Below are 56,313 nucleotides of genomic sequence, written 5' to 3'. Positions count from 1 at the left end.
CCCCGTATCCCGCCCGACCCTTCCCGTATGGGAACGCCTTGCCGCCTGGCTGGCTTTCCTGGCCGTGGCGGCGGCGTTGTGGGCACCGGTATCCATGCTCGCCCAGGACGTGCGCAGCGGCAAGCTGAGCGGCATTTGCAGCGTCAACACCGCTTCGTCTGATGCCGGCATGGACTCCACCGATGGCAATGCAGCCTCCCCAGGCCAGCGCTGCGACCTGTGCGGCTCAGCAGGGCTGGTGCTGCCACCTCTACCGGTAGCAAGCGTTTCCTGTGTCACCGGTACCACGGTTGCGGTGGCGGATATTCCGGCAACCACCGGCACTGCCATCTCCGGGCTGCCTTTCAGCCGCGCACCTCCCGCACTTTGAACTGAACCGCCTCTCGCTGGAGGCCTCAGGCATCCCGCGCACGGGCCTTGCGGCCGGCGCCGTGCCATCGTTCATTTCAGCGTGCACTTTCACGAGCCTTTTCTGCGCACCCGTGCGCTCCGTTCGGCATGGCGCTCGCTGCGCTGGCTGGCCCTAATTTCAGCCGCAAATCCTGCTGCCTTTAATTTTCAATCCTGTAAGAATCAATCATGAAATACCCAAATGCTATTAAAACCATAGCTGCTTGCGCTCGTCCCTATTGGGCTGGAGCTATCTTTATTGCTGTATCCCTGCCTGCCACCGCACACGTCACCCTGGAATACCAGGTCGCCAATGCAGGCAGCTACTACAAGGGCACATTCAAGGTCGGGCATGGTTGCGGGAATTCGCCCGTTAAACAGATCGTGGTCACCATCCCGGCCGGTGTGCAGGGTGCCAAGCCCATGCCCAAAGCAGGCTGGACGCTGGAGGTCACACGTGAGAAGTTGGCGCAGCCGCTGCTGGACCACGGTAAAACCATCACGGAAGATGTGTCGCGAATCAGCTGGACCGCAAAAACCCCCGCCGACTATCTGCAGAACGACTGGTACGACGAATTTGTGCTGCAGGCCAAACTGCCCGCAAAAGCGGGCGTGCTGTATTGGCCGGTAAGCCAGGTTTGCGAGACCGGCAAGGTTGACTGGGCCGAAGTGCCTCAGCCGGGCCAAAAATTGTCCGACCTCAAAAACCCTGCTGCCGCGCTGGAGCTGATGCCTGCGGGCGGCGGTGAACACAATCACTGAGCGAGCCTCGGCGGCTTTATTTCCGATTCAATTTACTGCTTCAAGGAGCATTTACACATGACATCCGCAAAATTCTCAAAAGCCGTGTTGGCCTTTTCGATGGCACTGGCCAGCATGGCCGCCATGGCCCAGACGGCCGCCGTCAAGGTCGATGGGGCATGGGCGCGCGCCACTGTGCAAGGGCAAAAAGGCACGGGGGCTTTTATGAGCCTCACCGCCAAAGATGGGGCCCAGCTGGTCGGCGTGTCGTCGCCGGTGGCGGGCGTGGCTGAAGTGCATGAAATGAAAATGGACGGCGACGTCATGAAAATGCGCGCCGTGCCATCGCTTGATTTGCCTGCCGGCAAAAAGGTCGAGCTCAAGCCAGGGGGTTACCACGTCATGCTGATGGACCTCAAGGCACCGCTGGCCAAAGACAGCACAATCCCCGTGACCCTGCTGTTCAAGGACGCCAAAGGTGTGGAAAGCAAGCTCGAGCTGAAGCTGCCGGTTGCCACCGCTGCACCGGGAGCAGCCGGTGCCGCGGCCGAGCACAAGCACTGATTTGTGTTTGCCGGGTTAGCTGCGTTTGCCCGAGCCCAGGCGGCGGTAAACCGTGGCCCGGCTGACGCCGAGCGCTTTTGCGGCCTGCAGCACGTTGCCGCGTGAATCGGTCACTGCCTTGCGGATCAAGGCGGTTTCGAGTTCCTTCAGCGTTCGCGACGCGGCGCCTGAAGGCGGCAGGCTGGTTGCCGGGGGCGGCGAGTCCCGGCCGGGCAACTGCGGCAGCGCATGCAGGCGCAGGCCTGTCCAGAGCGGCATCTCCAGGATGCCGCCATTCACCGGCGCCTGGCGCTGCGCCGCGTCAAACAGCATTTCGAAGGGCATGGCAAAGAGATCGTTGCAATGCGGCGCCGTGCCTGCGGTGAAGCCCAGCTGCGAAATCATCTGCCGCGCCGCCTGGTTGGCGCCAGTGACGCAACCATCGGTATCCACGCACACCAGCCCATCGGTTTCATCTCCCAGCGTGCGGCCCGGCCAATTCAGCCGGATCAGCAATGCATGGGGCTTGCCCAAAGTGAGCGCGTTCTCTATGCTGCGCGCGGATTGCGCGACGAGGTGTTTGAGCTCGGGCCTCTCGACCACTTCGATGCCCGTCAGGTCCAGCATGCCGGCGCAGCGGCCGTCGGGGCCGAACAAGGGCGCGCCGGCACAGCTGTAGACCGAGGTGGCATCAAAAAAATGCTCACCCCGATGCAGCCACACCGGTTGCAGTTCGGTCAGCGCTGCGCCGATGGCGGTAGTGCCCACTTGTTGTTCCGAAAGGTCCGTGCCGATGCGTGTGATCATGTCGGCGCGGCGGTCGCGCCGGTCGATGGGGCCATTCACATTGATGACCACGCCGGCCTGGTTGGTCAGGATGGCGAAGTAGCGCGTGTCGGCAATGGCCTGGCCCAGCTTTTCCAGCACAGGTGCCGCAGCTTGCACCAGCCGGTGGTTGGCTTCCAGGGTGCGCCGCAGTGCGGCGGCAGAAACCATGTCGAAGGAGGGAGCCTGCTCCGGCCGGTGGCCCTGGGCCAGGCACCGTATCCAGGACCGTTCTATCCAGTTCTCAACCAGCGGCGCGGTGCCGGCTGGCAGCGGATCGCCGTGAAGAACTGCCTGGCGAGCATGTCCGATGCGTGCCAGCCTGTCCTGCCCGCCCGTCGCAGGGGCGGGGTGAAAAGGGGTCATGGAAGCCATGCTGCATTGTGGCCAATTCCCGCGGCGCGTGCAGCGCGCGATGCGGATGGCCCGTGCCATTGCCGTGCGGGCGGGCAAGCTTGTGCTTTGCCGCTTTTTCTGGCTAAAAAATGGCTTTAACCGGCTCTCAGCGTGCGCCAGCAGCTATAAAAAACATAGCGGTTTTGAGGCCGGCCACAGTCATCAACAGCGATCCCAGCACGTGTACGGTGGCCGTAAGCGCGGCCAGCCCGTAGCGCGCTTCCATCAGGAAAATCACCACTTCGGCCGAAAACGAGGAAAACGTGGTGAGGCCGCCCAGGAACCCCGTCACCAGCGCCAGCCGCCACACCGGGTCCAGCTGCGGCATGGACTGAAAGCCCGCGATGCAGATACCAATCAGGTAGCCGCCAATCAGGTTGGCCACAAGGGTGCCCCAGGGAATGAGGCCGCCCGGCGTCAGCCACAGGCCGAGGCCCCAGCGCGCCAGCGCACCGATTGAAGCTCCAATGGAAATCGCGATGACGTTCAGCATGACGGTGGTGGCGGCGGTGAGTTGGTTGTTTGGCGGGAGAATAGAGCCATGACTTTAACCTCAGCACCCGCTTTCAGCGAGCCTTCGGGCTTTCTGGGGGTGGTAATGCTCGACACGCGCTTTCCGCGGCTGCCGGGTGACATCGGCCATCCCCATGCCTTCGGCGTTCCGGTTCGCCAGTACGTGGTGCAGGGCGCCTGGCCCGGCAAGGTTGTGCAGAGCGGTGCCGGTTTGCGGGCTGCAGGCGTGGTGCCGGCTTTTGTGCAGGCGGTGCAGGCCCTGGCGAGCGAGGGCGCGCTGGCCATCACCACCAGCTGCGGTTTTTTGGTGCTGCTGCAGCATGAGTTGCAGGCTGCGACACCGGCGCCCGTGGTCACGTCCAGTTTGCTGCAATTGCCCGGCCTGCTGGCAAAGCAGCGCAAAGTCGGTGTGCTGACTATCAGTTCTAGCGCATTGGGAGCAGACCACTTGCTCGCAGCCGGTGTGCCGCCAGAGCGTTTGCAAGACGTGCTGGTCCAGGGGGTGGATCCGGCGGGCGAATTTGCAGCGGCGATTTTGGGTAACCGCGAAACCATGGATATCGACAAAGCCCGCAGCGATGTGGTGGCCGCAGCCTTGGCGTTAAAGCAGCGCGAGCCTTCGCTCGAGGCGGTGGTACTGGAATGCACCAACCTGCCACCCCACAGGCAGGCTATCGAGGCCGCCACGGGTTTGAAGACTTGGGCGCTGACCGATGATGAGGGCTTGCTGCGTCCTTGGCACGGGGATTGAGTCCAGCCCTGTCTATTTATCTTTCCATCACCTGGTGGACATCACTTATTACGGAACGGTGAACGTGAAATGAGTCGGCCTTATGTTTATTGGTTTGCATGGATTCTTGCGGCTGCCGCCTTCTGGATTTCAGTTGGCTGGTTTGGCATCGGGGCCTTGTTTGTCGACCCGTACTTTGATCGTCAAGTAGACAGGATCGCAGCAGTGGTCGCGCCCGGAGCTCCCAGTAAGGAGGATGTTGCCCAAATAGAGCGTAGCCGTAGCAGTACGTTCAAGGCCATTGGTGTTCTGGGCGGTGTCCTTTGTGGTTTTGCTTTTGGCGTAGCAGGCTGCCGATTTAATCGGGTGCGTACGAAACCGGAAACGGATCGATAGTGTGGATCTGAAGCGGGATACCGCCAGCAGCCGCTACTTGTCCTTGCCCATCACCAGGTCGGGCAAGCTCGTCACGATCTGCGGGAATACCGTGATCAGCACAATGCACACCACCAGACAGGCGAAGAAGGGAATGGCCGCGCGCGCAATGGTGTTGCTGTCTTTGCCCGTCATGTTTTGCAGCACAAAAAGATTGAAGCCCACCGGCGGCGTGACCTCGGCAATCTCGACCAGCAGAATGATGAAGATGCCGAACCAGATCAGATCGAAGCCGGCCTTCTGGATCATGGGCAGCACCACGGCGCTGGTCAGCACGATCATGGAGATGCCGTCGAGCGCAGTGCCCAGGATCAGGTAGACGATGGTCAGCACGCCGATCAGCGCAAACGGCGAGAGGTTCATGCTGTTGACCCATTCGGCCAGCTCACGTGGAATGCCGGTGAACGCCATGGTCTTGGTCAGGAATGCCGCGCCAGCCAGGATGAACATGATCATGCAGCTGGTGCGCGTCGTGCCCATCAGGCCTTCTTTGAAGTTTTGCCATGTCAGTGACCGGCTCCACAGCGCCAGGCCCAGCGAACCGGCCACACCGTAAGCCGCGCATTCGGTAGCCGTGGCATAGCCGCTGATCAGCACCCAGCAGATGAAAACGATCAGCGCGGCGCAGGGCAGCAGGTTGCCCGACTGCCTGATCTTCTGCATGAACGTGGAGGGCGGGTCGGAGGCGGGAACCTTGTCGGGATGGCGCAGGCTCCACCAGATGATGTAGCCCGAGAACAGCGCCATCAGCAGGAAGCCCGGGAAAAAACCCGCCAGAAAGATGCGGATGATGGACGCGTCTGCCGCGACGGCATACACCACCATGGTGATGGACGGGGGTATCAAAATACCCAGCGTACCGGCAGTGGCGAGAGAGCCCAGGGCGATCTTCTCGTCGTAGCCGCGCTTGAGCAGCTCAGGCAGCGCAACTTTGGAAATCGTGGCGCAAGTGGCGGCCGACGAACCCGAGACCGAGCCGAAGATGCCGCAGCCCAGGATGGTGGTATGCATGAGGCGGCCGGGCACGCGGTTGAGCCAGGGGCGCAGGCCCTCAAACATCTCTTCGCTGAGTTTGGTGCGAAACAAAATCTCGCCCATCCAGATAAAGAGGGGCAGGGCCGCCAGCTCCCAGCTGGCATTGCTTTCCCAGAAAGCACTGAAGAGATTCTTGCCCGGTTGGGTTGTTGTGAAAAAGGCCTGTCCGACCCAGCCGCAAATGGCCAGGGTCATCGCAATCCACACGCCGCCCGAGAGCAGCAGCATCATGAGCAGCAGCAAGATGCCGCCCACCATCAGGATATCCATGTCGTTGTCTTTGTAGTCTGGAAAATAAACGGGAATGAAAGAGACGCAGGCTGCAGCTCAAACTTCCGAAGAGAAGTCGCCGCGCGCATGGCGTTCTTCGACTTCACGGACAAAGGTCGGAACCCCGCCCCGTATCACGATGATGAATTCATCGACCACGGCGACCAGCAGCAGGATGGAGCCCAGCGCAAAGCTCAACTGCGGAATCCACATCGGCATGGGCAAGAGGCCTTGCGAGATGTCGTTGAACTCCCAGCTTTCATAGGTGAAGAGGCATGCCGACCATGCCAGGTAGGCCACCGCCACGCTACCGATAAAAAGCGAGGCCAGCTCCAGCACGCGGCGGGTCTTTGCATTCACCGAATCGAGCAGCAAAGTCACCCGCACAAAGTCGCCGTGCTTGAAGGCATGCGCCATGGCAAAGAAAGCGGCCGCCGCGCAAAACCAGGCCACCACGTCGTTCACGGCTCCGGTGTTGACACGGAACTCGCGCAATATGCTTTGCGCGATCATCAGCACCGCGATGAGGGCGATGAAGGCGGCGCCCAAGGCGCCGCCTGCCAGATAAAGTTTGTCGAGAAATTTGCGCACGGCCTGCCTTGTTGTATGCCTTACTTCTTCGCGGCTCTGAGCTTGTTGAAGTTGGCGATGATGGCTTCGCCGTCAGGGCCGGCCTTTTTCACCCAGTCGGCCTGCATGATGGTGCCGACCTGCTTCATGTCGGAGACCAGCTTGGCCGGCGGCGTGACGATCTTCATGCCTTTGTCGGCCAGGGCCTTTTTGTACCACTCGTTCTTTTCCTCGCTGAGCTTCCAGCCGCGCACTTCGGCATCCGCCGCCGCCTTGGTGAGGGCCGCCTGTGTGGCGGGGTCGAGCGCATCAAAGGCTTTTTTGTTCACGATGACGGCATTCTTGGGCAGCCAGGCCTGGGTGTCGTACCAGTACTTGATGCTTTCATAGGTCTTGGAGTCATAGCCGGTCGAGCCCGAGCTCATGTAGCTTTCCACAACGCCAGTGGCCAGGGCTTGAGAAAGCTCGGCGGCCTGGATGGTGACAGGCTGCGCGCCGATCAACTCTGCAATCTTGGCGGTGGCGGGGCTGTAGGCGCGCCATTTGATGCCGCGCAGGTCAGCGACCGAGGCCAGCTCTTTCTTGCTGTAAATGCCTTGCGGTGGCCATGCCACGGTATAGAGCAGCTTCATGCCCTGAGTGCCCAGCAATTTGTCGAGCACGGGCTTTTGGGCTTCGTAGAGTTTTTTGGAGTCAGCGTAGGAGGTGGCCAAGAAGGGAATGCCATCGACCCCGTAAATCGGGTTTTCGTTTTCAAAATTGACCAGCAGCACCTCGCCGATCTGGGCCTGGCCGCCTTGCACCGCACGCTTGATTTCGTTGGCCTTGAAGAGCGAGGCGTTGGCGTGCACCGTGATCTTGAGTTTGCCTCCGCTGGCCTTGTCGACGTCTGCCGCGAACTGCGTCAGCGTTTCGGTGTGGAAGTTGCTGGCCGGGTAGGCCGCGGGCAGATCCCACTTGGTCTGGGCGAAGGCGTTGGCGCCGAAGGCGAGAGCGGCGGCCACCAGAGTGACTTTGAATTTCATGAAAAGCTCCAGGACAAGGAATTAGTAAGTAGTAATAGGATAGACGCAAATCCCGCGCCAGTTCACCGGGCATACCCCGAAAAACCGGCGCCTACCTGTTTTGCGACCTTGAGGCCCCGCCATGAACCTGCGTTTTGTTGAAGCTTTCTATTGGGTGGCCTCGCTCAAAAGCATCTCGCGCGCCGCGGAGAAGCTCTACCTGACGCAGTCGGCCATGTCCAGCCGCATCGCCACACTGGAAGAAGAGCTGGGCATCCTGCTGCTGGACCGGCGCGACAAGCAGTTCAAGCTCACCGTCGCGGGTGCGCGTTTCCTGGTCTATGCGCAAAAGCTGCTGGAGCTGCAGCGCGAGGTCAAACACGAGATGGGTTCGGGTGCGGCGATGGCGGTATCGATGCGCATAGGCGCCATCGAATCGGTGTTGCACTCCTGGCTGATTCCCTGGCTCGAAAAACTCCGGGTAGACCATCCGGGCCTGGAGCTGGAGCTGACGGTGGAAACCACCCCCATCCTGATGGACCAGGTGCAACGCGGCACGCTGGACCTGGTCTTCGCCGCGTTGCCCGCTTCGGCGGACGGTGTGCGCAACCAGGCTTTGCCGCCCATGGATATGGCTTTTGTGGGAAATCCGGCGCTGCATAAAAAAAGAAATTACCGGCTGGATGAACTCGCGGAAATGGAATTGCTGACGTTCCAGAAAGGCTCGCAGCCGCACGTCACGCTGGTCGACCTGTTCAAGCAGAACCGCATGGAGCCCAAAAAGGTGCATGCCATTTCATCCATTTCCGCGATGGTCCAGCTGGTGCAGGGCGGCTTTGGCGTGGCCCTTCTGCCGCGCATCGCAGTGCAGCGCCTGACGGGGTTCGCCAGCCTGAAATTGCTCACCTGCGACACCCGTGTGAAGTCGTTGCCGATCCACGCGAGCTACCGCACCGACCCGACTTCATCGGTGGTCGAGACGGTGGTCAGGTCGGCCGTGCAGTTTGCCGCGGAGAGCACGGGAGCCGGCACCAAAACGGGTCGCAAGCCGGCGGCCAGGGTTGCAAAAACAGGCAAAAAAGGTGCGTCAGGGTAAATACCAATCATCGAAAAAATCGATGACGTAAGCAAAAAATTACTTGTTTGATTTCGTCATTTGCTAATCGCACACTTCGTCACATGTCATCCAACCGTCATGTTTTTACGAGGAGTGCGTCATGAAGAAATCTTGGTGGGCCAAAGTGGCCGCAGTGTTGCTATCAACCGGCATGGCCTTTGGCGTGCATGCACAGCAAGAGATAAAAATCGGTGTGCTTTATCCGCTCACCGGGCCTGCCGCATCCGTGGGTGCCGAGCTGCGCAGCGCGCTGGAACTCGCCGCCGACATCATCAATAACGGTGCGCCCGGTGTTTCCGAGCTGCCGCTGTCTGCCGGCAAAGGCTTGCCCAACCTCAAGGGCGCAAAAATCAAGCTGGTGTTTGCCGACCACCAGGCCAACCCGCAGACTGGCGCTACGGAAGCCGAGCGCCTGATCACGCAGGAAAAAGTCGTGGCACTCGTGGGCGCCTATAACAGCGCCGTCACCGCCACGGCCAGCCAGATCGCCGAGCGCGCCGGCATCCCTTTCCTGAACCCCGAGTCGTCGTCGGCGTCGCTCACGCAGCGCAACTTCAAGTGGTTCTTTCGCACCACGCCGCATGACGACCTGTTTGTGCACAACGCCTTTGATTTCCTGAAAGAACTCGAAGCAAAAAAAGGCATCAAGGCGGGCGTGGTCGCCAGCCTCAACGAGAACGGCTTGTGGGGCACGGAAACCACCAAACTGCAGACCAAACTCGCGCCCGAGTTCAAGCAGAACCTGGTCAAGCAGGTGATGTACCCGGCCAAGACCACGCAACTGACTTCGGAAGTGCAGACGCTCAAGGCCGCCAATCCCAACCTGGTGCTGCAGTCGTCCTACACGGCCGATGCCATCCTGTCGATCAAGACCTACAAGGAACTGGGCTTTTCGCCGGACATGATCCTGGCGAACAACGCGGGCTTCACCGATACCGATTTCATCAGGACACTCGGCAAGGACGCCGACTACATCATCACGCGTGAAGTCTGGGCGCTGGACCTGGCCAACCGCAATCCGCTGATCAAGCAGGTCAACGACCTGTTCAACAGCCGCTACAAGATCAACTTCACCGGCAATTCCTCGCGCACTTTCACCGGCCTGATGGTGATGGCGGACGCTATCAACCGCGCTGGCTCCACCGAGCCCGAAGCCATCCGCAAGGCATTGGCCGCCACCGACATGCCCGGCAGCAAGCTGATCATGCCGTGGAAGGGTGTGAAGTTCGATGCGACCGGCCAGAACACCCTGGGCCAGGGCATCCTGGTGCAGATCATCGGCGGCAAATACAACACGGTCTGGCCTTTCGACATGGCCTCGCGTGAAGTGACCTGGCCCATGCCCAAGTGGGACCAGCGCAAATAAGCCGCGAGTTTTGACCTCAAAGCCAAGAGACAACCATGACTACGGAAATATTGCTTCAGACGCTGGCCTCCGGCGTGCTGATTGGGCTGATTTACGCGCTGGTGGCTATCGGCCTGACCATGATTTTCGGCGTCATGGACATCGTGAACTTCGCGCACGGGGAATTCCTCATGCTGGGCATGTACTCGGCCTTCTGGCTGTTTTCCCTGTATGCGCTGGACCCCATGCTCACCTTGCCGCTGACAGTGATCATGCTGTTCGGCTTCGGCGTGCTGCTGTACAAACTGGTGATTGTGCGCATCATCAACGCGCCCATGCTGTCGCAGATCTTCACGACCTTCGGCATCATGATCCTGCTGCGCGGCGTGGCCCAGTTCCTCTGGAAACCGGATTTCCGCTCCATCGAGAATTCGGCGGTCAGCGGAACCGTCAAGCTGTTGGGCGTGCAACTGGGCAAGCCGCAGCTGGTCGCTGGTGTAGGGGCCGTCGTGGTTACCGGGCTGATTTACTTCTTCCTGAACAAGACCCGGCTCGGTGCGGCGCTGGAAGCCACCGCCTCTGACAAGGAAGCGGCCCGCCTCATGGGCATTGATTCGCACAAGATGTTCTCGCTGGCCTGGGGCATAGGTGCGGCCTGTGCCGGCGCGGCCGGTGTGCTGCTGTCAACCTTCTTCCCGATTTTTCCGGACGTTGGCGCGAGTTTCATCCTGCTGGCTTTTGTGGTGGTCAACCTGGGCGGTTTCGGCAGCGTCTCGGGCGCCTTCTGGGCTGGCATCCTGGTCGGCGTGATCGAGGTCATGGGCGGCCTGCTGCTCGGCCCGCAGTACAAGACGGCCATCGTGCTGGTGCTGTTCCTCGGCGTGCTGATGTTCCGCCCCCAGGGTCTGATGGGCAAGGCATGATCATGAAGCAACTCATTTTTGTTATCGCCGCTCTGGCGCTTGCCTTGGCCGTCCCCGCGGTCACGGATGCCTCGCACCTGAACATGGCGATCCTCATCCTCATGGCGGCCCAGGTGGGTGTAGCCTGGAACATCGTGGGTGGCTATGCGGGACAGGTGTCCCTCGGCCATGCGGCTTTCTACGGACTTGGCGCCTATGTCTCGACACTGCTGCTGATCAAGTTCGGCATCAATCCCTGGATAGGCGTGCTCGCCGGCGGTTTGGTGGCAGCCTTGCTCAGCCTGGGGTTTGGCTGGTCCTGCTTCCGGCTCAAGGGCCACTACTTTGCGATGGCCACCATCGCGGTGGCCGAACTGGTGCAGATTTTCTTCACTGAGTGGGATTACGGCGGTGCGGCGGTCGGGCTTTACGTGCCGATGGACAAACAAGGCTGGCTCTGGCTGAACTTCGCTACCAAATTGCCTTATTACTGGCTGGCGCTGGGCCTGCTGGTGATCACGCTGGGCGCGAACTGGTGGATAGAGCGCAGCTACCTCGGCTACTACTTCAGGGCCATCAAGGATGAACCCGACGCGGCCCGCAGCATCGGCGTGAATATCGCCCGCTACAAGCAGGTTGCCCTGTCGGTCAGTGCTTTCCTCACGGCAGTCGGCGGCAGCCTGTATGCACAGAAAGAGCTTTACATCGACCCGAACTCTGTGCTGTCGACGGCGCTCTCCATCAAGATGGCGCTGGTATCCATTCTTGGCGGTGTGGGTACCTTGTTCGGTCCGGTCGTAGGCGCCGTGGTGCTGACCAGCATCGAGGAGTTCACCCGCATCGCTTTCGGCGGCACAGGCCGTGGCACAGATGTCATTATTTATGCGAGCCTCATTATTGTGATTGCCGTCTTTTATCCCACGGGCCTCATTGGCTGGCTGCGCAGCTTCCGGGAGCGCCGCGAGGCACGCGCCGATGCATCGCGGCAGATGGCGGTGCCCACCGCCGCCGTGCAGAACGCCGGCGAGGAGGCCGTATGAAGTTGCTGGAAGTCAAACAGGTCAGCAAGCGTTTCGGCGGGCTGGTCGCCAACCAGGATGTTTCTTTCAGCGTGGACACCGGGCAGGTGGTGGGCCTGATCGGCCCCAACGGAGCCGGAAAGACCACGATGTTCAATTGCGTGGCGGGGTATTTTGCCCCCACGGCCGGCAGCATCATGCTGGGCGGCCGCGACATCGCAGGACTGCCGCCTGAAACATGCGCCCGTGCCGGTGTGGCACGGACTTTTCAGATTGCGCGCACCTTCACCAGCATGACGGCCTGCGAGAACGTGATGACCGCGGCCATGCTGCTGCAGCACAACGTTGCGAAGGCACGCCAGGCTGCCATGGACTGGCTGGCTTTTGCCGGGCTTGAACGCTTTGCCGACCGGCCTGCCGCCAGCATGACCATCAGCGAGCAGCGGCGCCTGGCCGTGGCGCGTGCGCTGGCCATACAGCCGCGCATCCTGCTGATGGATGAAGTGATGGCGGGTCTCAACCCGTCGGAAGTTCGCGAAGCGGTCGACGTCGTTCTCAAGATCCGGGACAAGGGCATTGCGTGCCTGATCGTCGAGCATGTGCTGGAAGGCATCATGCCGATCGCCGACAAGATCGTCGTGCTGGACCGCGGCGTGAAGATCGCCGAAGGCACGCCGCAGCAGGTGTCGAACGACGCTGCCGTGATTACCGCCTACCTCGGGGACTGAAGATGCTTGAAATCAAAAACCTCAAGGTCTGCTACGACGACGTGCTGGCCATCTCCGACGTCAGCCTCCAGGTCGAGCCCGGCAAGATCGTCGCGCTGGTAGGCGGCAACGGCAACGGCAAGTCCACCACCTTGCGCGCCGTGGCAGGCCTCAATGCCGCCGCAGCGGGCAGTATTACCTTCAACGGTGAGCCGGTTCACCGCATGCCGGCGCACAAACGCGTCCCGTTAGGTCTGTCGCTGGTGCCGGAAGGCCGGCGCCTGTTTCCCCGGCTGACAGTGCTTCGCAACCTGGAGCTCGGTGCCTTTACGCGCACGGACAAGCACGAGGTGGCGCGGGGCATTGAAGAGATGCTGCAGCTGTTCCCCATCCTCAAGGAGCGCGCCACACAACTGGCCGGTACCATGAGTGGGGGCGAGCAGCAAATGCTGGCCATCGCCCGCGGGCTGATGGCCCGGCCCAAGCTGCTGATGCTGGATGAGCCTTCGTGGGGCATCGCGCCCAAGTTTGTGACCAAGGTGCTGGAGGTTATCCAGCAGGTCAATGCCACAGGTGTCTCGATATTGCTGGTGGAACAGAACCTGCAAAAGGCCCTGGGCATCGCGCATTACGGCTATGTCATCCAGACCGGCCGTATCGTGATGCAGGGCAAGGGTCATGAGCTCCTCAATGATGACCGGATCAAAAAGGCCTACCTGGGCCTTTGACGGAAAAGCCGCTGTATCACCCTATTTTTTCCAATCAAGCTTTACCCTGCCATGAACAAGATTTTTGATCGTCCCGCAGACCTCCGGATGGCCAGCCGTTGCGGCGAGTTTGCCCTGCCCACCGCGGGACACGCGAACGGCCATATCCAGGCCAACCTCATGATCGTCCCCCAGGCCCAGGCCTTTGACTTCCTGTTGTTCTGCCAGCGCAATCCCAAGCCCTGCCCATTGGTGGAGGTTCTGAAGCCGGGCGCCACGGAGCCTTTGTGTGCACCGGGGGCGGACATCACGACCGACATTCCGGGCTATCGCGTCTACCGTGACGGCGAGTTTGTTGAAGAGCGCGATGAGATCCGGTCGATCTGGAAGGACGACTATGTGGCCTTCCTGATCGGCTGCAGTTTTTCTTTCGAGGCCGCGGTCACCCAGGCCGGCATTCCCCTGAGGCATGTCGAGCAGGGCCGCAATGTCTCGATGTTCCGTACCAGTCTCCAGTGCCAGCCCGCTGGTGTGTTCAGCGGTGAAATGGTCGTCACCATGCGGCCCATCAAGAGCCGCGATGTGGCAAAGGTGGTGGAGATTTCTGGCCGGTTTGACGTTGCGCATGGTGCGCCCGTTCACATCGGCAATCCGGAGGCGATCGGCATCACCGACCTGTCGCGACCGGATTACGGCGATGCAGTCGACATCAAGGATGATGAAATCCCGGTGTTTTGGGGTTGCGGCGTCACGCCGCAATGGGTTGCCCAGAAGAGCCGACTGTCGATGTGCATCACCCATGCGCCGGGCAAGATGTTTGTGACGGACCTGAAAGGGTGAGTTCCATGCACCCGCCGCCGGGCTAATTCTCAACTCCCAAGGAGTTCCCATGAAAGCAGTTTTAATAGCCGTGCTCGTCACGGCGGGGGCAGCGCACGCCCAGACAACCTGGAAGCTGGCCACGGGCTACCGGGCAGAGTCCTTCCATACGCAGAACCTCCTGCAATTTGGGCGCGATGTGGATCTGGCCACGCGCGGACAGCTGGTCATACAGGTGTACCCCAACAACACCCTGGCCAAGCTGGCGGACATCAGCGCGGCCGTGCAGCAGGGAAAGGCCGAAGCGGGCGAGACCATCCTGGCGAGCATGGTCAAGGAAATTCCGCTGGCTGGCGCGGACTCCATTCCCTTCGTCGTGGCCTCCTACAAGGACGCACAACGCCTCTGGAAACTGCAGCGGCCAGGCCTTGAAAAGCATTTCACCGAGCATGGTATGAAGCTCCTCTACGCAGTGCCGTGGCCGCCGCAAGGCCTGCATTCGAACAAGCCGGTGCGGGGCCCGACAGACTTTCGCGGTACCCAGATGCGCACCTACAACCAGACCACCATGCGTATCGCCGAAATGCTGGGCGCCAAGCCTGTGGATGTGGCCATGGTCGATGTGGGCAAGGCATTGGCCGAAGGCCGGATGGACAACATGATCACTTCGGCGCTGACTGGTGTGGAGAACAAGGTGTGGGGCCCGATCAAGTATTACTACGAGATCAATGCCTGGTTCCCCAAAAATGCGGTGTTTGTGAACAGCAAGGTCTTTGATGCACTGAAGCCCGAGGTGCGTGCCGCCGTGCTCAAGGCGGCGGGCGAGGCGGAAGTCCGCGGCTGGCAGGCCAGCCAGGCGCTGGCGACCAGCGCGACCGAGGAATTGCGCGCCAACGGCGTGAAGATAGAACGCATTCCCCCCGAGCTGGACACTGAGATCAAGCGCATGGGCGAGAAGTTCTCGCGCGAGTGGATACGATCGGTGGGCAATGAAGCCAATGATATTTTCGTGCCGTACTACATGCCGCAATAAGCGCGGGCTCCGAATCGCATGAAAACTCCTTCCGCATCCATCGCCGCCTACCTTCATGCCAAGGATGGCAACCGGCCTCACCTGCTGGCGCAAGCCTTTACGGACGATGCCCTGCTGCAGGTCACCGTCCACACCGGTGCGATTTCTTTTCCGCCGGTGTCCCGGGGGCGGGACGCCATTGGCGAGGTGCTGGTGCGCCGTTTTGGCCAGTCCTACGAAAATGTCTACACCTTCTGCCTGGGCTCGCCGCCGGAGGCCGACGCGCAAGTGTTTTGCTGTGACTGGCTGGTTGCCATGACGGAAAAGGACAGTCGCGCCGTGCGGGTCGGGTGCGGCCGCTACGATTGGTGTTTTTCGCCGCCCTCATATCTGGCGGAAAGCCTTTCAATCACCATCGCGAGCATGCAGACCCTGCCGGCCTCGCACACAGACGAGGTCATGGATTGGGTAGCCGGTCTTCCCTATCCCTGGTGCCCGGCTTCCACGGCCCTGCGGGGCGCGCCGGACATCCAGCACCTGGCGCCGGTACTTGGGTACATTGGCAGGGAGAAGATGGCCAATTTTCCGGACAAGAGATCCCGGCTGGCAACGCCTCACACCGTCGTGCCAAGCCAGGTCTGACAGCAGCAAGATCCATCAAGATCAGCAAAGAACACGTTAACTTTGAAATTAAAAACCATGCAAGACACCACTTCAAAACCGGGCGGCGACCGTTGGCAATTCTGGATAGACCGCGGCGGGACCTTCACGGACATCGTGGCCAAGAAGCCCAATGGTTCGCTGGTCACGCACAAGCTGCTGTCGGAAAACCCGGAGCAGTACCGCGATGCGGCGGTCGCCGGCATCCGCCACCTGCTGGGCCTGAAAACGGGCGAGCCGATACGCGCCGACGTGGTGGACTGCGTGAAGATGGGAACGACCGTGGCGACCAATGCGTTGCTGGAGCGTAAGGGTGAGCCGACGTTGCTGGTCACCACACGAGGCTTTCGGGACGCCCTGCGCATTGCCTACCAGAATCGCCCCCGGCTGTTTGACCGCCACATCGTGCTGCCCGAGTTGCTTTACAGTGCGGTGGTGGAGGCCCAGGAGCGTGTGGGCGCACAGGGAGAGGTGCTTCAGGCGCTCGACGAAGTGCTATTAAAAAAGGAGCTGCTTGCGCAGTACCAGAAAGGGCTGCGAAGCCTTGCGATTGTTTTTATGCATGGCTACCGCTTCACCGAGCACGAAAAGGCCGCCAAGCGCATCGCTGCCGAGGTGGGTTTCACGCAGATCAGCACTTCGCATGAAACCAGCCCGATGATGAAGTTTGTAAGCCGTGGCGACACCACGGTGGTGGACGCCTACCTGTCGCCCATCCTGCGCCGTTATGTGGAGCAGGTCGCCAGCGAGATGCCGGGCGTGCGCCTGTTCTTCATGCAGTCTTCGGGCGGGCTGACCGATGCCCATGTGTTCCAGGGCAAGGACGCCATTCTCAGCGGCCCGGCCGGCGGCATTGTGGGCATGGCCCGCACCGCGGCCATTGCCGGCCACGCCAAGGTCATCGGTTTTGACATGGGCGGCACGTCCACCGACGTGTCGCATTACGCCGGGGAATTCGAACGCGAATTCGAAACCCAGGTGGCCGGCGTGCGCATGCGCGCCCCCATGATGAGCATCCATACCGTGGCTGCGGGCGGCGGCTCCATCCTCAAATTTGACGGCGAGCGCTTCCGGGTTGGTCCACAGAGCGCAGGCGCCAACCCAGGCCCCGCCAGTTACCGGCGCGGCGGCCGCCTGGCGGTGACCGATGCCAACGTGATGGTCGGCAAGGTGCAGCCGCGCTACTTTCCGAAGGTATTTGGTCCCAATGCCGATGAGCCGTTGAGTTACGAGGCGGTAGAGGCCCAGTTCAACGAACTGGCGGGGCAGACCGGGCGCAGTGCCGAGGTGGTGGCTGAAGGTTTCATCAACATCGCGGTGCAGCAGATGGCCAACGCCATCAAGAAAATTTCGGTGGCGCGCGGCTATGACGTGACACGCTACACGCTGCAATGCTTTGGCGGTGCGGGCGGGCAGCACGCCTGCCTGGTGGCTGATGCGCTGGGCATGACCAAGGTGTTTGTGCATCCGCTGGCGGGTGTGCTGAGCGCTTATGGCATGGGCCTGGCCGACCAGAATGTGATTCGTGAGCAGGCGGTGGAGCTCAAGCTCTCGGCCGCCGTGCTTCCGGAAATTGCCGACAAGCTCAACGCGCTCGCCGCGACGGCAGAGGCCGAGCTGCAGCGCCAGCAGGTCAGCACCGGCAGCATCACCACGCATCACCGCGTGCATGTGCGTTATGAAGGCAGCGACTCTGCGTTGATCGTGCCCTTCGGTACGCTGGACGAGATCGAGTCCGGGTTCGAAGCCGCTTACCGCCAGCGCTTTGCCTTCCTGATGCAGGGCAAGGGCCTGGTGGTTGAGGCCGTGTCGGTAGAGTCGGTGGTGGCGGGCGACGCGCCTGCTGAGCCGCGCCATGCCACGCATGAGCCGCGCGAGGTGCCGCGCCGCGAAACCGTACGCATGTATTCCGGAGGCCAGTGGCATGACGCAGCGTTGGTGGTGCGTGAAGACCTGCGGCCGGGCGACATCATCTCGGGGCCGGCCATCATTGCCGAGAAAAACGCCACCACGGTCGTGGAACCGGGCTGGGAAGCCGCGCTGACGGCGCTGGACCACCTGGTACTGGACCGCCGGGCTGAACGCGCCGTGAAGTTTGCGGCGGGCACGACGGTAGACCCGGTGCTGCTGGAGGTCTTCAACAACCTCTTCATGAACATTGCCGAGCAGATGGGCCTGCAGCTGCAAAACACCGCTTACTCGGTCAACATCAAGGAGCGCCTGGACTTCAGCTGCGCGCTGTTTGACACCGAAGGCAACCTGATTGCCAATGCGCCGCATATGCCGGTACATCTGGGTTCCATGGGCGAAAGCATCAAGACGGTGATTCGCGAGAACGCCGGAAAGATGCAGCCTGGCGACGTGTATGTGCTGAACGACCCCTACCATGGCGGCACGCACCTGCCCGACATCACCGTCATCACACCGGTCTACCTTGGTGCGGCGACACAGCCGACGTTTTATGTCGGTTCGCGCGGCCACCATGCCGACATCGGCGGCACCACGCCGGGCTCCATGCCGCCGTTCTCTACATTGATCGAAGAAGAGGGCGTGCAGATCAACAACGTCAAGCTGGTGGAACGTGGCGTGCTGCGCGAGGCAGAAATGATTGCGCTGCTCAAAAGCGGCAAATACCCCAGCCGTAACCCGCAGCAGAATATGGCCGACCTGAAAGCGCAGATCGCCGCCAATGAAAAGGGCGTGCAGGAGCTGCGCAAGATGGTGGACACCTTCAGCCTGGAGGTGGTGCTGGCTTACATGCGCCATGTGCAGGACAACGCCGAAGAGTCGGTGCGCCGCGTGATCACGCGCCTCAAAAATGGCGAGTTCACCTTGCCTCTGGACAACGGAGCCCAGATCAAGGTCTCCATTCGCGTTGACGTCAAAGGACGCAGCGCCGAGATCGACTTCACCGGTACATCGCCGCAGCAGACCAATAACTTCAACGCGCCGACGGCGGTGTGCATGGCGGCGGTGCTGTATGTGTTTCGCACCCTGGTTGACGACGACATTCCGCTGAACGCGGGCTGCCTGAAGCCGCTCAAGGTCATCATCCCGCCGGGCTCCATGCTCAACCCGAATCCCCCGGCTTCGGTGGTGGCGGGCAATGTGGAAACGTCTACCTGCATCACCAATGCGCTTTACGGCGCGCTGGGTGTGATGGCCGCCGGCCAGTGCACGATGAACAACTTCACCTTCGGCAATGCGCGCCACCAGTACTACGAAACCATTTCGGGGGGCTCGGGTGCGGGCGGCAAGCTTGATGATGCGGGCAAGCTGGTGTCGGGTTTTGACGGAACCTCTGTGGTGCAGGCGCATATGACCAATTCGCGGTTGACCGACCCGGAGGTACTGGAATTCCGCTTCCCGGTGCGGCTGGAAAGCTATGAGATTCGCCAGGGCTCCGGCGGTGCAGGCCGATGGCAGGGCGGCAACGGCGGTGTGCGACGTGTCCGCTTCCTGGAGGCCATGACGGCCAGCATCCTGTCGAACGGGCGCAAACACGGCGCCTTCGGCATGGCTGGCGGCCAGGCGGGGCAGGTTGGACAGAACGTTGTGGTCCGGGCGCAAGGCCAGATTGAAACACTGGGCCATATCGGGCAGGCCGAGATGCAGCCCGGTGATATTTTTGAAATCCATACGCCGGGCGGCGGCGGCTTCGGGAAAGCTTGATGCCAATCACGGGCCGGTGTATACCGGCCTGCTTCCCAAGCGGAGCGACCGCGCAGCTGTGACGGGTGGGTAAAGCGCCTGCCCGTTCACGCGTGCGCCTGATCGTCATTCGCAAAGTCATCTGCTCAGCCGCCCGTAACACTTGGGGCTGGCTTTAGTACCTGCAAACGGCTCGACGCTGTGCATCGCGGACGCGCCGTAAACCGGACCTCCCTCCCGTTTAGCACTATCTTTTTTTGCACGGCAACGATCGGCCATCGCCAGGACAGTGGAAAATCTGCAGTGGAGCCAGCACACCTTGTGACGGGGGCAGGCAGGCTTTTAGGGGTGCGGAATGCCGTAATTTCAAATGAAATCCGGCCCTGGGCCAATCAGCACGAGCGCGAGAAGCTATCAATTCAGGAGCATGTATGACCGCTTCGTTTACCGACAACTACCGGCTTCTGGCCCAGTACAACCGCTGGATGAATGAACGGCTGTATGACGCCTGTGAAACCCTGACCGACGAGGAGCGCAAGCGTGACCGCGGCGCTTTCTTCGGCTCGATCCATCACACGCTGGGCCATCTTGTGCTGGCGGACCAGGTCTGGCTCAGGCGCTTTGCGCAGTGCGGCACCGAGAACGGAATCCGTTTTACATCGCTGAACGCTGAAGTGCTGGACATGCCGGAGGCCTACACATTGGACATGGTGCTGTACGAAGACTGGGCCGGACTGAAAGCCAAACGGCAGCAGCTCGATGGCGCCATCGAGCAGTGGGCTGCGGACATGCCTGAGGCTTACCCGGCCATGACCATGCGCTACGCCAACTCCAAAGGGGTGCAGCGCGAACACGTGGTCTGGAAGGCCCTCACGCATTTTTTCAATCACCAGACACACCATAGAGGGCAAGTGACGACACTGGTCACGCAGGCTGGTGCAGGGGTGGGAGTGACGGACCTGATTGCGCTGGTGTAGAGGTCTTTAAATTGCTATGAAATAGATAGCTGCTTGCGCCCGACCCTAAAGGGTTGGAATTCAAAATGAACATAAAAAAACCCGCTATGAGCGGGTTTTTTATGGGTGCGGGCCAATTACTTCTTGGCAGCGCTTGCGGCAGGCTTGGCTGCCTCAACCTTGACTTCGGTCTTGGTTTCTTTTTTGGTGTCTTTCTTGGCGTCTTTCTTGGACGTTACCGCCTCTTTGGCATCTTTGGCCGATTCCACCACGGCGTCTTTGGTCGCGATAGCCGCGCCCTTGACGGCATCCTTGGTGGCGATAGCTGCGTCTTTGGCCTTTTCGGTGACCGGCTTGTCGGCCTTCTTGCTGGTTTTGGCGTCCGCTTTGGCTTCGGCCTTGGTTTTTGCCTTCGCATCTGCGGCGGCCGGGCCGGTATAGGCGGCACCGCCAACGGTCAGCCCTGCGGCGGAGAACTCGGCTGCGCGTTTTTCTCCCACGCCTTTGACGCGGGTGATGAAGTCATCCCAGTTTTTGAACTCGCTTTTCTTGCGCTCGGAGATGATCAGCTTGGAGGTGACGGGGCCGATGTGTTTGATGCCGTCGAGTTCGGCCTCTGTGGCTTTGTTGACGTCGACCGCAGCAAAGGCTGCAACGAGAGACATGGCGGCGAAAAACGCCAGTACTTTCTTGAACATGGAAATCTCCTCAGTGGTGAGTGGCGAAGCGCGTTATGCATCCTGTGAATAAGAATGCTGTGTTTATAACGGCCCGGTTTCACACGGGGTTGACCTGCCTGATGCGATTGGGTTGGGGAACCCCAAGCCTCAGCGATTCTTGCCCAGCCACTGCATGTAAGCAGTTACACCCGCTTTCACATCAGCAAACACATGGTCACACCCAGCGGCACGCAGGGCGCCGAGGTCGGCCTGCGTGTAGCTTTGATATTTACCCACCAAGGCTGGCGGGAAGGTGATGTAGTCGATGAGCCCGCCGCGCACGGCATCTTCCAGGCTCAGCGCCGCAGCATCCTGCCCTTTGCGCAAGGTGTTCACGACGGCGAGCGCGACATCGTTGAAGGGCTGGGCCTTTCCGGTGCCAAGATTGAAAATGCCGGATTGTTCTGGATGGTCAAAAAACCAGAGGTTCACGGCCACCACATCGTCGATGAAGACGAAGTCGCGCATCTGGCCGCCGGCGCCGTAGCCGCCGTATTCGCCAAACAGCTTGACCTTGCCTTCGGCCTGGAACTGGTTGAACTGGTGAAAGGCCACGCTGGCCATACGGCCCTTGTGCTGTTCGTGGGGGCCGTAGACATTGAAGTAGCGAAAGCCCGCAACCTGGGTGGCTGCGCCTTCAAACCGGTTGCCGAGTTCACGCCGCAGGCGCTGGTCAAAGAGCAGCTTGGAGTAGCCGTAGACGTTGAGCGGCCGCTCGAATTCAGGCGATTCCCTGAACGTGTCGGATCCGCCATAGGTGGCGGCCGACGAGGCGTACAGCAGGCGCGTTCCCTGGTCCTGGCAGGCGTGGAACAACTCGCACGACAGTGTGTAGTTGTTGTCCATCATGTATTTGCCGTCGGGCTCCATCGTGTCGCTGCAGGCGCCTTCGTGGAACACGGCCTCGACCTGACCGTAGGCGCCTTCGGCGAACAGGTCGTAGAAGTCGTCGGCGTCCACGTAGTCGGCGATCTGCAGGCCGGCCAGGTTGCGGAACTTGTCGCCTTCGGTCAGGTCGTCGACCGCGATGATGTCGTCGATGCCGCGGGCATTGAGGCCCTTGATGATGTTGCTGCCGATAAAACCTGCAGCACCTGTAACTACTATTTTCATGATTCGTTCCAGCAGGTTTCAGAGAAGACTAACTTGCTTTGGCAAGTTATGTCGGAGCAAAAACCTGCAGCACCCGTGACAACTATTTTCATGATGAATCCTTTAACCTGAGCCGCAATTTAATGCGCGGCAAACAGCTCGTCGTAACTGACCGTTGCGGTACCAAACTTGCCGACCACAATGCCACCGGCACGGTTGGCGATGGGCACCGCATCGCGAAGGCTCATGCCCGTAGCCGCCATGGCTGCCAGTGTGGCGATCACCGTATCGCCGGCGCCGGTGACGTCGAACACTTCACGTGCCACGGCCGGTACATTCAGCTCACCCTGGGCGTCAAACAGTGTCATGCCTTCCTCGCTGCGGGTCAGCAGCAGGGCATCAAGATTGAGTGTGGTGCGCAGGTTATGGGCTTTGGTGCGCAGCTCGGCTTCGTTGTTCCAGGTACCGATCACGTGCTCGAGCTCGGCGCGATTCGGCGTGATGACGCTGGCGTTTTTGTAGCGTGCGTAGTCCGCCCCCTTGGGATCGACCAGCACCACTTTGCCGGCAGCGCGCGCCTGGGCGATCATCAGCACGATATGCGCGAGGCCGCCTTTGCCGTAGTCTGAAAAGAGCACGGCATCGTGTTGTGTGTGCAGTTTTTCAAAGGTGGCGGACTGCGAGGCGAGCACCTCGTTTTCCGGCGTGTTCTCGAAGTCGAGCCGGATCAGCTGCTGCTGGCGGCCAATGACGCGCAGCTTGACCGTTGTTTTGAGCCGTGCGTCGCGGCCGAAGTAAGGGGCGATGCCGGTTTTGGCGACCAGCGCCTCCAATTGGTGGCTGGCCTCATCGTCGCCCACCACGGTCAGCAGCGAGGCCTGTGCGCCCAACGTGACGATGTTGTAGGCCACATTGGCAGCGGCGCCTATGCGCTCTTCGGTGCGTGTGACACGCACCACGGGCACCGGTGCCTCAGGTGAAATGCGGTCTACCGCGCCGTACCAGTAGCGGTCCAGCATGGCGTCGCCCACCACGAGGACACGGGCTTTGGCGATTCGTTCAGCGGATAGTGTGAGAGTAGTGGTCATGTCTGTCTGTATTCAAACCAGAACAGCGTGGAACCGGCTTCGCCGGGCCACAGCTGTTGCCCCCTGCAAGGGGGGAGGAGGCGAAGCCTCCACGGGGGTGTTCATAATTCTTCTATTCGGCGCGTCGGGTAGCTGTCCCAAGCCTGGCAGCCAGGGCAGTGCCAGAAGTGCTGCGTGGCTTCAAAGCCGCACGCGGCACAACGATAGCGCATCAACGGTTTGGTTGCCTGACCCAGCGAGCGCTGCACCAGGGCGTGGTGATGTGCATCCTGGAGTTGTTCCCCTTCTATCCACTTGCCGGCGGCGACCAGCGACGCCTGGCGTTCCATGTGCCTGGCATACCACTGGCGTGCCGACGCGGGGTCTTTTTCCAGTTTGACGATGGCTTCAACCACGTCGATGGACGGTGTGTTGGCGTAACTGGTCTTCAGCAACTCCAGTGCGACGGCTTCCTGGCCGCTTGCCTGGGCGATATTGGCGAGCAGGCCGGCGGCAAGCGGAAGCCCTTGCGGTGCCAGGTCTTCCAGCTTCTGCAATGTGCGCAGGGCATCTTGTGGCCTGCCGAGCTGGTGTTGCAGTTTGGCCAGGTCAATCAGCGGCCGGGCCGACACCGGGGCCATGGCGACCGCCTGCTGCAATGTCTCCAGGGCCTGGCCTGTGTCGCCCGCCGCTGCGGAAGCAATGGCCTGCTCGCAGAGGTAATGCGCCTGCCGGGCACTGAAGCTGCCATGGCTGGAGGTGCCCAGCCTGGCTGCGATTTCGGTTGCGTTAGGCCAATCGCGCGAGCGTTCATAAATGGACAGCAACGCAAGCCGGGCTTCTTCCTCGAACGGTGTTCCCTCCAGTTTGCGCAGCGCGATCTCGGCGCGGTCCAGCAGGCCGGCCTTGAGGAAATCCAGGGCCAGTGCATGCTGGGCGCGGTCGCGTTCCGGTTGCGTCAGGTCGCCGCGCGACATCAGGTGTTCGTGTACGCGCACGGCGCGTTCGTATTCGCCGCGGCGGCGAAACAGGTTGCCCAGGGCGAAGTGAAGCTCGGAAGTGTCGGGGTCGTTCTGTACGGCTTCTATAAAGGCGTCTATGGCCTGGTCCTGCTGCTCATTGAGCAGAAAATTCAGGCCCTTGAAGTAGGCTTTGGGTGCCTGGCGGTTTTCGATGCGCAGTTGCCGCAAGTCCAGTCGCGAAGCCAGCCAGCCCAGGGTAAAGGCGATCGGAAACCCGAGCAGGACCCAGGTGAAATCAAATTCCATGATGAAGCGTGGAGGGGTCTTCGGTCACGGTGTGGGGGCCCATGGTGGAGGAGGCATATTTGGCCGATCTGCGCTTTTTCCACCAGCGCGGCATCATGACAAGAATACCGAGCGCCAGCCCACAGGCGAAGACACTCAGGACAACCAGCACCAGAGGTGCTCGCCACATCGTGCCAAAGAAAAAATTCACCGAAACCGTTTGTTGGTTATTCAGTGCAAAAGCAAACAGCGTAAAAAAAATGGCTGCCTTGAGCAGCCACATGAGGTATTTCACTTGGTCGTCCCCCGTGGTGGTCTCGCGATTGTAGCCAGACCACCGGGGGAAAACAGCAAGACCTTACTTCGGATCCGTGACCGCCAGGAGCTCCTGGGTCCGGGCATCCACCGTTTCCCGCAACGCCTTGCCCGGCTTGAAATGGGGCACCCGTTTTTCAGGGATGGCCACGCTTTCACCGGAACGCGGATTGCGGCCCATGCGAGGCGGGCGGCGGTTGATGGAAAAACTGCCAAATCCCCTGATTTCGATCCGGTGGCCGCGCACCAACGCGTCGCTCATGGCATCAAGAATCGTCTTGACGGCATATTCGGCGTCGCGGTGCGTCAGCTGGCTGAATCGGGCTGCCAGTTCTTCGACAAGATCGCTTCGGGTCATGGATAAAGTAGCTGTACAGCGATGCAATCCGCCGGGGGCGTATCACACCGCTGCACGGTCGCCTTACTTCTCGTTGTTGTCCAGCTTGGCGCGCAACAGGGCGCCAAGGTTGGTCAGGCCGGCGCTTTCGCGCGAAGACTGCTGGCTCAGGGTTGCCATGGCTTCCTGCTGGTCAGCGTTGTCCTTGGCTTTGACCGACAGTTGGATGTTGCGGGTCTTGCGATCCACATTCACCACAACTGCGGACACTTCGTCGCCTTCTTTCAGCACGTTGCGCGCATCTTCGACGCGGTCACGGCTGATTTCGCTGGCGCGGAGGTAGCCGATGATGTCTTCGCCGAGATCGATTTCAGCGCCCTTGGCATCAACAGTCTTGACCTTGCCGGTCACAATCGCGCCCTTGTCGTTGATCGACACGAACGTGGTGAACGGATCGGAATCCAGCTGCTTGATACCCAGGGAGATGCGTTCGCGGTCGACGTCGACTGCCAGAACGATCGCTTCGACTTCCTGGCCCTTTTTGTAGTTGCGAACGGCGGCTTCGCCGGGTTCGTTCCACGAGAGGTCGGACAGGTGCACGAGGCCGTCGATGCCGGCAGCCAGGCCCACAAAGACGCCGAAGTCGGTGATCGACTTGATCGGGCCCTTGACGCGGTCGCCGCGCTTGGTTTCCTGTGCAAATTCTTGCCATGGGTTGGCCTTGCACTGCTTCATGCCCAGGCTGATACGGCGCTTGTCTTCGTCGATCTCGAGGACCATGACTTCGACTTCGTCGCCCAGTGCCACGAGCTTGCTCGGCGCCACATTCTTGTTGGTCCAATCCATTTCGGACACGTGGACCAGGCCTTCGATACCTGGCTCGAGTTCAACAAATGCGCCGTAGTCGGCGATGTTGGTGATCTTGCCGAACAGGCGCGTGCCTTGTGGATAGCGGCGGTTCACGCCCATCCATGGGTCGTCGCCCATCTGTTTCAGACCCAGCGAGACACGGTTCTTTTCGGTGTCGAACTTCAGGATCTTGGCCACGATTTCCTGGCCAGCCGTCACCACTTCGCTTGGGTGACGCACGCGGCGCCATGCCATGTCGGTGATGTGCAGCAGGCCGTCGATGCCGCCCAGGTCAACGAACGCGCCGTATTCGGTGATGTTCTTGACGACGCCCTTGACGGAGGAGCCTTCCTTCAGGGTTTCCATCAGCTTGGCGCGTTCTTCGCCCATGCTGGCTTCGACCACGGCACGGCGTGACAACACGACGTTGTTGCGCTTGCGGTCCAGCTTGATGACCTTGAATTCCATGGTCTTGTTCTCGTACGGAGACAAGTCCTTGATGGGGCGGGTGTCGATGAGCGAGCCGGGCAGGAAGGCGCGGATGCCGTTGACGAGGACGGTGAGACCGCCCTTGACCTTGCCGCTGGTCTGGCCGGTGACGAATTCGCCGGATTCCAGGGCTTTTTCCAGACTCATCCACGAGGCCAGGCGCTTGGCCTTGTCGCGGGACAGCAGGGTGTCGCCATAGCCGTTTTCGACGGAGTCGATGGCCACGGAGACAAAGTCGCCGACCTGGACTTCGAGTTCGCCCTGGTCGTTCTTGAATTCTTCGAGCGGCACATAGGCCTCGGACTTCAGTCCGGCGTTGACGACGACGTGGTTGTGGTCGATGCGAACGACTTCAGCGGTGATGACTTCACCGGTGCGCATTTCAGAGCGCTGGAGCGATTCGTTAAATAGATCGGCAAAAGATTCAGACATGATTTTCCTCATCCACACAACAGGGTTCCAATAGCGGAATTGCTATTGTTTTTATAGCTGCTTGCGGCGGTTGCTTGCGGCCAGACGTTGAATAAGGCTGCGGGTTACGTTAATGAACCTGCTGACCAAGCGCAGGGTGCGCGTCGGGGGTCAGAAGGGCCGGGTGCCTTGCCACCAGTCAATCACCTGATCAACCGATTTTTCAATCGACAGATAGGAATTGTCCAGGGGACGGGCGTCATCAGCAGGCTTCAAAGGGGCGGCCTTTCGCGATGAATCGCGGGCGTCACGTGCCTCTAAATCTTGCTGAATCTCGCTGATTATAGCTGAATTTCCCTTTGAAATCAACTGCTTATGCCGTCGTTCAGCGCGGTGCCGGGCGCTGGCCGTCAGGTAGATTTTGAGCGGCGCATCGGGAAAAATGACGGTTCCCATGTCCCGCCCGTCTGCTACCAGACCGGGCAACTGCCGGAAACTGTGTTGCAGGGTCAGCAGCGCAGCGCGAACCTGGGGATGGGCCGAGACCCGGGAAGCGGCCATTCCGGCAGCTTCGGAGCGGATGGCCTCTGACACATCTTCCGCCCCGAGGAAAATCCGGTCGCCCTGAAAACGAACCGGCATGGTACTGGCGATTTGCGCAACAGCCGCCCCGTCGTCGAGCGAAACGTCGGCACGCAAGGCGGCAAATGCGCTCAAGCGATACAGGGCGCCGGAGTCAAGATAGTGGTAGCCGAGTCGTTGTGCCGTCAAAGCTGCCAGGGTACCTTTACCCGAGGCAGTGGGGCCATCGACGCAAATCACCGGGATATGGTTGACATCTGCTTTGGCCACCATGAACAGGGCCTCGAAGTAATCCGGAAATGTTTTGCCGACACATTTGGGGTCAAGAATCCGGATGGGCAACCGGGCCGGGTTGAAAGCGGCCAGCGAAAAACACATGGCTACGCGGTGATCGTCGTAGGTGTGAATGGGCGCGGTTTTCCATTCGCCGGACAGGGGCGGGGTAATTTTGAGATAGTCCACCCCTTCTTCCACCGTGGCGCCGAGCTTTTGCAACTCGCAGGCCATCGCGGCGATGCGGTCGGTTTCCTTGACGCGCCAGCTGGCAATGTTGCGCAAGGTGGTGGTCCCCTCGGCATACAGCGCCATCACGGCCAGCGTCATCGCGGCATCGGGAATATGGTTGCAATCCAGATCAATCGCCTTGAGCGGCCACGCACCGCGCGAGATGCGCAATGAATTGGGCGTGCTGTCGATTTGCGCGCCCATCATTCGTGCGGCCTCCACGAAACGGATGTCGCCCTGGATGGAGTCTGCCCCGACCCCCGAAACTTCAATGCCATTTTGGCCTGCAGCGCCCGATGCTATTGCGCCAAGCGCTATGAAATAGCTAGCAGAGGAAGCGTCGCCTTCAACATGGATTTCTCCGGGCGACTGGTAGCGGCTGCCGGCGGGGATGACGAACTGCTCCCAGCCTTTGCGCTGCACGTCAATGCCGAAACGTTTGAGCAGCTTGAGCGTGATTTCAATGTAGGGCCGTGAAATCAGCTCCCCCACGACCTCAATGCAGATGTTGTCAACAGCCACAATGGGCAGGGCCATCAGCAGGGCGGTCAGGAACTGGCTGGAAACATCTCCGCGTACCCGGATGGGTTCTTTCAGGTTCAATTGGCCGGAACGCAAGCGCAGGGGCGGAAAACCTTCATTTCCCAGGTAATCGATGGAGCAGCCCAGCTGCCGGAGGGCATCAACCAGGTCGCCGATAGGCCTTTCGTGCATACGGGCCACGCCCGACAGCTCAAATTCCCCACCCAGCAAGGCCAGAGCGGCCGTCAATGGACGCATGGCAGTACCGGCATTGCCCAAAAACAGCTTGACCGGTGTGTGAACGTTGCGGCCGCCAAGGCCGGTGATTATCGCGGTACTGCCCTCTTGTTTTACTTCGCAGCCAAGCTGCCTGAGCGCTGTCAGCATCACGGCGGTGTCGTCAGACGCCAGGAGATCGTGAACTGTGGTTTCCCCGTGGCTCAGGGCAGCCAGCAACAAGACGCGATTGGAAATGCTTTTGGATCCGGGCAGGCGGACAGTGCCTCCCGCTCCACTGAGGGGCGGGATGTCCAGGAACTCGATGTCGAACATGAATCGCAGGTTTATTTATGCGATTTTTGAGAAGAGATGCGCCAGTTGGCGCGCGTCTCGCTGGCTTGCTCAATGAGCGCTTCCAGGCCGTCGCCGTTGCTGCTCGAAATGAGTACTTCGAGGGACTGCAGGGTCTGCTGGAAGATCTTGGACTGCGCCAGCAACTCTTCGCGGTTGGCAATCAGGATGTCGCGCCACATTTTCGGATCGCTCGCAGCAATGCGTGTGAAGTCGCGAAAGCCGGGCCCGGCCAGGGACATGTAATCCTTCCCGTGCTCCTGTCCGGTAATGCCATTGATCAGTGCAAAGGCGATCAGGTGGGGCAGATGGCTGACTGCGGCGTACGCAGCGTCATGTGCCTGCGGCGACATCTTGAGGACATGACAGCCCATGGCGGTCCATACGTCGGTGGCTTTTTGCAGCTGGACCGTGAAAGTCCGCTCTATGGGGGTCAGGATGACCTGCTTTCCGTTGTAGAGGTCGACATCGGCGTGTTCGACACCCGACACCTCTTTGCCGGTAATGGGATGGCAGGGAACGAAAGAACCGACGTTGCCCTGCAGGACCCGCCGTGCGGCATCGACCACGTCGCGCTTGGTGGAGCCGACATCCATGATCAGGGTGTTTGGGCCAACAAGATGCCGGATCGCCTTGAAGGTGGCTTCGGTTGCAGAAACCGGTACCGCCAGCAGGACAATGTCAGCTCCGGAGACTGCCAGCAAGGCGGAAGGCGCCTCTACGTCGATGACACCCATCTGGCGTGCGCGCTCGGTCGTCGAAGGCGACTTGCTATAGCCCACCACGCGTTTGACCAGACCGGCGCGTTTGAGAGCCAGCGCAAAAGAACCGCCCATCAGGCCGCATCCAATGAGACCTAATTGTTCAAACATGTCGTGGTACCAGGGGTTTTGTGAGTTCGTGCATTAATCGCTGACAGGATAGGTTCCGAGAACCTTGTAAAAGGCGCACATTTGCTGCAGGTCAGCCAGTGCCGCCTTGACGTGGTCCTGCGACGGATGGCCTTGCAAATCGATATAAAAATAATATTCCCACTGGCCGGAGCGTGCCGGGCGCGATTCAAAGCGGGTCATGGAGACGCCGTGAGCTTTCAACGGCATCAGGATGTCATGGACGGCGCCGGGGCGGTTGGGTACGGAGACCACCAGGCTGACACAGTCTTTGCCGGAGAGGGGCGGGGAGGGCAGTGTTTGCGGCAGGCACACCACGGCAAAGCGCGTGCGGTTAAACGCGTCGTCCTGAATGGCGTGGGCGGCCGTATACAGGCCAAATTGGGTGGCGGCCCGGTCACTGGCAATGCCGGCCCATGCCGGGTTGGTGGAAGCAAGGCGTGCACCTTCCGCATTGCTGGAGGCTGCCCGGCGCTCCACATTGGGCAGGTGCGTGGTCAACCAGCCCTGGCATTGGGCCAGGGCCTGGGGGTGTGCATACACGGCTTCGATACCTTCCAGGGACTCGGAAAGCCGTAGGAGGTTGTGGCGCACCATCAGGCTGATCTCGCCAACGATGTGCAGGGGGGAGTTCAGGAACAGGTCGAGAGAGCGGGACACGACGCCCTCGGTCGAGTTTTCGACCGGCACAACCCCGTAGCTGGCGCTGCCGGCAGCCGTTGCGCGAAAAACCTCGTCGATGCTGACACAGGGAACATGCTCGATGCTGGCGCCAAAAAACTGCAGTGCTGCCTGCTCGCTGAAAGTGCCGGCGGGACCGAGGTATGCCACACGCACCGGAGATTCCAGTGCCAGGCAAGCCGACATGATTTCACGCCACACGGCCGCAACATGCTCATTTTTGAGCGGCCCCTGATTGGCTTGCTGGATCTGCTCAATGACCTGGGCAACGCGATCCGGGCGAAAGAAGGGAGTGCCTTCGCGTTTTTTGACTTCGCCGACCTGCTCGGCGACCAGGGCGCGACGATTCAGCAGGGCGAGCAGTTCTCGGTCCAGTGCATCAATCTGTACGCGTAAATCTGCAAGATGGGTGGTCATGTCAAAGACCACCCGGCCATGCGGCGGGTGCTGCAAACCTGCTGGAAAGGCGAACCATAATGAGGGCGAAAAAACATTTCATCCTAGGCGTGTTTTTGTTCGAATTCTCGCATGTACTCCACCAGTGCCTGGACACCGGCCAGTGGCATGGCGTTGTAAATGCTGGCGCGCAGCCCTCCCACTGACTTGTGACCCTTGAGCTGAAGCAAGCCCCGTGCCTTGGCACCTGAGAGAAACGCGTCGTTCCGTGACTCATCGCGCAAGAAAAATGGAACGTTCATCCGGGACCGGCAGTTTTTGTCGACCTTGTTGAGATAAAACTGCGAGCCGTCAATGGCGTCATACAGAAGCCGCGCCTTGGTTTTGTTGCGCGCTTCCATTGCGGCAATGCCGGTAGCGCCGCCTTCTTGCTGGCACTTGAGCCACGCGAAGGTAAGGCCTGCAATGTAGATTGCGTACGTGGGGGGCGTGTTGTACATGGACTGGTTGTCCGCTACGGTCTTGTAATCAAAGGCGCTGGGGCAAATCGCCAGCGCACGGCCAAGCAGGTCTTCCCGGATGACCACCAGCGTGACACCTGCAGGCCCCAGGTTTTTTTGTGCACCACCAAATGCCAGGCCAACGAGAGACCAGTCAACCGGCCGCGATGCTACATGAGAGGAAAAATCGATGACCAGTGGCGCATCGCTTCCCAAGGCCTTAAGGTCTGGAAGGCTTTGAAACTCCACACCGTGGATGGTTTCATTGGTGCACAGGTGGACGTAGCTTGCGTCCGACCGCAGCTTCCAGCCGGACGGAGGTGGTAGCAGCGTGTGCCCGTTGTCTGCATTGCTCGCAGCGATCTGCGCATCGCAATACTTGCGTGCCTCTTTTTGCGATTTTTCACTCCAGCTGCCTGTTACCACGAAATCGGCCGAACGACCCTCCGAGACATTGATGGGAACAATGGCGTTTTCGGCAAGTCCGCCGCCCTGCATGAACAGGATCTTGAAGTGGGCCGGAATGGCCATCAGCTCACGAAAATCAGCCTCCGCGTTTTCATAAATGGAAATGAACTCTTTTCCACGATGACTCATCTCCATCACGCTCATGCCGCTGCCGTGCCAGTCCAGCATTTCGCCCGCCGCCTGCCGCAAAACCTCTTCGGGCAGGTTCGCCGGGCCAGCGGAAAAATTGAAAGGACGGGTCATTTCTTGGCGGGCGGCTTGCCTGCTCCCGGCGCGGGGCCGGTACCAATGATCTTCAGCGCCACGTCGTCGAACTGCTTGGCACGTGCGAGGACGTCGGCACGGGTGGCCTCCACCAGTTTTTGTACAAAGACATTACCCAGATCGGGCGCCGTAGCCTGGTATTTCTTGACGGCAGGTGATTCAAAAAAAGCAGCAAGCTGCTGGAGTTCTTCCTGTGTGAACCGTTCTGAATACGCAGGTACCAGCGATTCGGCGCTGACTTTGCTGACCTGCTTGCTGATCAACTTGCTCGCATCATCAACATATTTCTTGAGTTCGGCGTTAAGTTCTTCAGACGCTTTTGGCTGCTTGGCTTTGGGAACATTTTCTTCCATTTTTGGAGCCCATTTAACAATGAGTTCCTGCGCCGTGGTGCCCGCAAGCTGGTTCACCAGCCGGTCAAGCTCCGGTCCTTGCTGTAGCGCGACCACTTTTTTGGCCAGCTCTGTTTTTGGATCTGCGGCCTGCGCGTGAACAGCCGTGGCGCCGCAGGCCATGGCAGCGATCGTGATAGCGGTAAGGAAGATTTTCATCAGGTACTTTCGATGTTGGGGGTGTCTGTGCCGGTACCGGTTTCAGTATCGGGTTCATCCAGCGTGGCATCGTTTTCGACGATGCGCTGGAGGCCGCTTAATTGTGAACCTTCGTCAAGGCCGATGAGCGTAACACCCTGTGTAGCCCTTCCCATTTCGCGGATTTCGCTGACGCGCGTGCGGACCAGCACGCCCTTGTCGGTGATCAGCATGATCTCGTCGTCCACGTGAACCAGCGTGGCTGCGACCACCTTGCCGTTGCGCTCGCTCTGCTGGATGGCGATCATGCCCTTGGTGCCGCGGCCGTGACGCGTGTATTCGGTGATGGACGTGCGTTTGCCATACCCGTTCTGGGTGGCTGTCAGCACACTTTGCTGCTCGTCTTCGGCAACCAGCATGGCGATCACGCCCTGGCCGTCTTCGAGCATCATGCCGCGCACGCCGCGCGCATTGCGGCCCATGGGGCGCACGTCGTTTTCGTCGAAGCGCACGGCCTTGCCGCCGTCACTGAACAGCATCACGTCGTGCTTGCCGTCAGTCAGCGACGCACCAATCAGGTAGTCGCCCGCGTCAAGGTCGACCGCGATGATGCCGGCTTTGCGCGGATTGTTAAATTCGTCCAGAGCGGTTTTCTTCACGGTGCCCATCGAGGTGGCCATGAAGACGTACTGATCAGCCGGGAAGCTGCGCTTTTCGCCCGTGAGAGGAAGGACGACGGTGATTTTTTCACCTTCCTGCAGAGGGAACATGTTGACGATGGGACGCCCGCGCGAGCCGCGCGAGCCGGCGGGTACTTCCCAGACCTTGAGCCAGTAGAGCCGGCCGCGGTTGGAAAAGCACAGGATGTAATCGTGCGTGTTGGCGATGAAGAGCTGGTCAACCCAGTCGTCTTCCTTGGTGGCAGTGGCCAGCTTGCCGCGGCCGCCGCGTTTTTGCGCCCGGTATTCCGACAGCGGCTGGCTCTTGATATATCCGGTGTGTGAAAGTGTCACCACCATGTCGGTGGGGGTGATGAGGTCTTCGGTACTGAGATCAAACGAGCTGTGCTCGATCTGGCTACGGCGGGCGCCGAGCTTTGTCTGGCCGAATTCCAGCTTGATGGCCGACAGTTCTTCGCCAATGATGATGGAAACCCGTTCCGGTTTTGCCAGGATGTCGAGCAAGTCATCGATCTCAGCCATGACTTCCTTGTACTCAGCCACGATCTTGTCCTGCTCCAGGCCAGTCAGGCGTTGCAGGCGCATCTGCAGGATTTCCTGTGCCTGTGTTTCCGAGAGGCGGTACAGCCCATCGTTGCCCATGCCAAACATTTTCTCGAGGCCATCGGGGCGGTAGTCATCGGCGTTGACCACGCCGCCATCGGCGCGTGTGCGGGTCAGCATTTCGCGCACCAGGCTGCTGTCCCAGGGGCGCAGCATCAGCTCGGCCTTGGCGACGGGAGGCGTGGGAGCATTTCGGATGATGGCGATGAAGTCGTCAATATTGGCCAGGGCCACTGCCAAGCCTTCCAGTACGTGTCCGCGTTCGCGCGCCTTGCGCAGCGTGAACACGGTACGGCGCGTCACGACTTCACGGCGGTGCGACAGGAAGACCTGGATCAGGTCCTTCAGGTTGCAAAGTTTCGGCTGGCCATTGACCAGTGCCACCATATTGATGCCGAAGGTGTCCTGCAGCTGGGTCTGCTTGTAAAGGTTGTTCAGCACCACTTCGGGCACTTCGCCACGCTTGAGTTCGATCACCAAGCGCATGCCCGATTTGTCGCTCTCATCCTGGATATGGCTGATGCCTTCGATTTTCTTCTCGTGCACCAGCTCGGCCATCCGCTCCTGAAGCGTCTTTTTGTTGACCTGGTAGGGGAGCTCGTCGACGATGATGGACTGGCGCTGGCCTTTGTCGATGTCCTCGAAGTGGCACTTGGCACGCATGACCACCTTGCCGCGGCCGGTACGGTAGCCGTCCTTGACGCCGTTGATGCCGTAAATAATGCCACCCGTGGGGAAGTCCGGCGCAGGCACGATCTCCATCAATTCGTCAATGGAGGCCCCCGGGTTCTTCAGCATATGAAGGCATGCATCGACCACTTCATTGAGGTTGTGGGGCGGAATGTTGGTCGCCATCCCCACCGCAATGCCGCCCGACCCGTTGACCAGCAGGTTCGGCAAGCGTGTCGGCATGACCAGCGGTTCCTGCTCGCTGCCGTCGTAGTTGGGGCCGAAATCGACGGTTTCCTTGTCAAGGTCGGCGAGCAGCTCATGGGCAATTTTCGACAGGCGGATTTCGGTGTAGCGCATGGCCGCGGCGTTGTCGCCATCGACAGAGCCGAAATTCCCCTGACCGTCAACCAGCAGGTGGCGCAGGGAAAAATCCTGGGCCATCCGCACAATGGTGTCGTAGACTGACTGGTCGCCGTGCGGATGGTACTTGCCGATCACGTCGCCGACGATACGCGCCGACTTTTTGTAAGGGCGGTTCCAGTCGTTGTTCAGTTCGTGCATGGCAAAAAGCACGCGCCGGTGTACCGGCTTGAGGCCGTCCCTTGCATCGGGCAGAGCCCGCCCCACGATCACGCTCATCGCGTAATCGAGGTAGCTTCGCCGCATTTCCTCTTCAAGACTGATGGGCAGGGTTTCTTTAGCGAACTGGGTCATGAGCGGCCTGGTTGGGATTTCGAGATCTTGAAGGAAACCGCTGATTTTAAGGCCGGAGTTTAAAGCGATGGCCTGTGGCGGGACAGCAACAAATGCTGAAGAATCTTAAGTCTGTGTCAGACGAAGCCGATAGCGTGCTTGAAGGTTCAGGCAGGTGTGGCACAATCGATGTAACGCTTTGAGTGATGGTCACTCACGGCGTGTAAATTACTAATCGCAGCCAGTCTGCGGCTTTTCTCTAGAGGAGAACCATGAAGAAACTCAACAAAGTGGCAATGTTGTTTGCTTCCGCAGCGCTTGTTACCGCCGCTGGTGCACAAACTATCGACAACTGGAAAAACGGTTCCAACGAACTGGTCTGGAAAAACGGTACCAACGAACTGTGCTGGCGTGACGCCTACTGGACGCCTGCTACCGCAGCGCCTGGTTGCGATGGCGCAATTGCCCCTGCGATGGCTCCTGCTGCTCCGGCCGCCGCTGCTCCTGCTGCTGCACCCGCTGCCGCAGCTACGACTCCTCCTCCAGCCGCAACGAAAGTTACCTACGCTGCTGATGCTTTCTTTGACTTCAACAAGTCAGTGATCAAGCCAGAAGGCAAAGCCAAGCTGGATGACCTGGTCGGCAAGATCAAGGATATCAACCTGGAAGTCATCATTGCCGTGGGTCACACCGACTCCGTGGGTAGCGATGCTTACAACCAGAAGCTGTCGGTTCGCCGTTCGGAAGCCGTCAAGGCATATCTCGTGTCCAAGGGCATCGAGAAAAACCGCGTCTACACTGAAGGCAAGGGCGAGAAACAGCCAGTTGCTGACAACAAGACCGCCGAAGGCCGCGCGAAGAATCGCCGCGTGGAAATCGAAGTGGTTGGTACCCGCGCCAACAAGTAATCCTTTCGGATCGCTTCAAAAACCGCGCTACGGCGCGGTTTTTTTATGCCTCAACGATAATGCGTCATGTCTATTAGCGATAACTTTGACCCTGCCGAACTGGCGAAATTCTCGGACCTGGCCCACCGCTGGTGGGACACCGAGAGTGAATTTCGCCCCTTGCACCAGATCAATCCGCTCCGTTTGGGCTGGATCGAGAGCCTGGTTCCGCTCAAAGGGCTGCGTGTACTCGACGTCGGCTGCGGCGGCGGCATCCTGGCCGACTCGATGGCGCGCCGCGGCGCTGATGTCCTGGGCATCGATTTGGCGACCAAAGCGCTGAAAGTCGCCCAGCTTCACGCGCTGGAGGCACAGACCGAGGGTGTCCAATACCGTGAAATCAGCGCCGAAGCGCTGGCAGCCGAGCAGCCTGGCCGTTTTGACGTTGTCACCTGCATGGAAATGCTGGAGCACGTGCCCGACCCGTCTTCCATCGTCAAAGCCTGCGCCGCGCTGGTCAAGCCTGGGGGGTATGTGTTTTTTTCGACCATCAATCGCAATGCCAAGGCCTTTCTGTTTGCCATCGTTGGGGCGGAATACGTACTTAACATGCTGCCACGCGGCACCCACGAGTACGCCAAACTGATCAAACCCAGTGAGCTGGCCGGGTACTGCCGCGCCTCCGGTCTCTCGCTTGAGCAAACCCGGGGCATGGAATACAACCCCCTGACACGTCACTACTGGCTCAGTGCGGACACCAGCGTGAATTACCTGCTGGCCACGCAAAAGAGCTGAGTCTCGTTTTTACCCATATTCGCGCTACATGTTCAAAGACACCGATGCCGTGCTGTTCGACCTCGACGGCACCCTGATTGACAGTGCCCCTGATCTGGGCGCCGCGGCCGACAAAATGCGTACGGACCGTGGCCTGGAATCGCTGCCCCTTGCGCTTTACCGTCCCATGGCCGGCGCGGGTGCGCGCGGCATGATTGCGGTGGCCTTCGGGATGGCACCCGAAGACCCTGGCTTTGGTGAGCTCCGGGAGGAGTTTTTCAGCAATTACGAATCGCGCATGACCGAAAACACCTCAGTGTTTGAGGGGGTGGCGGATCTGATCGCGCGCATCGACCAGATGGGGCTGAAGTGGGGCGTGGTGACCAACAAGTCCGCCCGCTTCACCATTCCGCTGACCAAGGCCATGCCTTTGTTCAATACAGCGAAAACCATCATCAGTGGCGACACCACGCCGCATGCCAAACCCCATCCGGCTCCCTTGCTGGAAGCGGCACGTCAGCTCGAGCTTGCTCCCGGGCGCTGCATCTATGTCGGGGACGACGAACGCGACATCGTGGCCGGCCGCGCCGCCGGCATGTCCACCGTCGCCGCCGCCTACGGCTACCTCGGCAAAACCGCCGATACCGAGGGCTGGAAGGCCGATGCCACTATCGCTGCGCCCGGCGCGCTCTTGAATTTGCTGCGAATGGCGTAAACTAGGCTTCCTGGGGCTGCATTGGTTTCGACGTGGGTTCGGACGCGGTGTGGTGCATGTCGAGCTGAGTGTGCTCGTAAAACTGATTCAAACAAACTAACTGCAAACGACGAACGTTTCGCACTCGCTGCTTAATTGCCAGTGAGCTTTACAACAGCAGGCCGATGGGCTGGGCAAGGGGTGTTTAGCGCAAGTTAAATGCTCCCGGCTGTAAAGATAATTTCATCGGCTGGCTCCGGGCTGGGTACCTTAACCCGGGGCAAGAAAATAGGGTGCTGGCGTCCTGTGTAGCGTGCGACTGCGCGACACAGGTGGCGAGACTCAAATCAGACCGCTAAACATGTAGATCTGCCCGAACAAGGCTTGCGGACGGGGGTTCAAATCCCCCCAGCTCCACCATTTCACGAAAGCCCAGCCTTTACCGGTTGGGCTTTTTCATTGGGCGCCTGTTTTCGGGTTGCCTGTCTGCTCCCTGCTCATGCCCGCCGCTCTGGTACCGGGCGACAATAGCCCCATGGCAAGCATGCAACTTCAAGAAATTCTTTTCTCTCAGGGCTTCGGCACGCGGCGCGTGTGCGCGGGGCTGGTTCAACAGGGCTTTGTGGCTGTAGCTGGCGTCCCTTGTGCGGAACCAGCTATGGAATTTATAGCAGAAGGCCTGCACTTCACGGTGCAGGGCGTGGCCTGGGAGTACCACGAGAAAGCCTACCTGATGCTGCACAAGCCAGCCGGCTACGAATGCTCGCAAAAGCCCAGCACTTACCCCAGCATTTACACGCTGCTGCCCGCGCCGATTCGCCAGCGCGGCGGTGGCGCGGCTGCCGGCGTGCAGGCGGTGGGCCGGCTGGACCAGGACACGACGGGTCTTTTGCTTCTGTCGGACGACGGCAAGTTCATCCACCGCATGAGCTCGCCCAAGCACCATGTGCCCAAGGTGTATGAAGTGCGCGCCAAACATCCGGTGGACGACAAGCAAATCCAGAAACTGCTGGCTGGCGTGGTGCTGGACGACGACCCCAAGCCCGTGCGAGCCGCCGCATGTGAAAAAACCGGTGAGAACCAGCTGAGCCTGACCCTTACCGAAGGCAAGTACCACCAGGTCAAGCGCATGATCGCCGCGGTGGGCAACCGGGTTGAGGAAGTGGGCGGCCTGCACCGTTCACGTATTGGTACGCTGGATTTGCCGCCTGACCTGAAACCCGGCGGATGGCGCTGGCTGACGCCGCAAGACATGGCCAGCATTTCAGCGCCTTCGGTCAAAACCCCCTGAAACCGGTAAAAAAACCAGACCCAAACGCGGCGGCAAGCGGTACGCTGCCAGCTTCGCAAAAAACCACTCGGAGGAAACATGAATCCACGCCGTCAATTCCTGAATGCCGCCGCAATCGGTGCGGTGGCCGCGCCGTCGCTGGCCCTGGCGCAGCACGCGCCCAAAGCGTCGCGAGGCCCGATCCTGTTGACTGTCAGCGGGCGGATCGGCGCGGGCAACCGCGGCGCCTTCGATCCGGCGCTCGACCAGATGATGGGCAAGCAGAAAATCCAGTTCGACAAGGCCCATGTCTTTGACTTTGCCGCACTCACTGCGCTGCCGGCCATCACCATCAAGCCGACGCTGGAATACGACAGCAAGCCACACACCCTGAAAGGCCCCTTGCTGGCTGATGTCATGAAAGCTGCCGGCGTGAAGTTGACCGACAAGACAACGCTTTTCCTGCGCGCCGTGGACGGCTACGCCGCCCAGGTCACCGCCGCCGAGGCCAGCAAGTACCGCTTCATCGTTGCGACCCACCTGGACGGCCAGCCCATGGCGCTCGGAGGGCTGGGACCACTCTGGGCTGTGTATGACGCGGACCGTTTTCCCGACATGGCTGCCAAGCCGCTGCCGGCGCGCTTTGCCTGGTGTCCCTGGGCGACGTACCACATCGAAGTCAAAGAGGCTTGAGCGGCGCCTGTTTCCCGTTGAAATGACGGTCCAGGTCTTGTTTTCTTGAATGAAATTAGCCTGTAAACCAATAGGGACGGGCGCAAGCAGCTATGAAAAACGTAGCGACTGCCAAACGGCTCAATCGATGTCTTTGAGAAAGTCAGTGATCGCTTCAACCGTTTTTTCAGGCTGGTCGCGCTGGGGTGAGTGTCCGCAGGCGGCCAGCCTCAGTTGCCGGGCATGGGGTGCTGCCAGCGCAATCTCGTCCAGCTGCCGCATGGTGCCGTACTCATCCTCAAGCCCCTGGATGAGCAGCAGCGGCGCCGCAATGCGCGTGCAGTCCGGCCTGATGTCAAAGTTGCGAAAGGCCGGCGACAGCCAGACATCGTTCCATTGCCAGAAAGCGACGTCCACATCAGCGTGGTAACGAGCCAGGCGCTCGCGCAAACCTCCTGATTCAAACGCGGTTGCGGCCTGGGCAATTGCCTGAACTGCGATGTCTTCGACCAGCACGTGGGGTGCCATCGCGATGCAGGCCGAAACCGGGTGGCGGCTGGCATGGAGCAGGGCGATGCTGGCGCCGTCGGAATGGCCGAGCAACACGGGGTTTTCAACCCGCAGCGTATCCAGCAGCGCGGGCAACACCTCCCAGGCCTCGCGGTGCATGTAGTCGGGCAGCAGGCGGCCGGTGCGTTGGCCGTTCTGCTCTGCCGGTTCACCGCGTACGTTTGGTACGGACTCTGACTGCCCATAGCCGCGCCGCGAATACACCATACCCGCCCGTCCGGTTGCCGTGCATACCGCCTGGGGCCAGTCCAGGCCGCGCTGCGTCCAGAGGCTGACCGAGCCCAGGCCCTCATGCAGGAAAACCACCGGAGCGAGGTCGGCGCGCCCGGCAATGTGCCTGACCTCCAGGCGCGCGCCGTTGATCTCCATCAAATTCATCGTTGCATCGTAAAGGATGTAAACGATTGGGCGAATCTGGCGTTGGGAAAAGGGGCCGCAGAGGACTTTTGGGTACCTTCAGGCATTTGCCATCGCTGACGCCCGGTACACTAGCTGGTTGCACGTAGAAAGACCGTTTTTGTGAATGTTTTCGTCCGTTTTGCCGCCTGGCTGCTTGCCCTTGCCGGTTTGGCATGCTCCACCGCCTTTGCCCAGACGGCCGCCGCTGGTGCCGCACTTTCGGGAATCACAACGCCTGTTTTTGTGCTGAACTCGCTCGAAGACAGTGTCAGTGTGATCAACCCGGCCACCTGGACGGAAACCAGACGCATTGCCACCGGCAAGCAGCCGCATCACCTGTACCTCACGCCCGATGAAAAATCGGTGATTGTTGCCAACGCGCTGTCGGACTCGCTCACCTTCATCGACCCGAAAACCGCTGAAGTGCAGCGCACGGTGCGCGGCATCATCGACCCCTACCAGCTGCGCTTTTCTCCCGACATGAAATGGTTTGTCACGGCCGCCAACCGCCTCAACCACATCGACATCTACAAGTGGGACGGCAAGGACATCACGCTGGCCAAGCGGGTGGCCACCGGCCGCACGCCAAGCCATCTGTGGATAGACACCAAAAGCACCACGGTTTATTCGACCATGCAGGACAGCGACGAGCTGATCGCCGTCGACCTGCCCAGCCAGTCCATCAAGTGGCGCGTCAAGACCGGCTCCATCCCGGCCGACGTGTATGGCACAGCCGACGACAAGCACCTGCTGGTGGGCCTGACCGGCAGCGACGCCGTCGAGGTGTATGACGTGAGCGGCGCGCAACCGCAGCGAACCAAGGTCATCAAGACCGGCGCCGGCGCGCACGCGTTCCGCGCCTTCGGCGACAAACGCCATGTGCTGGTCAGCAACCGTGTGGCCAACAGCATCAGCAAGATCGACCTGCAGACCCTGGAAGTGGTGGACAACTACCCCGCGCCGGGCGGCCCGGACTGTATCGACGTGAGCCGTGACGGCAAGCAGATACTGGTCACGTCGCGCTGGGCACGCAAGCTCACGGTGATCGACGTGGCAAGCCACAAGATCGTCCGGCAGGTCAATGTTGGAAAGAGCCCCCATGGCGTCTGGACGCTTGACCACGCACCACGCTGAGCCCCCACGGTCGCTCACTGCGTGTAGCTTCCTGCCCCCCGAGGGGGCCGCTGCGCCTGCGGTCTGGCAAAGCCAGTCCCGCGGCCCCGGCTTGCTTGAAGAGTCTCCGCTGACCACCGCTACGGCTCGTCTGCTGCAGACATTGGTTGCTATTCTTTTGATAGCTGCTTGCGCTCATCCTGTATGGGCTGCAGGCAAAAACAATGCACAAAAAGCCGCACAAAACGCGCCGCAGCCGGTCGAAGCGGCCTGCAAACCCGTCTACCTGACGCTGGACACTGGCCACATGGCGGTAGCGCCGCTGATGGCTGAGGTGCTGAACAGGCACAAGGTCAAGGTCACCTTTTTTGCCGCCAACGAGCGTACGCAAACCGGCGATGGCAGCCTGGGCACACAGTGGGCGGGCTGGTGGAAGGCACGGGCGGGTGAAGGCCACGAATTTGCCTCGCACACCTGGGACCACGTTTATTGGCGGGGCGATGTACCCGGCGCACCCGGTGCACCGGTGCAGTTCAGGATGCGGCCTTCTGCGGGCCCGCAGGAAGGCAAGGACTTCACCTGGACGGCGAAGCAGTATTGCGAAGAAATCGGCAAGTCCAGCAAACGCCTCGAAGAAATAACCGGCAAAAAAACACTGCCGCTTTTTCGCGCGCCGGGCGGCAAAACCTCGCCCGCGCTGCTGGCGGCGGCCAAGTCCTGTGGCTTTGAGCATGTGGGCTGGTCGCCCGCCGGTTTCCTGGGTGATGAGCTGGCCAGCGAGAGGTTCGGCAATGATTTCCTGCTGAAGAAGGCGCTGCGCGACATCCGCTCCGGCGACATCCTGCTGGCCCACCTGGGCATCTGGTCACGCAAGGACCCCTGGGCACCTGCTGTGCTGGAGCCGCTCATCACCGGCCTGCAGTCGCGGGGCTTTTGCTTCAAGACCCTGGCTGAACATCCCCAGTACAAAGACTGGATTGCGTCGCAGGCCGCCCCGGCGCCTGCCAGGCCTTCAAAATAAGCCACATGGACTGGTTCAGCGATCTCTTTTCGATGGCGCAGCAGTGGCTGTTTGAGTCCGCCGTACAGCCGGCCATGTTTGCGCTGGGCATGGGCAACCTGCTGGAAGACGGCTACGACGCCACCGCCTGGTTCATGGTGGGCGTGATCCAGGTACTGATATTGCTGGCCATCGTCGGCCCGCTTCAACGCTGGCGGCCGGTAGAGCCCGTGCTGGACCGGGCCACCATACGCACCGATGTGCTCTACACCCTGATCCACCGGCTGGGCCTGTTTCGCATCGCGCTGTTTTTCACGCTGGACCCGTGGTTTGACGAAGCATTTGGCGCGCTGCGCACGGCCGGCTATGGCACTTTCCACCTGGACCAGCTCTGGCCAGGCGTGACGGACAACGCCCTCGTCAGCTTCGCGATTTATCTTGCGGTGTTTGACTTTGTGGCGTACTGGACGCATCGCGGCCAGCACCAGATCGAGTGGTGGTGGCGCCTGCATTCGCTGCACCATGCGCAGCGGCAGATGACGATGTGGAGCGACAACCGCAACCACCTGCTGGACGACATCCTGGTCGACTCCATCGTCGTGCTGGTGGCCCAGCTCATCGGCGTGGCGCCGGGGCAGTTCATTGCCATCGTGGCCTTTACCCAGCTCAGCGAAAGCTTTCAGCATGCCAATGTGCGGATGTGGTTCGGGCAGGTGGGCGAGCGCCTGTGGATCAGCCCGCGCTTTCACCGCTTGCACCACAGCATCGGCATTGGCCACGAAAGCCATGGACCCAAAACGCTGGGGGGCCACAACTTCGGCGTGCTGCTCCCTTGGTGGGACATGCTGTTCCGCACGGTCAATTTTGAGCAGCGCTATGACCCGACGGGCATTCGCGACCAGGTCGAAGCCAATCGCGACTATGGCAAGGGCTTCTGGTCGCAGCAATGGCTTGGCTTGAAACGCCTCGTCGGCAAAGCCTGAACTTGCTGAGCTCTTAAGCCAGCATGAGCCGCGGGACTGGCTTTGCCAGACCGCAGGCGGGCGGCCTCCTCGGGGGGGAGTTACACGCAGTGAACGACTGTGGGGGCTACACTTTCAGCATGAGCAAACTTCTTGACGCCTTCTGGCGCGCTGCGATGTATTGCCTGCACCCGCGGGTCATTGCGTTGTCGGTCCTGCCGCTGATCATCATGGTGGTGATCTCCCTGGGCCTGGGGTATTTTTTCTGGAACGATGCCGTGGAAGCCATCCGGTCGCAGATTGGCAGCTACGAGCTTGTCAGCACGCTGGTGCGCTGGCTTGAGGGCTTGGGCCTGAGCGACCTGCGCATGGTGCTGGCACCTGCGTTGTTGCTGTTCCTGGCGATCCCCGTGATCGTGATCGTGGCACTGCTCTTTGTGGCGCTGCTCATGACGCCGGCCATGGTGGCCCTGGTGGCTGAACGGCGCTTTCCCCAGATGGAACGCAAACGCGGCGGTTCCCTGTTCACCAGTTTGTTCTGGTCGCTGGGATCGACCTTGCTGGCTGCGGTGGCGCTGGTCATTTCGATTCCGCTTTGGTTGATTCCACCGCTGATCCTGGTGCTGCCCCCGCTGATCTGGGGCTGGCTGACTTACCGTGTCATGTCTTATGACGCCATGGTGGACCACGCCAGCAGTGAAGAGCGGCGCCAGATATTCAAGGAGCATCGCCTGCCGCTGCTGGCGATCGGTGTGTTCAGCGGCTACCTCGGCGCGGCTCCCAGCCTGCTGTGGGCCTCGGGCGCGATGTTTGTAGCCATGGCACCCATCCTGGTGCCGGTGGCCATCTGGATCTACACCCTGGTGTTTGCGTTTTCCTCGCTCTGGTTTGCGCACTACACGCTGTCGGCCCTGGAGCAACTCCGCAAGAAGAATAATGCCCTGGCGCCCGACCCGCTTGCGCAAGCAGCTATCCAATCGATAGCAAGTGAGCTGGCCCCCGATGCCCTTCCCGGGCCGGCGCCCAGCTTCGGTTCGCTGGGCGGCAAGCCCGAATCACAACCCTGAACCCGTTACCTGACAAGCCTGAACATGACCCCACAATTCGGCCTCATCATCGTCGGCGACGAAATCCTTTCCGGCAAACGTGCCGACAAGCACCTGCCCAAAGCCATCGAACTGCTGGGCGCGCGTGGCTTGCAGCTGGCCTATGCCGACTATGTGGGCGACGACCCTGCCCGCATCACGGCCACGCTGGCGCGCGCTTTTGCCGCCGCGCGTGAACATGGCGACGTGGTCTTTTCCTGCGGCGGTATAGGTGCCACTCCGGACGACCACACCCGGCAGTGCGCCGCCAGAGCGTTGGGCGTTGACCTTGCGCTGCATCCCACCGCCAAAACACTGATCCTCGAACGCATGGCAGATGTGGCCAAAGAGCAGGGCACGCCCTACGAGCCTGACCGGGACGACAACATCCATCGGTTGAACATGGGCGTGTTTCCGGTCGGCGCAGAGATCATTCCGAATCCGTACAACAAGATTCCGGGCTTTACCTGCCGGGCGGGGCAGGGGGCGGTCCACTTCGTTCCGGGCTTTCCTGTGATGGCTTGGCCGATGATCGAATGGGTGCTTGACAACGGCTATCCGCACTTGCACCAAAAGTCGGCTTACACCGAAAAATCAGTGATCATTTTTGGGTCCATGGAGGCCATGCTCACGCCCTTGATGCTCGATATTGAAGCGGCACATGCGGGTGTCAAAGTGTTCAGCCTGCCGAGCGTGGACCACCCTGAATATGGCCGGCATATTGAATTGGGAGTGAAAGGCGCCCCCGAAGCGGTGAGCCGCGCCTATCCCGACATGCTGGCGGGGCTGCACAAATTTGACCTGAAATTCGGCCCCGAATTGGTGCGTTAAATCAGAGCCCCAAATATGTGCGGTTTGTGATTTGCACCTAATTGGTGCATTTGTTACTGCCAGGTGTTTTTTGTATTTTCGGCTGTGCCAAGGCGGGAAGTGAAGCCAGATCACGGCACAATCAGCGGCACAATCCGGGGCTTGGCAGGAAACTCAACCGCCAATGTCTGTGGCACAAAAAGTGCATTCGACAGCCCGAATAGATTTTTCAACCACCCATCCAGCAACAGGAGATTTTGATGGCAAAGACCGTCGCAGACGTCATGAAAATGGTCAAGGAAAACGAAGTCAAGTTTGTTGACTTCCGTTTTACCGATACCCGGGGCAAAGAGCAGCACGTGACCGTGCCCGTGTCCCACTTTGACGAAGACAAATTCACGTCGGGCCATGCATTCGACGGCTCCTCAATTGCCGGCTGGAAGGGCATTGAAGCCTCTGACATGCAACTGATGCCTGACCCAAAAACGGCCAACATCGATCCGTTCTTTGAAGAAACCACGCTGTTCATGAGCTGCGACGTGCTCGAGCCCGCCGACGGCAAGGCCTATGACCGCGACCCGCGCTCCATCGCACAGCGCGCAGAGGCTTACCTCAAGGCTTCCGGCCTGGGCGACACCGCTTACTTCGGTCCTGAGCCAGAATTCTTCATCTTTGACGACGTGCGCTGGAACACCGACATGTCGGGCACCTTCTTCAAGATCGAAGAATACGAAGCACCCTGGAACTCCGGCGCCAAGCTCGAAGGCGGCAACCGCGGCCATCGTCCTACCGTGAAGGGTGGTTACTTCCCCGTGCCTCCTGTCGACAGCACACAAGACATGCGCGCCGAGATGGCCCTGATCCTCGAATCGCTGGGCATCCCCGTTGAAGTGTTCCATCACGAAGTGGCTGGCGCCGGCCAGAACGAAATCGGTACCCGTTTCAGCACGCTGGTTCAGCGCGCCGACTGGACCCAGGTCCTGAAATACGTGGTGCAGAACGTGGCCAACGCCTACGGAAAAACCGCCACCTTCATGCCCAAGCCTGTTGTCGGCGACAACGGCTCCGGCATGCACGTTCACCAGTCCATCTGGAAAGACGGCAAAAACCTGTTTGCCGGCGACGGCTATGCGGGCCTGTCTGATTTCGCCCTGTACTACATCGGTGGCATCATCAAGCACGCACGTGCCCTGAACGCCATCACCAACCCAGGCACCAACAGCTACAAGCGTCTGGTTCCCGGCTATGAGGCACCGGTCAAGCTGGCTTACTCGGCCAAAAACCGTTCGGCATCGATCCGCATTCCTTACGTTGCCAATCCAAAGGGCCGCCGTATCGAAGCACGTTTCCCCGATCCACTGATGAACCCTTACCTGGGCTTCTCGGCCCTGATGATGGCGGGTCTGGACGGCGTGGAAAACAAGATCCACCCGGGCGAAGCCGCCACCAAGGATCTGTACCATCTGCCGCCCGAAGAAGACGCAAAAGTGCCAACCGTGTGCCACAGCCTGGACCAGGCGCTGGACGCACTCGACGTGGGCCGCAGCTTCCTGACCAAGGGCGGAGTGTTCACCGACAGCATGATCGACGCCTATATTGAACTGAAGATGGGTGAAGTGACCCGCCTGCGCCAGGCGACCCACCCCATCGAATTCGAGATGTACTACTCCCTGTAATCAGGGAGCGAAAGCTCAACTGCCTACTGTTTACTTGTACAGTTTGTGGTCAAAAAGGGACGGCATATGCCGTCCTTTTTTATTGCCCCGGCAGGTTGTGGGTTTGCTGGCTTTGTATTTCGGCACCTTTGCCGCATACTGATAGACCGTCCTCGCCCTTCCTGGGCATCAGGAGTTCCTATGAAACACACCTTATTGCTTTCTACCTTGTCGTTGCTGCTGGCTGGCGCGGGGAATGCTGCATGGGCGCAGCAGATATACCGCTGCGCGGGCATCGGAGGCGCGGCCCCTGAATACATCAACAACGCCAAAGACGCCCAAACCCGGAGCTGCAAACTGCTGTCCGGCGGCAATGTGACGGTGATGCAGAGCACGCCGGTGCCCAAAGCCGCGGTTCGTGTGGCTGCGGCTGCAGGCTCCAGTGGCCCGCGCACCGATGGCAGCTCCGAACAGCGGGCCCGCGACAACGACTCGCGCGCCATTCTTGAGGCCGAATTGAAAAAGGCCGAAGCCAAGCTGGCCGAGCAGCAAAAAGAATTCAACAACGGTGAACCTGAAAAACAGGGCATTGAGGGCCGCAATTACCAGCGCTACCTGGACCGCGTGGCCGAGCTCAAGGACAGCATCGCCCGCAATCAAAGCGACATTGCCGGCCTGAAGCGCGAAATCTCCCGGCTGCCTGCCCCGGCCTCAGCGGCTATCGTCAATTAAACCAAGGCGATAAGCCGCGACAAGCCGGCTTCTGGAGGAAAATGGATGGCTTGAACAAGCCCTCCATCCGCGTCGCTTTATCGTCCGTCCCGGTCAAAGGACTTCCCCCGCGCTTTCAGGCGTTTGACCTGCTGGCCACGCTGGTGGCTGTGGTGCGCACCAACGGCACCGTGGTGTTTGCCAATGCCGCGCTGGAAGACGCACTGGGCACCTCGCGGCGGACCATTGAAGGCTCGCAGCTCCCCGATTGCTTTACCGAGCCGCTCATTTTGCAAAATGCGCTGGAGGGCGCGGGCAGCAATGAATTTGCCGCCCTGCGTTACGACGCGTGGCTCAGGCGCCTGAACCACGAACCGCTGCCCGTGCATGTGGTGGTGGCGCAGACCGACACCCCGGGTGAGGCGATTGTGGAGCTGCTGCCGCTGGAGCAGCAAGCCAAGCAGGAGCGCGAAGAACGCCTGATCGACCAGGCGCAGGCCAACAAGGAGTTGATCCGCAACCTGGCCCACGAGATCAAAAACCCGCTGGGCGGTATTCGCGGCGCTGCGCAGCTGCTGCAGATGGAAATCGGCAAGGACCTGACCGAGTACACCCAGGTCATCATCCATGAGGCAGACCGCCTGCAGACGCTGGTAGATCGCCTGCTGGCCCCGCACCGCCGCCCGCACCTGGTGGGCGATGTCAATATTCACGAAGTGTGTGAGCGCGTCCGCTCCTTGATCCTGGCGGAGTTCCCAAAAGGTTTGAGGGTTACGCGCGACTACGACATCTCGATTCCTGATTTCCGCGGAGACCGTGAACAGCTCATTCAGGCGGTGCTGAACATCGCGCACAACGCCGCGCAGGCTTTGGCGGAACGGGTGGCAGCGGGCAATGCGCACATCACTTTCAGGACAAGAATCGCCAGGCAGGTAACTTTTGGCAAGCAGCGCTATCGCTTGGCATTGGAATTGCATGTTATCGACAATGGACCGGGTGTGCCGGACTCCATCAAAGACCGCATCTTCTATCCGCTGGTATCCGGGCGGGAAGGTGGTTCGGGGCTGGGGCTGACATTGGCGCAAACCTTTGTCCAGCAACACCACGGTTTGATTGAGTGCGACAGTGTGCCGGGCCGTACAGATTTCAAGCTGCTTATACCGCTGCCTTGAAATGTGTTCTCAGCCATGATTGATACATAACGCGATCGTGCAGAGGGTTCCAGAAAGCCCTGCATTGAAAGCACGAAAAAAGGGACTGCACTACATGAAACCGATCTGGATCGTTGATGATGACCAGTCCATCCGGTTTGTTCTGGAAAAGGCCCTGCTCCGCGAGGACCTTCCTACGCGCAGTTTCACCAATCCCCGCGAAGTTCTTGCCGCACTGGAAAGCGCGACGGAGGATGAAGGGCCGCAAATTCTTGTGAGCGACATACGCATGCCGGGCGGCTCTGGTCTGGATCTGCTCGAAAAGGTCAAGGAAAAACTCCCCGGCCTGCCGGTCATCATCATGACCGCATTCTCCGACCTCGACAGCGCCGTGTCTGCCTTCCAGGGCGGCGCCTTCGAATACCTGCCCAAGCCGTTTGACCTGCCAAAGGCGGTAGAACTCATTCGCCGTGCAGTGGAAGAAAGCCAGCGCGAAGAGGTGGCTGAAGAGCGCATGGCCTCCGCGCCCGAAATGCTCGGCCAGGCGCCAGCCATGCAGGACGTGTTCCGCGCCATTGGGCGCTTGAGTCAGAGCATGGTGACCGTGATGATCACCGGTGAGTCAGGCTCGGGCAAAGAGCTGGTGGCGCGTGCGCTGCACAAGCATTCGCCGCGCGCCAATGGGCCCTTTGTGGCCATCAATACCGCGGCCATCCCCAAGGATTTGTTGGAAAGCGAACTGTTCGGTCATGAGCGCGGCGCGTTCACCGGCGCGCAGACCATGCGGCGCGGCCGCTTTGAACAAGCTGAGGGCGGTACGCTCTTTCTCGATGAAATCGGCGACATGCCGTTTGACTTGCAGACGCGCCTTTTGCGTGTGCTGAGTGACGGCCATTTCTACCGCGTCGGCGGGCACAACGCCGTCAAGGCCAATGTGCGCGTGATCGCTGCCACTCACCAGGACCTGGAGCAACGCGTCAAGGAGGGCGGCTTCCGCGAAGATCTGTTCCACCGACTCAATGTGATCCGCCTGCGCCTGCCCGCACTGCGTGAGCGGCGCGAAGACGTCTTCATGCTGACACGCCACTTCCTGCAGCAAAGCGCCAAGCAGCTTGGTGTAGAGCCCAAGCGGATTTCCGACCTGGCACTGCAGCAGCTCAGCAACTTTGGTTTCCCCGGCAATGTGCGCCAGCTCGAAAACATTTGCCACTGGCTCACCGTCATGGCGCCGGCGCAGGTGATTGAGCCCAAGGATCTTCCACCCGAAGTGCTGGGCGTTATCCCTGAGTCGGGCAAAACCCAGGCGCTGGCCGAGAAAGCGGGTGCTGCCAAAGTAGAGTGGACAGCAGGCACCGGCGCCGAAAAAGCGCCTGCCAGCCATGTGGCTGAAGCTGCCGTGCTGGTGCCGTCAGGCCCTGGCCTTGAGCAAAGCTGGGAAAGTGGTCTTGAAGCAGAAGCCCTGGCATTGCTGGCGACCGGTCGTAGTGACGTGTGGGATGTGCTGACCCGGCGCTTTGAATCCAAACTGATCCAGACCGCACTGGTCAATACACGCGGGCGCCGCATTGAGGCCGCTCAAAAGTTAGGCATAGGCCGCAACACCATCACGCGCAAGATCCAGGAGCTCAATCTGGAGTGAATGTGGCCCCCACGGTCGCTCACTTCGTGTAGCTCCCTGCCCCCCGAGGGGGCCGCCCGCCTGCGGTCTGGCAAAGCCAGTCCCGCGGCTCATGCTGGCTTTAAGAGTTCAGTGCGTAAGCAGTGAGGGCTGGTATTCACCAGTGGGCAGCCGCGGAACCGGCTTTGCCGGGCCGCAGGCGTCGCCCCCTTGAGGGGGGAACAAGCTACACGCAGTGAGCTTGGACAGGGGTGCATCACTTTTGGGGGAACGGGCTACACGCAGTGAGCCTGGACGGGGTTAGCTCAATTCCAGGGTCACCGGCGCGTGGTCGCTGGGCTTTTCCCATTTGCGGGGCACGCGGTCTATGGTGCAGCCTTTGACTTGCGGCTTCAGGGCGTCGCTGACCAGGATGTGGTCGATGCGCAGGCCGCGGTTCTTCTGGTAGCCCAGCATGCGGTAGTCCCACCACGAAAAGCTTTTGAGCGGCTGCTCGAACATGCGGAAACTGTCGGTCAGGCCCAGCGCCACCAGCTGGCGGAAATGTTCACGCTCTTCCTTCGTGTGGTGAATGGTGTCGCGCAAGCCCTCCGGGTCGAACGAGTCCTGGTCTTCGGGTGCGATGTTGAAGTCACCCAGTAGCACCAGTTGTGGGTGGGCTGCCATCTCCGCGCGCACATAAGCCTGCAGACCTCCCAGCCAGCGCATCTTGTAGGCGAACTTTTCGCTGCCGGGCTCCTGCCCATTGACGAAATAGCCGTTCAGCACGCGGATGGGTCCCGCAGGGCCATCCACCGTGGCGGCAATGACGCGTGAATGCTCGTCTTCAAAGCCGACGATGTTTTTCACCACGTCGCGCAGCGGCGTGCGCGACAGGATGGCCACGCCGTTGTAGGTTTTCTGGCCAAAAGCAACGGCTTCATAGCCGGCGGCCTTGAGCGCCTCCAGCGGGAACTTGTCGTCCGTCATCTTGAGCTCTTGCAGGCACAGCACGTCGACAGGATTGGCCGCGAGCCAGTTCAGCACATGCGCAAGCCGCGCAGTGAGGGAGTTCACGTTCCAGGTGGCAATTTTCATGATTTAGTGCTCCAGCCCAATAAGGACGTGCGCAAGTAGCTATCAAATATGTAGCAAGGCAAATACGCCGATGACCAGCCCCACACCGGCCACGACGAACATGCCGTATTCAAGCCACTTCTTGCGGGTCAGCAGCGCGATGGCCGCCAGGGCAATGGCGACCTGCAGCACGGTGGTGGCCTGCGCCCATCGGTGGTGCTGGTGCATCTGCTCATCGGACGATTTGTCCCAGGTGGTGGCTTCGGCTTCGAGCTTCTCCGCGCCGACCTTGATCTCGTTTTTTTCTTTTTCGTAGCGGTCTATCTTGCCCTGGTAGCCGGCTTTTTTATCCTCAGGCGCCAGGTCGCGGGCGAGTTCGGCCAGCGACTGCTTGGTGCTTTTCGACTGGAAGTAATTCCACTGATTGGAGGCCTCGGTCTTCTTGATGGCCGCATTGTTTTTGTAGAGGCCCGCATTAGCCTGCGTGGCGCCGCCCATGTAGGCAAAGATGGCGCCTATGGTGGCAATGATGGCCGTGATGACTGCGATCTGCGCAATCATGCCGCTGTTGTCGTGGCCGCCGTGGCCACCTTGAGCCGCATGCTCGAGCTCATGGTCGTGGGGCCCGTGTACGTGAAATCCGCCTCCTGACATATCTTTTCCTAGTGTGTTGTTATGCGTTGTGGTGTGTGTTGCGATGGGAGCAGGGCCTATTTTCGGTAGGTGATGAAGCTGAACTTCATCCCGTTGGCCGACACGTGGTCTTCACGCGCGGCCTCCCGCCATTCGGGCCCCAGTGTCGGCGCATAGGCGTCGCCTTCAATCGTTTCGGCAATCTCGGTGACTTCAATGCGATCTGCCAGCGGCATCGCCTGCGCGTAAATCTGCGCGCCGCCCAGGATCCACACCTCGGCTGAAGATGCGCACAGCGCCAGCGCGTCGGCCAGGCTCGCGGCCGTTTCGGCGCCAGTGTCTTTCCAGTCAGGCTGCCGCGTGATGACGATGTTGGTGCGGCCGGGCAGCGGGCGGAATTTCACCGGCAATGAATCCCAGGTCTTGCGGCCCATGATGACCGGCCAGCCGGTGGTCAGGCGCTTTAAGCGCGCCATGTCTTCCGGCAGGCGCCAGGGGATGGTGTTGTCGCGGCCAATCACGCCGTTGGCGGCGCGGGCGAAGATCATGTGGATTTTCATGGTGTTCAGAGGGAATCGATCCGGATGATATCCAGATTCAGGGGCCTGGCCGGCGCGATGATCGCGCTGCCGGGAACTGCTTGCAGTTGCTTGAGCAGGCGTGGATTGAGCGCCTCGGAGGTATAGACAGTGTGCACCATCGCCAGTTGGTCGGGCGGTGTGACGGCCTGAAGGTAGTCCTGGTAACGCGAGCGAAGCGCGTCTTCGCCAAGGCCGGTTGTGTGGGCTTGCTCATGGTCAATCCGCACCACGAGGATATTCACGGTATGAGACAGGCCTGCCGCGTCGGGCAGGTCCAGCTGCACGGCCCAGCAGCCGTCGGTCAGTGATTCACCCGCCAGCACCTCCGCCAGAAGCGGCGCCGCACCGGGTGCGATGGCGCGTACAGGGCGGCACAGGAGGGCCTCCCACAACTGCTCGTACAGCGGCGTCAGCCTCCTGTGCGTGTAGCGGCGGCGTATGACGGCTTCACGTGCGGCCTTCGGGTCGCCATGCGATGCGAGATAGCCGCAAATAACGTTCTGCGCCCCGAGGGCGATGCGTTTGTCCAGCCGGATCGATTGCCGCAATTCCTCGACGCCGGCGTTGTCGCCTCTTTCGAGCAACGCCAGGCCGAAGTAGAACCGGGCCATGGCCATTTCGGGATGGCGGGCGGCCGCTGCAGACAGCAGGGCCAGGCTTGAGTCGTCGCTCTGCAACTGCTCTTGCACAATCGCCGTCGCCAGTTCGGTCTGGGCGGGCGTTTGTTCGGAGAAGAGCACATGCACCCCACCGGCCACCAGCCACCGCATCCGCAGGTGGTCGAAGCGCCAGTCGGCCTGCGTGTTTTTCTGCCAATCCTCATTGCAGGCCGACAAAACCCGGGCCCATTCCTTGCCGAGAAGCATGTCTCCGGCGCAGGGCGAGCTTTCAACCGGCGGCGGCTCGACCTGCAGGCCGAGCGCCGCCGCACGTTCATGCAGCGGCGGGTGGGTGTCTTGCGCACGCCGTGGGCGGCTGGCTCCCTCCGCGAGCGCCTGCGGCATGAAGCTGCCATGGGCCTCGACAAGATCGGATATCAGCCCCCAGAAGTTGCCGGGCGCTTGCGCCGATTGCATGCGCAGGTTGCTCAATTGCGTGGGCAGTTTCCGGGCCAGAAGAAAAGAAATAAATTCCAGCCTGGCAAGAGCGTCGGTGAAGTGGCGCGCTGAGGAAGTCCGCGCTGCGACGGCGTCGGCCTCGAATTCACACTGACGGGACCAGCTGGATGATCGCGAGACAAAGTAGGGAACAAACCAGGACGCGATGGCCTTCAGCCCCCCATCCACGAAGCTGTCGTTGCCTTGCATGTGAAGGTAGTGGTCCCATTTGGCCCGCACCCTGTAGATCCAGTGACCCAGACGCCCGTGGTTGCGGGAAAAGTGCCCCAGCTCGTGCGCGATGACGGCTTTCACTTCGTCCTTGTTCAGCATCTTCAGCAAGGGGACACCCAGTATGAGAGTGCGGCGGCTGCCAAACAACGACAGGAAGCCGCCGGTTTGATAAGCCGCCGCGTTCAGTTCGTTGTCCAGCACGATGCGGTGGATGCGCGGCGCCGCGGCGCTGGTACACAAGCCGTCCACCATCTCAAAGAGTGCGGGTGCTTCTTCACGGCGAATGGTGTGCCGGCCAACCGTGCCGGGCGAGGGCTGGACCAGCCACCACAGGAAGAGAAAGGCCGCGAGGCCAAACACCGCGGCAAAACCGGGTCCCCAAATGGCGGCCTGAAGCATCACGAAGGGCGCGATCGGCAAGATGACCACCGTCACAAAGATCAGCTCCGAGGCCAGAGCCAGCAGTGTGAGTGAAAACCGTTGCCGCGAATTGAACGTGGAAGCCGGCGCTGCGGAGGGAGCGCCTGCCTGCACGGATGTCACACCGCTACCGGCGCCTTGATGGCGTCGTGATGCTGATACTCGAGAAACTCAAAATCTTCAAACTGATAGTCAAAGATCGATTCGGGTTTGCGCTTGATCTGCAGCGTGGGGTAGGCAAAAGGCTTGCGGCTCAGCTGCAGCGCCACCTGCTCATGGTGATTGCTGTAGATGTGGCAGTCGCCACCGGTCCAGATGAAATCACCCACACCCAGGCCGCATTGCTGCGCCACCATGTGGGTGAGGAGAGCGTAGCTGGCAATGTTGAAAGGCACGCCCAGGAAAATGTCAGCGCTGCGCTGGTAGAGCTGGCAACTCAGGTTGCCGGGCTGACCCTGGACTTCAGATGGCGCCACATAGAACTGGAAAAACGCATGGCAGGGCATGAGCGCCATCTTGGAGAGGTCGGCCACGTTCCAGGCGCTCACGATGATGCGGCGCGAATCAGGGTTGGTCTTCAGCGTCTTGATGACTTCGCTGATCTGGTCGATGTGGCCGCCATCCGGCGTCGGCCAGCTGCGCCATTGCACGCCATAGACCGGGCCCAGGTCACCGTCTTCGCGCGCCCATTCGTCCCAGATCGTGACGCCGCGTTCCTTGAGCCAGTTGTTGTCGCTTGAGCCCTGCAAAAACCACAAGAGCTCATGCACGATGGATTTGAGGTGAACCTTTTTGGTGGTCACCAGCGGAAAGCCCTCATTCAGGTCAAAGCGCATCTGGTAGCCAAACACGCTTTTCGTGCCGGTGCCGGTGCGGTCGGCCTTGAAGGCGCCGTGGGTGTCCACATGGCGCATGAAATCTTCGTATTGGGAGCGGATGGGGCGGGTCATTTACAACCAGTCGGCTTGGGGTCAGGAGGGGGGCGGGGGCCGGCGGGGCGGCGTGCGGCCAAAGGTTTAATTATGCCTTTAGCACCCGTCCCGGGTTCATCAGGTTATGAGGGTCCAGGCCCTGTTTGATGGCGCGCATCATGTCCAGTGCCACGGGTGATTTGTGCTTGGGCAGCGTATCAACCTTGAGGCTGCCGACGCCGTGCTCGGCCGATATCGAGCCCCGGTAGCGGTCCACCGCTTCGTAGACCAGGGCATTCATGGGCGTCTCCTGCTCGTTCAGGAAACGTGCCTGGTCTTCATTCTCCGGCGCCTGCACGTTGTAGTGCAGGTTGCCGTCGCCCAGGTGGCCGTAGACGACCATGCGCGCGCCGGGAAAACGCGCGAGCAGCAGGGCATTGGTTTCAGTCACGAATTCGGGGATGCGCGACACGTTGATCGAGATGTCGTGTTTGATGTTCAGGCCCTCTTCGGCCTGCGCCATCGGGATGCTTTCACGGATGTGCCACAGTGCGTGCGCCTGCGCCATGCTCTCGGCGACGA

The 56,313-nt window shown here is 60.5% G+C and carries 54 protein-coding genes and 1 other RNA gene (2 of these 55 running past the window's edge); 30 read left to right on the top strand and 25 right to left on the bottom strand.

Translation table 11 applies throughout. The features are described 5' to 3' along the window. The 3 genes from AC1D1J_RS06140 to AC1D1J_RS06130 all read left to right on the top strand — a co-directional run. Nucleotides 1-370, top strand: the 3' portion of a protein-coding gene (locus tag AC1D1J_RS06140; protein ID WP_477685159.1) for a DUF2946 family protein. 11 nt of this gene lie to the left of the window's left edge; 370 of the gene's 381 nt are visible here — the last part of the coding sequence; its start codon lies off the left edge, out of view; its stop codon occupies nt 368-370. 209 nt (nt 371-579) lie between these two features. After that, complete coding sequence (locus AC1D1J_RS06135) at nt 580-1,152, top strand: YcnI family copper-binding membrane protein (protein ID WP_477685160.1); 573 nt, start codon at nt 580-582, stop codon at nt 1,150-1,152. 57 nt (nt 1,153-1,209) lie between these two features. Next, nucleotides 1,210-1,695: a copper chaperone PCu(A)C gene (locus AC1D1J_RS06130; RefSeq protein WP_477694148.1), complete on the top strand. Its 486-nt coding sequence runs from the start codon at nt 1,210-1,212 to the stop codon at nt 1,693-1,695. A gap of 15 nt (nt 1,696-1,710) precedes the next feature. On the opposite strand, the gene AC1D1J_RS06125 is transcribed toward AC1D1J_RS06130, so the two are convergent. Then, the gene (locus AC1D1J_RS06125; RefSeq protein WP_477694147.1) at nt 1,711-2,874 is read right to left on the bottom strand and encodes a helix-turn-helix domain-containing protein; all 1,164 of its coding nucleotides are present in this window, start codon (nt 2,872-2,874) and stop codon (nt 1,711-1,713) included. A gap of 127 nt (nt 2,875-3,001) precedes the next feature. Further along, nucleotides 3,002-3,388 carry a fluoride efflux transporter CrcB gene (gene crcB, locus AC1D1J_RS06120; RefSeq protein WP_477694146.1) on the bottom strand — a complete coding sequence of 129 codons (387 nt, stop codon included), beginning with the start codon at nt 3,386-3,388 and terminating at the stop codon, nt 3,002-3,004. Nucleotides 3,389-3,436: 48 nt separating this feature from the next. On the opposite strand from crcB, the gene AC1D1J_RS06115 reads away from it, so the two are divergent. Continuing rightward, the gene (locus AC1D1J_RS06115; RefSeq protein WP_477694145.1) at nt 3,437-4,159 is read left to right on the top strand and encodes an aspartate/glutamate racemase family protein; all 723 of its coding nucleotides are present in this window, start codon (nt 3,437-3,439) and stop codon (nt 4,157-4,159) included. A gap of 408 nt (nt 4,160-4,567) precedes the next feature. Here AC1D1J_RS06115 and AC1D1J_RS06110 read toward each other — a convergent pair whose 3' ends face one another. Genes AC1D1J_RS06110 through AC1D1J_RS06100 form a run of 3 tightly spaced genes read right to left on the bottom strand, consistent with a single transcriptional unit; the run spans nt 4,568 to nt 7,473 of the window. Next, on the bottom strand, nt 4,568-5,878 hold the full coding sequence (locus AC1D1J_RS06110) for a TRAP transporter large permease (protein WP_477694144.1): 1,311 nt from the start codon (nt 5,876-5,878) through the stop codon (nt 4,568-4,570). A gap of 57 nt (nt 5,879-5,935) precedes the next feature. Beyond that, entirely contained in the window at nt 5,936-6,469 is a 534-nt protein-coding gene (locus AC1D1J_RS06105) for a TRAP transporter small permease (RefSeq protein WP_477667968.1), read from the bottom strand. A 20-nt stretch (nt 6,470-6,489) separates the two neighbouring features. Further along, the gene (locus AC1D1J_RS06100) at nt 6,490-7,473 is read right to left on the bottom strand and encodes a TRAP transporter substrate-binding protein (RefSeq protein WP_477667967.1); all 984 of its coding nucleotides are present in this window, start codon (nt 7,471-7,473) and stop codon (nt 6,490-6,492) included. Nucleotides 7,474-7,594: 121 nt separating this feature from the next. On the opposite strand from AC1D1J_RS06100, the gene AC1D1J_RS06095 reads away from it, so the two are divergent. The 11 genes from AC1D1J_RS06095 to AC1D1J_RS06045 all read left to right on the top strand — a co-directional run bounded on the left by AC1D1J_RS06095 (nt 7,595) and on the right by AC1D1J_RS06045 (nt 20,368). After that, a complete protein-coding gene (locus AC1D1J_RS06095; RefSeq protein ID WP_457280038.1) occupies nt 7,595-8,548 on the top strand; it encodes a LysR family transcriptional regulator in 954 nt (317 codons plus the stop codon). Between the two features lie 121 nt (nt 8,549-8,669). Beyond that, nucleotides 8,670-9,935: an ABC transporter substrate-binding protein gene (locus AC1D1J_RS06090; protein ID WP_457280039.1), complete on the top strand. Its 1,266-nt coding sequence runs from the start codon at nt 8,670-8,672 to the stop codon at nt 9,933-9,935. 35 nt (nt 9,936-9,970) lie between these two features. Further along, the gene (locus AC1D1J_RS06085) at nt 9,971-10,837 is read left to right on the top strand and encodes a branched-chain amino acid ABC transporter permease (protein WP_457280040.1); all 867 of its coding nucleotides are present in this window, start codon (nt 9,971-9,973) and stop codon (nt 10,835-10,837) included. A 2-nt stretch (nt 10,838-10,839) separates the two neighbouring features. Beyond that, entirely contained in the window at nt 10,840-11,856 is a 1,017-nt protein-coding gene (locus tag AC1D1J_RS06080; RefSeq protein ID WP_477694143.1) for a branched-chain amino acid ABC transporter permease, read from the top strand. Next, on the top strand, nt 11,853-12,563 hold the full coding sequence (locus tag AC1D1J_RS06075) for an ABC transporter ATP-binding protein (protein ID WP_477694142.1): 711 nt from the start codon (nt 11,853-11,855) through the stop codon (nt 12,561-12,563). The genes AC1D1J_RS06080 and AC1D1J_RS06075 overlap by 4 nt, the downstream gene beginning before the upstream one ends. A 2-nt stretch (nt 12,564-12,565) precedes the next feature. Next, the gene (locus tag AC1D1J_RS06070; protein ID WP_477665614.1) at nt 12,566-13,270 is read left to right on the top strand and encodes an ABC transporter ATP-binding protein; all 705 of its coding nucleotides are present in this window, start codon (nt 12,566-12,568) and stop codon (nt 13,268-13,270) included. Between the two features lie 51 nt (nt 13,271-13,321). Beyond that, nucleotides 13,322-14,089, top strand: a complete 768-nt coding sequence (locus AC1D1J_RS06065; protein ID WP_457280044.1) for a putative hydro-lyase — start codon at nt 13,322-13,324, stop codon at nt 14,087-14,089. 49 nt (nt 14,090-14,138) lie between these two features. Continuing rightward, entirely contained in the window at nt 14,139-15,101 is a 963-nt protein-coding gene (locus AC1D1J_RS06060; RefSeq protein WP_477694141.1) for a TRAP transporter substrate-binding protein, read from the top strand. A gap of 18 nt (nt 15,102-15,119) precedes the next feature. Further along, nucleotides 15,120-15,722 carry a nuclear transport factor 2 family protein gene (locus AC1D1J_RS06055; protein WP_477694140.1) on the top strand — a complete coding sequence of 201 codons (603 nt, stop codon included), beginning with the start codon at nt 15,120-15,122 and terminating at the stop codon, nt 15,720-15,722. A 57-nt stretch (nt 15,723-15,779) separates the two neighbouring features. Next, on the top strand, nt 15,780-19,412 hold the full coding sequence (locus AC1D1J_RS06050; protein WP_477694139.1) for a hydantoinase B/oxoprolinase family protein: 3,633 nt from the start codon (nt 15,780-15,782) through the stop codon (nt 19,410-19,412). Between the two features lie 410 nt (nt 19,413-19,822). Continuing rightward, nucleotides 19,823-20,368 (top strand): DinB family protein, encoded by a 546-nt coding sequence (locus AC1D1J_RS06045; RefSeq protein ID WP_477694138.1) that lies wholly within the window; start codon nt 19,823-19,825, stop codon nt 20,366-20,368. Between the two features lie 116 nt (nt 20,369-20,484). Here the strand turns inward: AC1D1J_RS06045 and AC1D1J_RS06040 are convergent, their stop codons facing one another. The 13 genes from AC1D1J_RS06040 to gyrA form a co-directional block, all read right to left on the bottom strand. After that, the gene (locus AC1D1J_RS06040) at nt 20,485-21,045 is read right to left on the bottom strand and encodes a ComEA family DNA-binding protein (RefSeq protein WP_457280049.1); all 561 of its coding nucleotides are present in this window, start codon (nt 21,043-21,045) and stop codon (nt 20,485-20,487) included. Nucleotides 21,046-21,174: 129 nt separating this feature from the next. Continuing rightward, nucleotides 21,175-22,179 carry an ADP-glyceromanno-heptose 6-epimerase gene (gene rfaD, locus AC1D1J_RS06035; RefSeq protein ID WP_477685172.1) on the bottom strand — a complete coding sequence of 335 codons (1,005 nt, stop codon included), beginning with the start codon at nt 22,177-22,179 and terminating at the stop codon, nt 21,175-21,177. 119 nt (nt 22,180-22,298) lie between these two features. Further along, nucleotides 22,299-23,246 carry a D-glycero-beta-D-manno-heptose-7-phosphate kinase gene (gene rfaE1, locus AC1D1J_RS06030; RefSeq protein ID WP_477694137.1) on the bottom strand — a complete coding sequence of 316 codons (948 nt, stop codon included), beginning with the start codon at nt 23,244-23,246 and terminating at the stop codon, nt 22,299-22,301. A gap of 101 nt (nt 23,247-23,347) precedes the next feature. Further along, nucleotides 23,348-24,493, bottom strand: a complete 1,146-nt coding sequence (gene lapB, locus AC1D1J_RS06025; RefSeq protein ID WP_477694136.1) for a lipopolysaccharide assembly protein LapB — start codon at nt 24,491-24,493, stop codon at nt 23,348-23,350. Then, nucleotides 24,483-24,767 (bottom strand): LapA family protein, encoded by a 285-nt coding sequence (locus AC1D1J_RS06020; RefSeq protein WP_457280053.1) that lies wholly within the window; start codon nt 24,765-24,767, stop codon nt 24,483-24,485. Before AC1D1J_RS06020 ends, lapB begins: the two co-directional genes overlap by 11 nt. Nucleotides 24,768-24,830: 63 nt before the next feature. Next, a complete protein-coding gene (locus tag AC1D1J_RS06015; protein ID WP_477667953.1) occupies nt 24,831-25,145 on the bottom strand; it encodes an integration host factor subunit beta in 315 nt (104 codons plus the stop codon). 63 nt (nt 25,146-25,208) lie between these two features. Beyond that, a complete protein-coding gene (gene rpsA, locus AC1D1J_RS06010) occupies nt 25,209-26,894 on the bottom strand; it encodes a 30S ribosomal protein S1 (protein ID WP_457280054.1) in 1,686 nt (561 codons plus the stop codon). A gap of 150 nt (nt 26,895-27,044) precedes the next feature. Next, nucleotides 27,045-29,033 (bottom strand): bifunctional 3-phosphoshikimate 1-carboxyvinyltransferase/cytidylate kinase, encoded by a 1,989-nt coding sequence (locus tag AC1D1J_RS06005; RefSeq protein ID WP_477694135.1) that lies wholly within the window; start codon nt 29,031-29,033, stop codon nt 27,045-27,047. Nucleotides 29,034-29,044: 11 nt separating this feature from the next. Then, nucleotides 29,045-29,923 (bottom strand): prephenate dehydrogenase, encoded by an 879-nt coding sequence (locus tag AC1D1J_RS06000; protein WP_457280056.1) that lies wholly within the window; start codon nt 29,921-29,923, stop codon nt 29,045-29,047. A gap of 33 nt (nt 29,924-29,956) precedes the next feature. Further along, nucleotides 29,957-31,039, bottom strand: a complete 1,083-nt coding sequence (gene pheA, locus AC1D1J_RS05995; protein ID WP_477685176.1) for a prephenate dehydratase — start codon at nt 31,037-31,039, stop codon at nt 29,957-29,959. Between the two features lie 83 nt (nt 31,040-31,122). Then, nucleotides 31,123-32,229, bottom strand: a complete 1,107-nt coding sequence (gene serC / locus AC1D1J_RS05990; RefSeq protein WP_477685177.1) for a 3-phosphoserine/phosphohydroxythreonine transaminase — start codon at nt 32,227-32,229, stop codon at nt 31,123-31,125. Next, nucleotides 32,226-32,801, bottom strand: a complete 576-nt coding sequence (locus AC1D1J_RS05985; protein ID WP_477685178.1) for a DUF2059 domain-containing protein — start codon at nt 32,799-32,801, stop codon at nt 32,226-32,228. The genes serC and AC1D1J_RS05985 overlap by 4 nt, the downstream gene beginning before the upstream one ends. Next, nucleotides 32,801-35,449: a DNA gyrase subunit A gene (gyrA, locus tag AC1D1J_RS05980; protein WP_477646286.1), complete on the bottom strand. Its 2,649-nt coding sequence runs from the start codon at nt 35,447-35,449 to the stop codon at nt 32,801-32,803. Before gyrA ends, AC1D1J_RS05985 begins: the two co-directional genes overlap by 1 nt. 251 nt (nt 35,450-35,700) lie before the next feature. On the opposite strand from gyrA, the gene ompA reads away from it, so the two are divergent. The 6 genes from ompA to AC1D1J_RS05950 all read left to right on the top strand — a co-directional run bounded on the left by ompA (nt 35,701) and on the right by AC1D1J_RS05950 (nt 39,746). Further along, complete coding sequence (ompA, locus tag AC1D1J_RS05975; RefSeq protein WP_477694134.1) at nt 35,701-36,336, top strand: outer membrane protein OmpA; 636 nt, start codon at nt 35,701-35,703, stop codon at nt 36,334-36,336. A gap of 66 nt (nt 36,337-36,402) precedes the next feature. Then, a complete protein-coding gene (gene ubiG, locus AC1D1J_RS05970) occupies nt 36,403-37,110 on the top strand; it encodes a bifunctional 2-polyprenyl-6-hydroxyphenol methylase/3-demethylubiquinol 3-O-methyltransferase UbiG (RefSeq protein ID WP_477646284.1) in 708 nt (235 codons plus the stop codon). 28 nt (nt 37,111-37,138) lie between these two features. Continuing rightward, nucleotides 37,139-37,804: an HAD family hydrolase gene (locus AC1D1J_RS05965; protein ID WP_477694133.1), complete on the top strand. Its 666-nt coding sequence runs from the start codon at nt 37,139-37,141 to the stop codon at nt 37,802-37,804. Between the two features lie 12 nt (nt 37,805-37,816). Further along, nucleotides 37,817-38,203, top strand: a transfer-messenger RNA (tmRNA) gene (ssrA, locus tag AC1D1J_RS05960). Between the two features lie 124 nt (nt 38,204-38,327). Then, nucleotides 38,328-39,074 carry a pseudouridine synthase gene (locus AC1D1J_RS05955; RefSeq protein ID WP_477694477.1) on the top strand — a complete coding sequence of 249 codons (747 nt, stop codon included), beginning with the start codon at nt 38,328-38,330 and terminating at the stop codon, nt 39,072-39,074. A 78-nt stretch (nt 39,075-39,152) separates the two neighbouring features. Beyond that, the gene (locus tag AC1D1J_RS05950) at nt 39,153-39,746 is read left to right on the top strand and encodes a putative pterin-binding protein (RefSeq protein ID WP_477694132.1); all 594 of its coding nucleotides are present in this window, start codon (nt 39,153-39,155) and stop codon (nt 39,744-39,746) included. 120 nt (nt 39,747-39,866) lie between these two features. On the opposite strand, the gene AC1D1J_RS05945 is transcribed toward AC1D1J_RS05950, so the two are convergent. After that, on the bottom strand, nt 39,867-40,673 hold the full coding sequence (locus tag AC1D1J_RS05945) for an alpha/beta fold hydrolase (protein ID WP_477694131.1): 807 nt from the start codon (nt 40,671-40,673) through the stop codon (nt 39,867-39,869). Between the two features lie 141 nt (nt 40,674-40,814). Here AC1D1J_RS05945 and AC1D1J_RS05940 point away from each other — a divergent pair, with 141 nt between their 5' ends. The 9 genes from AC1D1J_RS05940 (at nt 40,815) to ntrC (ending at nt 50,820) form a co-directional block, all read left to right on the top strand. Further along, a complete protein-coding gene (locus AC1D1J_RS05940) occupies nt 40,815-41,828 on the top strand; it encodes a YVTN family beta-propeller repeat protein (RefSeq protein ID WP_477694130.1) in 1,014 nt (337 codons plus the stop codon). 109 nt (nt 41,829-41,937) lie between these two features. Next, complete coding sequence (locus AC1D1J_RS05935; protein WP_477694476.1) at nt 41,938-42,828, top strand: polysaccharide deacetylase family protein; 891 nt, start codon at nt 41,938-41,940, stop codon at nt 42,826-42,828. 5 nt (nt 42,829-42,833) lie between these two features. Then, entirely contained in the window at nt 42,834-43,790 is a 957-nt protein-coding gene (locus tag AC1D1J_RS05930) for a sterol desaturase family protein (RefSeq protein WP_477694129.1), read from the top strand. A gap of 119 nt (nt 43,791-43,909) precedes the next feature. After that, nucleotides 43,910-44,836: an EI24 domain-containing protein gene (locus tag AC1D1J_RS05925; RefSeq protein ID WP_477694128.1), complete on the top strand. Its 927-nt coding sequence runs from the start codon at nt 43,910-43,912 to the stop codon at nt 44,834-44,836. 24 nt (nt 44,837-44,860) lie between these two features. Then, a complete protein-coding gene (locus AC1D1J_RS05920) occupies nt 44,861-45,685 on the top strand; it encodes a competence/damage-inducible protein A (protein WP_477694127.1) in 825 nt (274 codons plus the stop codon). Nucleotides 45,686-45,924: 239 nt separating this feature from the next. Beyond that, on the top strand, nt 45,925-47,340 hold the full coding sequence (gene glnA, locus AC1D1J_RS05915; RefSeq protein WP_431097519.1) for a type I glutamate--ammonia ligase: 1,416 nt from the start codon (nt 45,925-45,927) through the stop codon (nt 47,338-47,340). Nucleotides 47,341-47,520: 180 nt separating this feature from the next. Next, nucleotides 47,521-48,051, top strand: a complete 531-nt coding sequence (locus tag AC1D1J_RS05910) for a hypothetical protein (RefSeq protein WP_477694126.1) — start codon at nt 47,521-47,523, stop codon at nt 48,049-48,051. 41 nt (nt 48,052-48,092) lie between these two features. After that, nucleotides 48,093-49,202 (top strand): nitrogen regulation protein NR(II), encoded by a 1,110-nt coding sequence (gene glnL / locus AC1D1J_RS05905; protein WP_477667926.1) that lies wholly within the window; start codon nt 48,093-48,095, stop codon nt 49,200-49,202. 94 nt (nt 49,203-49,296) lie between these two features. Beyond that, entirely contained in the window at nt 49,297-50,820 is a 1,524-nt protein-coding gene (gene ntrC / locus AC1D1J_RS05900) for a nitrogen regulation protein NR(I) (protein ID WP_477694125.1), read from the top strand. 279 nt (nt 50,821-51,099) lie between these two features. On the opposite strand, the gene xth is transcribed toward ntrC, so the two are convergent. From xth to AC1D1J_RS05870, 6 genes are all read right to left on the bottom strand, one after another. Next, nucleotides 51,100-51,876 (bottom strand): exodeoxyribonuclease III, encoded by a 777-nt coding sequence (gene xth, locus AC1D1J_RS05895; protein ID WP_477694124.1) that lies wholly within the window; start codon nt 51,874-51,876, stop codon nt 51,100-51,102. Nucleotides 51,877-51,918: 42 nt separating this feature from the next. Then, nucleotides 51,919-52,509, bottom strand: a complete 591-nt coding sequence (locus AC1D1J_RS05890; protein ID WP_477685193.1) for a DUF4337 domain-containing protein — start codon at nt 52,507-52,509, stop codon at nt 51,919-51,921. A gap of 56 nt (nt 52,510-52,565) precedes the next feature. Further along, a complete protein-coding gene (locus tag AC1D1J_RS05885; protein ID WP_477694123.1) occupies nt 52,566-53,048 on the bottom strand; it encodes a dihydrofolate reductase in 483 nt (160 codons plus the stop codon). Between the two features lie 5 nt (nt 53,049-53,053). Then, complete coding sequence (locus AC1D1J_RS05880; protein WP_477694122.1) at nt 53,054-54,943, bottom strand: M48 family metallopeptidase; 1,890 nt, start codon at nt 54,941-54,943, stop codon at nt 53,054-53,056. Beyond that, complete coding sequence (locus AC1D1J_RS05875) at nt 54,940-55,770, bottom strand: thymidylate synthase (protein WP_477685196.1); 831 nt, start codon at nt 55,768-55,770, stop codon at nt 54,940-54,942. Before AC1D1J_RS05875 ends, AC1D1J_RS05880 begins: the two co-directional genes overlap by 4 nt. A 70-nt stretch (nt 55,771-55,840) precedes the next feature. Further along, nucleotides 55,841-56,313 carry the 3' end of an FAD-binding oxidoreductase gene (locus AC1D1J_RS05870; RefSeq protein WP_477694121.1) on the bottom strand. It continues 949 nt past the right edge of the window, so only the last 473 of its 1,422 coding nucleotides appear in the window; the start codon falls outside the window, past its right edge — the gene reads right to left on this strand; its stop codon occupies nt 55,841-55,843.

This window comes from Polaromonas sp. P1_F8 (assembly GCF_056405635.1).
This window is presented reverse-complemented; position numbering and strand designations above follow the sequence as displayed.

What these genes read in the sequence shown, in the direction of transcription:
- AC1D1J_RS06135 (WP_477685160.1), top strand. Translation starts at nt 580, where the DNA reads ATGAAATACCCAAATGCTATTAAAACCATAGCTGCTTGCGCTCGTCCC.
- AC1D1J_RS06130 (WP_477694148.1), top strand. Translation starts at nt 1,210, where the DNA reads ATGACATCCGCAAAATTCTCAAAAGCCGTGTTGGCCTTTTCGATGGCA.
- AC1D1J_RS06125 (WP_477694147.1), bottom strand. Translation starts at nt 2,874, where the DNA reads ATGGCTTCCATGACCCCTTTTCACCCCGCCCCTGCGACGGGCGGGCAG.
- crcB (WP_477694146.1), bottom strand. Translation starts at nt 3,388, where the DNA reads ATGCTGAACGTCATCGCGATTTCCATTGGAGCTTCAATCGGTGCGCTG.
- AC1D1J_RS06115 (WP_477694145.1), top strand. Translation starts at nt 3,437, where the DNA reads ATGACTTTAACCTCAGCACCCGCTTTCAGCGAGCCTTCGGGCTTTCTG.
- AC1D1J_RS06110 (WP_477694144.1), bottom strand. Translation starts at nt 5,878, where the DNA reads ATGGATATCCTGATGGTGGGCGGCATCTTGCTGCTGCTCATGATGCTG.
- AC1D1J_RS06100 (WP_477667967.1), bottom strand. Translation starts at nt 7,473, where the DNA reads ATGAAATTCAAAGTCACTCTGGTGGCCGCCGCTCTCGCCTTCGGCGCC.
- AC1D1J_RS06095 (WP_457280038.1), top strand. Translation starts at nt 7,595, where the DNA reads ATGAACCTGCGTTTTGTTGAAGCTTTCTATTGGGTGGCCTCGCTCAAA.
- AC1D1J_RS06090 (WP_457280039.1), top strand. Translation starts at nt 8,670, where the DNA reads ATGAAGAAATCTTGGTGGGCCAAAGTGGCCGCAGTGTTGCTATCAACC.
- AC1D1J_RS06085 (WP_457280040.1), top strand. Translation starts at nt 9,971, where the DNA reads ATGACTACGGAAATATTGCTTCAGACGCTGGCCTCCGGCGTGCTGATT.
- AC1D1J_RS06080 (WP_477694143.1), top strand. Translation starts at nt 10,840, where the DNA reads ATGAAGCAACTCATTTTTGTTATCGCCGCTCTGGCGCTTGCCTTGGCC.
- AC1D1J_RS06075 (WP_477694142.1), top strand. Translation starts at nt 11,853, where the DNA reads ATGAAGTTGCTGGAAGTCAAACAGGTCAGCAAGCGTTTCGGCGGGCTG.
- AC1D1J_RS06070 (WP_477665614.1), top strand. Translation starts at nt 12,566, where the DNA reads ATGCTTGAAATCAAAAACCTCAAGGTCTGCTACGACGACGTGCTGGCC.
- AC1D1J_RS06065 (WP_457280044.1), top strand. Translation starts at nt 13,322, where the DNA reads ATGAACAAGATTTTTGATCGTCCCGCAGACCTCCGGATGGCCAGCCGT.
- AC1D1J_RS06060 (WP_477694141.1), top strand. Translation starts at nt 14,139, where the DNA reads ATGAAAGCAGTTTTAATAGCCGTGCTCGTCACGGCGGGGGCAGCGCAC.
- AC1D1J_RS06055 (WP_477694140.1), top strand. Translation starts at nt 15,120, where the DNA reads ATGAAAACTCCTTCCGCATCCATCGCCGCCTACCTTCATGCCAAGGAT.
- AC1D1J_RS06050 (WP_477694139.1), top strand. Translation starts at nt 15,780, where the DNA reads ATGCAAGACACCACTTCAAAACCGGGCGGCGACCGTTGGCAATTCTGG.
- AC1D1J_RS06045 (WP_477694138.1), top strand. Translation starts at nt 19,823, where the DNA reads ATGACCGCTTCGTTTACCGACAACTACCGGCTTCTGGCCCAGTACAAC.
- AC1D1J_RS06040 (WP_457280049.1), bottom strand. Translation starts at nt 21,045, where the DNA reads ATGTTCAAGAAAGTACTGGCGTTTTTCGCCGCCATGTCTCTCGTTGCA.
- rfaD (WP_477685172.1), bottom strand. Translation starts at nt 22,179, where the DNA reads ATGAAAATAGTAGTTACAGGTGCTGCAGGTTTTATCGGCAGCAACATC.
- rfaE1 (WP_477694137.1), bottom strand. Translation starts at nt 23,246, where the DNA reads ATGACCACTACTCTCACACTATCCGCTGAACGAATCGCCAAAGCCCGT.
- lapB (WP_477694136.1), bottom strand. Translation starts at nt 24,493, where the DNA reads ATGGAATTTGATTTCACCTGGGTCCTGCTCGGGTTTCCGATCGCCTTT.
- AC1D1J_RS06015 (WP_477667953.1), bottom strand. Translation starts at nt 25,145, where the DNA reads ATGACCCGAAGCGATCTTGTCGAAGAACTGGCAGCCCGATTCAGCCAG.
- rpsA (WP_457280054.1), bottom strand. Translation starts at nt 26,894, where the DNA reads ATGTCTGAATCTTTTGCCGATCTATTTAACGAATCGCTCCAGCGCTCT.
- AC1D1J_RS06005 (WP_477694135.1), bottom strand. Translation starts at nt 29,033, where the DNA reads ATGTTCGACATCGAGTTCCTGGACATCCCGCCCCTCAGTGGAGCGGGA.
- AC1D1J_RS06000 (WP_457280056.1), bottom strand. Translation starts at nt 29,923, where the DNA reads ATGTTTGAACAATTAGGTCTCATTGGATGCGGCCTGATGGGCGGTTCT.
- pheA (WP_477685176.1), bottom strand. Translation starts at nt 31,039, where the DNA reads ATGACCACCCATCTTGCAGATTTACGCGTACAGATTGATGCACTGGAC.
- serC (WP_477685177.1), bottom strand. Translation starts at nt 32,229, where the DNA reads ATGACCCGTCCTTTCAATTTTTCCGCTGGCCCGGCGAACCTGCCCGAA.
- AC1D1J_RS05985 (WP_477685178.1), bottom strand. Translation starts at nt 32,801, where the DNA reads ATGAAAATCTTCCTTACCGCTATCACGATCGCTGCCATGGCCTGCGGC.
- gyrA (WP_477646286.1), bottom strand. Translation starts at nt 35,449, where the DNA reads ATGACCCAGTTCGCTAAAGAAACCCTGCCCATCAGTCTTGAAGAGGAA.
- ompA (WP_477694134.1), top strand. Translation starts at nt 35,701, where the DNA reads ATGAAGAAACTCAACAAAGTGGCAATGTTGTTTGCTTCCGCAGCGCTT.
- ubiG (WP_477646284.1), top strand. Translation starts at nt 36,403, where the DNA reads ATGTCTATTAGCGATAACTTTGACCCTGCCGAACTGGCGAAATTCTCG.
- AC1D1J_RS05965 (WP_477694133.1), top strand. Translation starts at nt 37,139, where the DNA reads ATGTTCAAAGACACCGATGCCGTGCTGTTCGACCTCGACGGCACCCTG.
- AC1D1J_RS05955 (WP_477694477.1), top strand. Translation starts at nt 38,328, where the DNA reads ATGCAACTTCAAGAAATTCTTTTCTCTCAGGGCTTCGGCACGCGGCGC.
- AC1D1J_RS05950 (WP_477694132.1), top strand. Translation starts at nt 39,153, where the DNA reads ATGAATCCACGCCGTCAATTCCTGAATGCCGCCGCAATCGGTGCGGTG.
- AC1D1J_RS05945 (WP_477694131.1), bottom strand. Translation starts at nt 40,673, where the DNA reads ATGAATTTGATGGAGATCAACGGCGCGCGCCTGGAGGTCAGGCACATT.
- AC1D1J_RS05930 (WP_477694129.1), top strand. Translation starts at nt 42,834, where the DNA reads ATGGACTGGTTCAGCGATCTCTTTTCGATGGCGCAGCAGTGGCTGTTT.
- AC1D1J_RS05925 (WP_477694128.1), top strand. Translation starts at nt 43,910, where the DNA reads ATGAGCAAACTTCTTGACGCCTTCTGGCGCGCTGCGATGTATTGCCTG.
- AC1D1J_RS05920 (WP_477694127.1), top strand. Translation starts at nt 44,861, where the DNA reads ATGACCCCACAATTCGGCCTCATCATCGTCGGCGACGAAATCCTTTCC.
- glnA (WP_431097519.1), top strand. Translation starts at nt 45,925, where the DNA reads ATGGCAAAGACCGTCGCAGACGTCATGAAAATGGTCAAGGAAAACGAA.
- AC1D1J_RS05910 (WP_477694126.1), top strand. Translation starts at nt 47,521, where the DNA reads ATGAAACACACCTTATTGCTTTCTACCTTGTCGTTGCTGCTGGCTGGC.
- glnL (WP_477667926.1), top strand. Translation starts at nt 48,093, where the DNA reads ATGGATGGCTTGAACAAGCCCTCCATCCGCGTCGCTTTATCGTCCGTC.
- ntrC (WP_477694125.1), top strand. Translation starts at nt 49,297, where the DNA reads ATGAAACCGATCTGGATCGTTGATGATGACCAGTCCATCCGGTTTGTT.
- xth (WP_477694124.1), bottom strand. Translation starts at nt 51,876, where the DNA reads ATGAAAATTGCCACCTGGAACGTGAACTCCCTCACTGCGCGGCTTGCG.
- AC1D1J_RS05890 (WP_477685193.1), bottom strand. Translation starts at nt 52,509, where the DNA reads ATGTCAGGAGGCGGATTTCACGTACACGGGCCCCACGACCATGAGCTC.
- AC1D1J_RS05885 (WP_477694123.1), bottom strand. Translation starts at nt 53,048, where the DNA reads ATGAAAATCCACATGATCTTCGCCCGCGCCGCCAACGGCGTGATTGGC.
- AC1D1J_RS05875 (WP_477685196.1), bottom strand. Translation starts at nt 55,770, where the DNA reads ATGACCCGCCCCATCCGCTCCCAATACGAAGATTTCATGCGCCATGTG.